General features: G+C 40.9%; 58 protein-coding genes, 1 pseudogene and 1 riboswitch (1 of these 60 only partly in view). Of the genes and pseudogenes, 41 read left to right on the top strand and 18 right to left on the bottom strand.

The genetic code is table 11. The features are described from left to right. The 3 genes from E2K98_RS06500 to E2K98_RS06490 form a co-directional block, all read left to right on the top strand. A protein-coding gene (locus E2K98_RS06500; protein WP_133333446.1) for a tripartite tricarboxylate transporter permease crosses the window boundary here: on the top strand, positions 1-318 show its 3' portion. The gene continues 1209 nt to the left of window position 1, outside the view; the window shows 318 of its 1527 coding nt (coding positions 1210-1527); its start codon lies beyond the left edge, outside the window; it ends in the stop codon at positions 316-318. A 226-nt stretch (positions 319-544) separates the two neighbouring features. Beyond that, positions 545-2170 (top strand): ATP-binding protein, encoded by a 1626-nt coding sequence (locus E2K98_RS06495; RefSeq protein ID WP_133333445.1) that lies wholly within the window; start codon positions 545-547, stop codon positions 2168-2170. Next, positions 2133-2849, top strand: a complete 717-nt coding sequence (locus E2K98_RS06490; protein ID WP_133333444.1) for a response regulator — start codon at positions 2133-2135, stop codon at positions 2847-2849. The genes E2K98_RS06495 and E2K98_RS06490 overlap by 38 nt, the downstream gene beginning before the upstream one ends. Positions 2850-2932: 83 nt before the next feature. Here the strand turns inward: E2K98_RS06490 and E2K98_RS06485 are convergent, their stop codons facing one another. Then, positions 2933-4207, bottom strand: a complete 1275-nt coding sequence (locus tag E2K98_RS06485) for an MFS transporter (RefSeq protein WP_133333443.1) — start codon at positions 4205-4207, stop codon at positions 2933-2935. A 197-nt stretch (positions 4208-4404) separates the two neighbouring features. On the opposite strand from E2K98_RS06485, the gene E2K98_RS06480 reads away from it, so the two are divergent. From E2K98_RS06480 to gucD, 20 genes are all read left to right on the top strand, one after another. After that, on the top strand, positions 4405-5349 hold the full coding sequence (locus tag E2K98_RS06480; protein WP_235824734.1) for a carbohydrate kinase family protein: 945 nt from the start codon (positions 4405-4407) through the stop codon (positions 5347-5349). A 90-nt stretch (positions 5350-5439) separates the two neighbouring features. Next, complete coding sequence (locus tag E2K98_RS06475) at positions 5440-5883, top strand: OsmC family protein (RefSeq protein WP_133333441.1); 444 nt, start codon at positions 5440-5442, stop codon at positions 5881-5883. 274 nt (positions 5884-6157) lie between these two features. Then, on the top strand, positions 6158-7183 hold the full coding sequence (locus E2K98_RS06470; RefSeq protein ID WP_133333440.1) for an ATP-grasp domain-containing protein: 1026 nt from the start codon (positions 6158-6160) through the stop codon (positions 7181-7183). 329 nt (positions 7184-7512) lie between these two features. Continuing rightward, positions 7513-8274 (top strand): FadR/GntR family transcriptional regulator, encoded by a 762-nt coding sequence (locus tag E2K98_RS06465; protein WP_165976192.1) that lies wholly within the window; start codon positions 7513-7515, stop codon positions 8272-8274. A gap of 84 nt (positions 8275-8358) precedes the next feature. Further along, positions 8359-8790 (top strand): aconitase X swivel domain-containing protein, encoded by a 432-nt coding sequence (locus E2K98_RS06460; protein ID WP_133333438.1) that lies wholly within the window; start codon positions 8359-8361, stop codon positions 8788-8790. Positions 8791-8926: 136 nt separating this feature from the next. After that, on the top strand, positions 8927-10225 hold the full coding sequence (locus tag E2K98_RS06455) for an aconitase X (RefSeq protein ID WP_133333437.1): 1299 nt from the start codon (positions 8927-8929) through the stop codon (positions 10223-10225). A 52-nt stretch (positions 10226-10277) separates the two neighbouring features. After that, positions 10278-11432: a branched-chain amino acid ABC transporter substrate-binding protein gene (locus E2K98_RS06450; protein ID WP_133333436.1), complete on the top strand. Its 1155-nt coding sequence runs from the start codon at positions 10278-10280 to the stop codon at positions 11430-11432. Between the two features lie 119 nt (positions 11433-11551). Beyond that, on the top strand, positions 11552-12448 hold the full coding sequence (locus E2K98_RS06445; protein ID WP_026575356.1) for a branched-chain amino acid ABC transporter permease: 897 nt from the start codon (positions 11552-11554) through the stop codon (positions 12446-12448). Positions 12449-12451: 3 nt separating this feature from the next. Next, positions 12452-13435, top strand: coding sequence for a branched-chain amino acid ABC transporter permease (locus tag E2K98_RS06440; protein WP_133333435.1), 984 nt, complete (start codon positions 12452-12454; stop codon positions 13433-13435). Further along, positions 13422-14192 (top strand): ABC transporter ATP-binding protein, encoded by a 771-nt coding sequence (locus tag E2K98_RS06435; protein WP_133333434.1) that lies wholly within the window; start codon positions 13422-13424, stop codon positions 14190-14192. The genes E2K98_RS06440 and E2K98_RS06435 overlap by 14 nt, the downstream gene beginning before the upstream one ends. Then, on the top strand, positions 14189-14905 hold the full coding sequence (locus tag E2K98_RS06430) for an ABC transporter ATP-binding protein (RefSeq protein ID WP_133333433.1): 717 nt from the start codon (positions 14189-14191) through the stop codon (positions 14903-14905). The genes E2K98_RS06435 and E2K98_RS06430 overlap by 4 nt, the downstream gene beginning before the upstream one ends. Positions 14906-14944: 39 nt before the next feature. Continuing rightward, positions 14945-15826: a dihydrodipicolinate synthase family protein gene (locus E2K98_RS06425; protein ID WP_133333432.1), complete on the top strand. Its 882-nt coding sequence runs from the start codon at positions 14945-14947 to the stop codon at positions 15824-15826. A 25-nt stretch (positions 15827-15851) separates the two neighbouring features. Next, entirely contained in the window at positions 15852-16169 is a 318-nt protein-coding gene (locus E2K98_RS06420; protein WP_372512657.1) for a (2Fe-2S)-binding protein, read from the top strand. Further along, positions 16156-16497: a (2Fe-2S)-binding protein gene (locus tag E2K98_RS06415; protein ID WP_133333431.1), complete on the top strand. Its 342-nt coding sequence runs from the start codon at positions 16156-16158 to the stop codon at positions 16495-16497. Before E2K98_RS06420 ends, E2K98_RS06415 begins: the two co-directional genes overlap by 14 nt. Further along, on the top strand, positions 16494-17732 hold the full coding sequence (locus E2K98_RS06410) for an NAD(P)/FAD-dependent oxidoreductase (protein ID WP_133333430.1): 1239 nt from the start codon (positions 16494-16496) through the stop codon (positions 17730-17732). Before E2K98_RS06415 ends, E2K98_RS06410 begins: the two co-directional genes overlap by 4 nt. A 123-nt stretch (positions 17733-17855) precedes the next feature. Further along, positions 17856-19043, top strand: coding sequence for an NAD(P)/FAD-dependent oxidoreductase (locus E2K98_RS06405; RefSeq protein ID WP_133333429.1), 1188 nt, complete (start codon positions 17856-17858; stop codon positions 19041-19043). Between the two features lie 19 nt (positions 19044-19062). After that, entirely contained in the window at positions 19063-20085 is a 1023-nt protein-coding gene (locus E2K98_RS06400) for a proline racemase family protein (protein ID WP_133333760.1), read from the top strand. A 13-nt stretch (positions 20086-20098) separates the two neighbouring features. Further along, positions 20099-21103, top strand: a complete 1005-nt coding sequence (locus tag E2K98_RS06395; protein WP_133333428.1) for a proline racemase family protein — start codon at positions 20099-20101, stop codon at positions 21101-21103. A gap of 35 nt (positions 21104-21138) precedes the next feature. Further along, complete coding sequence (locus E2K98_RS06390; protein ID WP_133333427.1) at positions 21139-22122, top strand: NAD(P)-binding domain-containing protein; 984 nt, start codon at positions 21139-21141, stop codon at positions 22120-22122. Positions 22123-22148: 26 nt separating this feature from the next. Then, positions 22149-23615 (top strand): alpha-ketoglutaric semialdehyde dehydrogenase GucD, encoded by a 1467-nt coding sequence (gucD, locus tag E2K98_RS06385; RefSeq protein ID WP_133333426.1) that lies wholly within the window; start codon positions 22149-22151, stop codon positions 23613-23615. 224 nt (positions 23616-23839) lie between these two features. Here the strand turns inward: gucD and E2K98_RS06380 are convergent. The 3 genes and pseudogenes from E2K98_RS06380 to E2K98_RS06370 form a co-directional block, all read right to left on the bottom strand. Next, a pseudogene (locus tag E2K98_RS06380) lies at positions 23840-23989 on the bottom strand (EamA family transporter); the annotation flags it as partial. A 238-nt stretch (positions 23990-24227) separates the two neighbouring features. Continuing rightward, complete coding sequence (locus E2K98_RS06375; protein ID WP_165976191.1) at positions 24228-24434, bottom strand: hypothetical protein; 207 nt, start codon at positions 24432-24434, stop codon at positions 24228-24230. 105 nt (positions 24435-24539) lie between these two features. After that, on the bottom strand, positions 24540-25802 hold the full coding sequence (locus tag E2K98_RS06370) for a dicarboxylate/amino acid:cation symporter (RefSeq protein WP_133333423.1): 1263 nt from the start codon (positions 25800-25802) through the stop codon (positions 24540-24542). Between the two features lie 171 nt (positions 25803-25973). Here E2K98_RS06370 and E2K98_RS06365 point away from each other — a divergent pair, with 171 nt between their 5' ends. The 7 genes from E2K98_RS06365 to E2K98_RS06335 all read left to right on the top strand — a co-directional run bounded on the left by E2K98_RS06365 (position 25974) and on the right by E2K98_RS06335 (position 34582). After that, positions 25974-26690, top strand: coding sequence for a response regulator (locus E2K98_RS06365; protein ID WP_133333422.1), 717 nt, complete (start codon positions 25974-25976; stop codon positions 26688-26690). Between the two features lie 31 nt (positions 26691-26721). Then, positions 26722-28338, top strand: a complete 1617-nt coding sequence (gene dcuS, locus E2K98_RS06360) for a DcuS/MalK family sensor histidine kinase (protein WP_133333421.1) — start codon at positions 26722-26724, stop codon at positions 28336-28338. A gap of 90 nt (positions 28339-28428) precedes the next feature. Continuing rightward, positions 28429-29946 carry a helix-turn-helix domain-containing protein gene (locus E2K98_RS06355; RefSeq protein ID WP_133333420.1) on the top strand — a complete coding sequence of 506 codons (1518 nt, stop codon included), beginning with the start codon at positions 28429-28431 and terminating at the stop codon, positions 29944-29946. 29 nt (positions 29947-29975) lie between these two features. Beyond that, on the top strand, positions 29976-30410 hold the full coding sequence (locus E2K98_RS06350; RefSeq protein WP_133333419.1) for an SRPBCC family protein: 435 nt from the start codon (positions 29976-29978) through the stop codon (positions 30408-30410). A 211-nt stretch (positions 30411-30621) separates the two neighbouring features. Further along, a complete protein-coding gene (hutU, locus tag E2K98_RS06345; protein WP_133333418.1) occupies positions 30622-32292 on the top strand; it encodes a urocanate hydratase in 1671 nt (556 codons plus the stop codon). Positions 32293-32319: 27 nt separating this feature from the next. Further along, positions 32320-33618, top strand: coding sequence for an imidazolonepropionase (gene hutI / locus E2K98_RS06340; RefSeq protein WP_133333417.1), 1299 nt, complete (start codon positions 32320-32322; stop codon positions 33616-33618). Beyond that, complete coding sequence (locus E2K98_RS06335) at positions 33590-34582, top strand: agmatinase family protein (protein ID WP_133333416.1); 993 nt, start codon at positions 33590-33592, stop codon at positions 34580-34582. Before hutI ends, E2K98_RS06335 begins: the two co-directional genes overlap by 29 nt. A 72-nt stretch (positions 34583-34654) precedes the next feature. On the opposite strand, the gene E2K98_RS06330 is transcribed toward E2K98_RS06335, so the two are convergent. Then, on the bottom strand, positions 34655-35575 hold the full coding sequence (locus E2K98_RS06330) for a DMT family transporter (protein WP_133333415.1): 921 nt from the start codon (positions 35573-35575) through the stop codon (positions 34655-34657). A 197-nt stretch (positions 35576-35772) separates the two neighbouring features. On the opposite strand from E2K98_RS06330, the gene argH reads away from it, so the two are divergent. Further along, positions 35773-37263, top strand: a complete 1491-nt coding sequence (argH, locus tag E2K98_RS06325; RefSeq protein ID WP_133333414.1) for an argininosuccinate lyase — start codon at positions 35773-35775, stop codon at positions 37261-37263. 146 nt (positions 37264-37409) lie between these two features. Here argH and E2K98_RS06320 read toward each other — a convergent pair whose 3' ends face one another. The 4 genes from E2K98_RS06320 to E2K98_RS06310 all read right to left on the bottom strand — a co-directional run bounded on the left by E2K98_RS06320 (position 37410) and on the right by E2K98_RS06310 (position 40367). Beyond that, positions 37410-37817 (bottom strand): hypothetical protein, encoded by a 408-nt coding sequence (locus tag E2K98_RS06320; protein WP_133333413.1) that lies wholly within the window; start codon positions 37815-37817, stop codon positions 37410-37412. 199 nt (positions 37818-38016) lie between these two features. Beyond that, positions 38017-38166, bottom strand: coding sequence for a hypothetical protein (locus E2K98_RS30815; protein ID WP_155925660.1), 150 nt, complete (start codon positions 38164-38166; stop codon positions 38017-38019). Between the two features lie 207 nt (positions 38167-38373). Then, positions 38374-39120, bottom strand: a complete 747-nt coding sequence (locus tag E2K98_RS06315; RefSeq protein ID WP_133333412.1) for a protein-glutamine gamma-glutamyltransferase — start codon at positions 39118-39120, stop codon at positions 38374-38376. 266 nt (positions 39121-39386) lie between these two features. Beyond that, positions 39387-40367 (bottom strand): CgeB family protein, encoded by a 981-nt coding sequence (locus E2K98_RS06310; RefSeq protein ID WP_133333411.1) that lies wholly within the window; start codon positions 40365-40367, stop codon positions 39387-39389. 196 nt (positions 40368-40563) lie between these two features. Between E2K98_RS06310 and E2K98_RS06305 the strand changes: the two genes are divergently transcribed. Beyond that, a complete protein-coding gene (locus tag E2K98_RS06305; protein WP_133333410.1) occupies positions 40564-41184 on the top strand; it encodes a polysaccharide deacetylase family protein in 621 nt (206 codons plus the stop codon). An 84-nt stretch (positions 41185-41268) separates the two neighbouring features. On the opposite strand, the gene E2K98_RS06300 is transcribed toward E2K98_RS06305, so the two are convergent. The 3 genes from E2K98_RS06300 to E2K98_RS06290 all read right to left on the bottom strand — a co-directional run bounded on the left by E2K98_RS06300 (position 41269) and on the right by E2K98_RS06290 (position 43202). Beyond that, positions 41269-41487 carry a hypothetical protein gene (locus E2K98_RS06300; protein WP_133333409.1) on the bottom strand — a complete coding sequence of 73 codons (219 nt, stop codon included), beginning with the start codon at positions 41485-41487 and terminating at the stop codon, positions 41269-41271. 179 nt (positions 41488-41666) lie between these two features. Beyond that, on the bottom strand, positions 41667-42737 hold the full coding sequence (locus E2K98_RS06295; RefSeq protein ID WP_133333408.1) for a glycosyltransferase: 1071 nt from the start codon (positions 42735-42737) through the stop codon (positions 41667-41669). 57 nt (positions 42738-42794) lie between these two features. After that, entirely contained in the window at positions 42795-43202 is a 408-nt protein-coding gene (locus E2K98_RS06290) for a hypothetical protein (protein WP_208025324.1), read from the bottom strand. A gap of 333 nt (positions 43203-43535) precedes the next feature. On the opposite strand from E2K98_RS06290, the gene E2K98_RS06285 reads away from it, so the two are divergent. The 3 genes from E2K98_RS06285 to E2K98_RS06275 all read left to right on the top strand — a co-directional run bounded on the left by E2K98_RS06285 (position 43536) and on the right by E2K98_RS06275 (position 46469). Beyond that, the gene (locus E2K98_RS06285) at positions 43536-43778 is read left to right on the top strand and encodes a glutaredoxin family protein (protein ID WP_133333407.1); all 243 of its coding nucleotides are present in this window, start codon (positions 43536-43538) and stop codon (positions 43776-43778) included. A 268-nt stretch (positions 43779-44046) separates the two neighbouring features. After that, on the top strand, positions 44047-44973 hold the full coding sequence (locus E2K98_RS06280) for an alpha/beta hydrolase (protein ID WP_133333406.1): 927 nt from the start codon (positions 44047-44049) through the stop codon (positions 44971-44973). A 122-nt stretch (positions 44974-45095) separates the two neighbouring features. Beyond that, positions 45096-46469, top strand: a complete 1374-nt coding sequence (locus tag E2K98_RS06275) for an MATE family efflux transporter (RefSeq protein ID WP_133333405.1) — start codon at positions 45096-45098, stop codon at positions 46467-46469. Positions 46470-46505: 36 nt separating this feature from the next. Here E2K98_RS06275 and E2K98_RS06270 read toward each other — a convergent pair whose 3' ends face one another. From E2K98_RS06270 to E2K98_RS06260, 3 genes are all read right to left on the bottom strand, one after another. Continuing rightward, a complete protein-coding gene (locus tag E2K98_RS06270) occupies positions 46506-47405 on the bottom strand; it encodes a DMT family transporter (protein ID WP_372512659.1) in 900 nt (299 codons plus the stop codon). A gap of 120 nt (positions 47406-47525) precedes the next feature. Continuing rightward, positions 47526-48263 carry a metallophosphoesterase family protein gene (locus E2K98_RS06265; protein ID WP_133333404.1) on the bottom strand — a complete coding sequence of 246 codons (738 nt, stop codon included), beginning with the start codon at positions 48261-48263 and terminating at the stop codon, positions 47526-47528. 308 nt (positions 48264-48571) lie between these two features. Next, complete coding sequence (locus tag E2K98_RS06260; protein WP_133333403.1) at positions 48572-48859, bottom strand: DUF2642 domain-containing protein; 288 nt, start codon at positions 48857-48859, stop codon at positions 48572-48574. Positions 48860-49103: 244 nt separating this feature from the next. On the opposite strand from E2K98_RS06260, the gene chrA reads away from it, so the two are divergent. Then, positions 49104-50294: a chromate efflux transporter gene (chrA, locus tag E2K98_RS06255; RefSeq protein ID WP_133333402.1), complete on the top strand. Its 1191-nt coding sequence runs from the start codon at positions 49104-49106 to the stop codon at positions 50292-50294. Positions 50295-50395: 101 nt separating this feature from the next. Here the strand turns inward: chrA and E2K98_RS06250 are convergent, their stop codons facing one another. Together E2K98_RS06250 and E2K98_RS06245 are read right to left on the bottom strand one after the other, a co-directional pair. After that, a complete protein-coding gene (locus E2K98_RS06250) occupies positions 50396-51313 on the bottom strand; it encodes an MBL fold metallo-hydrolase (protein ID WP_133333401.1) in 918 nt (305 codons plus the stop codon). Between the two features lie 151 nt (positions 51314-51464). Next, positions 51465-52544: an AbrB family transcriptional regulator gene (locus E2K98_RS06245; RefSeq protein WP_133333757.1), complete on the bottom strand. Its 1080-nt coding sequence runs from the start codon at positions 52542-52544 to the stop codon at positions 51465-51467. 220 nt (positions 52545-52764) lie between these two features. Here E2K98_RS06245 and E2K98_RS06240 point away from each other — a divergent pair, with 220 nt between their 5' ends. From E2K98_RS06240 to queE, 4 genes are all read left to right on the top strand, one after another. Next, entirely contained in the window at positions 52765-53979 is a 1215-nt protein-coding gene (locus E2K98_RS06240) for a sensor histidine kinase (protein WP_133333400.1), read from the top strand. A 153-nt stretch (positions 53980-54132) separates the two neighbouring features. Next, a riboswitch (PreQ1 riboswitch) is annotated at positions 54133-54176 on the top strand. Between the two features lie 54 nt (positions 54177-54230). Next, on the top strand, positions 54231-54890 hold the full coding sequence (queC, locus tag E2K98_RS06235; protein WP_133333399.1) for a 7-cyano-7-deazaguanine synthase QueC: 660 nt from the start codon (positions 54231-54233) through the stop codon (positions 54888-54890). 4 nt (positions 54891-54894) lie between these two features. Beyond that, entirely contained in the window at positions 54895-55377 is a 483-nt protein-coding gene (gene queD, locus E2K98_RS06230; RefSeq protein WP_133333398.1) for a 6-carboxytetrahydropterin synthase QueD, read from the top strand. 10 nt (positions 55378-55387) lie between these two features. Then, positions 55388-56092, top strand: a complete 705-nt coding sequence (queE, locus tag E2K98_RS06225; protein WP_407921208.1) for a 7-carboxy-7-deazaguanine synthase QueE — start codon at positions 55388-55390, stop codon at positions 56090-56092. Positions 56093-56162: 70 nt separating this feature from the next. Here queE and E2K98_RS06220 read toward each other — a convergent pair whose 3' ends face one another. Further along, complete coding sequence (locus tag E2K98_RS06220; protein ID WP_133333396.1) at positions 56163-56864, bottom strand: polysaccharide deacetylase family protein; 702 nt, start codon at positions 56862-56864, stop codon at positions 56163-56165. A gap of 475 nt (positions 56865-57339) precedes the next feature. Here E2K98_RS06220 and E2K98_RS06215 point away from each other — a divergent pair, with 475 nt between their 5' ends. Further along, positions 57340-57534: a Fur-regulated basic protein FbpA gene (locus tag E2K98_RS06215; protein WP_133333395.1), complete on the top strand. Its 195-nt coding sequence runs from the start codon at positions 57340-57342 to the stop codon at positions 57532-57534. The last annotated feature ends 137 nt before the right edge of the window (positions 57535-57671 follow it).

Below are 57671 nucleotides of genomic sequence, written 5' to 3'. Positions count from 1 at the left end.
ATCGCGATCTCAATTTTTGGAGTCTATGCAGTTCAGGTATCGATGTATGATCTTTTGTTATTACTAGCATGTGGTCTCTTAGGATATTTCTTTAGTAAAAATGATTATCCGATTGCACCGCTTGTACTTGGACTTGTTTTAGGACCAATGATTGAAAACAATTTGCGCAGAGCTTTAACGATTTCGAATGGGGACTATAGCGTATTTTTCACCCGTCCGATTTCCCTAGCTTTCCTCATTATTGCTATTCTTTGGCTGATTGTACCAACCCTTATGAAAATGAGAGGGAAACAAGTTGTCATCAATGTTGAAGGATAAAGTGAAACCTCAATCATTGGGGGGCTTCATCACTGATTGTTAGTTGAACCAATCGGGCTTTTACGGGCAGTTGATCCAACACTTATCTTTTTTGTACCTCAATTCTTGAAGTGGGGGTCTTACTGCTCGTTAATCCGAGATAAAGATTTCAAAATTTCTGAAATCCATTTAAAAACCCCTTTTTTTAAGGGGTTTTTTTTTATATGATAATAATAGAGGTGTTTGGATGCGTTTACATACGAAATTAATGCTGGGAATGTTCGTACTTATTATTGTCCTTGGCGTTATATTAGAAATTACCTTTAAAAATATCATGGAGACTAATCTTAAGCACGATATGGGAACAAAGGCCCTATCTGTTGCTCAAACTATTTCGAATATGCCGGGTATTAAAGACGCTTTTACTACTAGCGACCCAGCCGCCATTATTCAACCCATCGCGGAAAAAATACGGAAACAGGTGGGAGCCGAATTTATTGTAATTGGGAACCGCGACGAAATTCGTTACTCGCATCCAAAACCAAACCGGCTGGGACAAAAAATGGTTGGGGGAGACAATGATGCTGTTTTCAAAGGGAAATCGGTTATTTCAGAATCGACTGGGACATTAGGCCCTTCACTTAGGGGGAAAGCACCAATATTTAACAATGGAAAAGTAATCGGTGTTGTCTCCGTTGGCTACATGCAAAAGGATATTCATACAGAGGTTGCAAAAATTCAGCGAAAAATCTTTATTACCACTCTACTTATTTTAATCGGGGGATTAATCGCAGCACTATTAATCTCATTAAATATAAAACGTGCAATATTTGGACTTGAACCTAAAGAAATCGCATGGATGTATCAGGAAAAGCATGCCATCCTGGAATCGATCCATGAAGGGCTTATCGCAATCGACACAGCGGGAAGAATAACAGTCGTGAATGAAACCGCTCATAAAATTTTAAATGAGCCACTCGATGTTTTGCTTCGCGGGAAAAAAATTGAAGACGTCTTGGAAAATACTCATCTATTAGATGTAGTAAAAACAGGACAAGCCGAGTATGATCAGGAAATTATTATTCATGGTGACGTTTATTTGGCGAACCGCATTCCGATTTTAGATAAAAAGGGTGAGGTGATTGGAGCAGTTGCGAGTTTCCGAAACAAGTCTGAGCTTGCCAATCTTCTCCAGGAATTATCCCATGTGAAAGCCTATGCTGAAGGGCTGCGGGCTCAGACACATGAATATTCTAATAAACTTTATACTTTACTTGGGTTGATTCAACTTGGTTCCTATAAAGAAGCTATTGAGTTTATTTCTAAAGAAGTTGATTTTGCCCAGGGTTTCATCCTTTTTTTAATGAGGGAAATCCCGGATCCCATTATTGCCGGATTCATTTTAGGCAAGGTCAGCTTGGCTAGTGAGCTAAAAATTCATTTTTCAATTGACCGTGAGAGCAGTTTTCAAGATGTTCCGAAGGAGATTAGTAGGGAAACCCTAGTAACGATCATCGGAAATCTGATTAATAATGCGTTTGATGCGGTAAGGGACAATGGCAAGGAAGAAAAGAATGTTACCTTGTTTTTAACCGATCTTGGGAAAGAACTGATTATCGAGGTTGAAGATAATGGAAAGGGAATATCATTAGCGGATCAGGAGCGGATTTTTCAAGCAGGTTTTACGACAAAGAATACTGTTAGTAATGCCGGGATTGGTCTAAGCCTTGTTCAAAAGGCGATTAGGGACCTTGAGGGTTATGTTACTTTATCATCCGAAAAGGGTGAAGGGACGATTTTTACGGTAGCGATACCGAAAAGCAGGGGGTGCCTACATGAAAAAGAGCCGCGATATCGAAGTGTTAATTGTTGAGGATGATTTGCGGATTGCGGAAATTCAAAAGCGTTTTATTGAAAAAATAGAGGGTTTCCAGACCGTGGGGATTGCTGTAAATTATGAGGAAGCAAAAACCTATATCGAACTACTGCAGCCTGACCTTCTTTTATTGGACGTCTATTTTCCGGATATGAATGGGCTTGATTTGCTGAAGGAGACAAAACAGCAGGTGAAGCAAATGGACGTGATTATGATTACCGCAACAAAAGAGATTCATAAAGTTCAAGAGGCCATTAGTATTGGTGTTTTCGATTATATGATTAAGCCCGTTGTTTTTGAGCGTTTTAAGCAGTCATTAGTACGCTATCAGGAATATCATCTGAAGCTGGTGGAACTACACGATGAAAATCTGCATGTTACGCAGCAGCAGGTGGACAAGTTGCTGCGTAAGGAAGTAAGCGGGTCTGGGGCGGCAAATGACAAATCCTATTTGCCGAAAGGAATTGACCCGCTGACACTGGATAAAGTACTGATTGTTCTCGGAAAAGTGGATTGCGGTCTGACCGCAGAGGTCGTCGCCAAAGAAATTGGTGTAAGCCGAACCACCGCCAGACGCTATCTAGAGCACCTCATGTCCGAGGAAAAAATAGCCGCGGACCTAGCATATGGAACCGTCGGACGACCAGAGAGAGTCTACAGGTGCCTGACACCATAGAAAGACATTTGGGGTGGTTTTGTCCGTGTGGAGTGGACATTGTTGGAAAAGGGACTTTGCCGTGGCAAAGTCCCTTTTTGGGTTTAGCTGGAAACGGTATTGGATTGGGAGGAGTCTATTTTTTCAGGTACTCTTAGTAGAATTGCACCGCCAATGACGAACAAAATAATGAGGCTGAATATGCCGCTTTTTGTATCTCCCGCTAGTTTTCCTGTTACACCGACTAAGGTTGGCCCTAAAATAGCGGCAAATTTATAGAAAATATTATAAAAACCAAAAAACTCATTGGCATTTTCTTTTGGGACTAGTCTTGCAAAATACGAACGGCTTAAGGCCTGAATTCCCCCTTGAGAGGAGGCAACAAGCATAGCCAGAATCCAAAAATCCAATGTTGAATCAAGGAAGTAAGCATAGGAACAAATGACAATATAGACAAAAATCCCGACAAGAAGCATTTTTTTTGCTCTGAATTTTTCTGCAAGTTTTCCGTATAATATCGAAAACGGACAGGCAACAATTTGCGTTGCAAAAAGGATGATTAAGAGGTTATTAGAACTAATGCCGATATCTGTACCAAATACGGTAGACATGGTAATAACCGTATCAACCCCATCAATATAGAAGAAATAAGCAACGAGGAAAAGGAAAAGCGCACGGTAAGATTTGATATGTTTAAAGGTTCCAACCATTCTTTTAAAGCTATTAGATACAGGATTGGGAACACGCTCGACATAATACACCTGTTCTACGTTTTTCAGCATCGGGATGGTGAATAATCCCCACCATAAAGCTGTAATCGCAAAGGCAGCCTGACTTGCAACGGTAACGGAAAGAGGAAGAATTCCTTTAGATGATAAAATAATTAAGGCGATACTTAAAATGAAGGGAATGGTACTTCCGATATACCCCATCGCGAATCCTCTCGCAGAAATCCGGTTCATCCGTTCCTCAGAGGTCACATCGACAAGAAAGGCATCGTAGAAAATATTCGCTCCAGCAAAACCGATGACAGTGAACATATAACAGATTAAGAGAATCAGCCATTGGTGATGGGGAACGAAGGCTAACAGCAGGGTAAAAACAATTCCGAGTCCAAAGAAAAAAGTGAAAAATCGTTTCTTAAATCCTTTATAGTCACCTATCGTGCCTAATATCGGCGCACAAATGGAAATCAGCAGGGTAGCAATCGAATTGGCAATTCCCCAATAGGCAGTCGAGTCTACTGCGGCAACCCCTGCATCATTTGCTGCCGATTTAAAATATAATGGAAAAATGGCTGTCGTAATCAGTAACGAATAGGCAGAATTAGCCCAGTCGTAAAAGACCCAGCTTTTTTCTTGCTTTGACAAACGCTTCATCCAATTTCCCCCTTTGGTCTGTTTTTGCTTTTAGTTAAATATATGCATAGCCATCGTCACTTATATAGCCACCTAAATAAGATATTTCCAGTTTTGTTTTTATTGTATATAGTAAATGAGAAAAATAATTTCCTTAGAAATAATTTTATAATATTTTGAATTTTATGTAAATGTTTGAAAGGATTGTGACAAACACTTTGAAAAAACATGGTGTGATTTCGTTTGGTGAAGCATTTATCGATTATATTTCGAAGGACCGCAGCAATACCAAGTTTACACAGTTGTTGGGCGGTGCTACGGTAAATGTGATTGCCGGCACGAGAAGACTAGGTATTCCCTCCTATTATTTATGTAGATTAGGGGTGGATGAGTCTAGCTTATTTGTTGAGAAAGAACTGGCGCGGGAAAAAGTCAAAACGGAATATTGTGTCCGTACGCCTAGTAAGAAAATTTGTCGTGTATATGTTTATTTAAATGAGCAAGGTGAGCGGACTTTTCATTCCTATATCAATCCCACTCCTGATGAATGGCTGCTGGAGTCAGAATTACAGCGTGATTTATTTGAAAATGCTAAGATCTTTTATTTCGGTTCCGGGACACTTTTTCATGAAACGGCTAGAGGAACAACTGATCGGGCTTTGAAGTATGCAAAAGAGTCCGGCTTATTAAGGGCTTTTGATACCAATATTCGGCTGAAGCGCTGGGAGAGTGATGAGCAATGCCGGGAAACAATTCTTTCTATATTGCAAGAAGTCGATTTGGTGAAAATGGCTGAGGAGGAATTGTTGTTTCTGACTGAGACTAGTTCTTTAGAAGCTGGATTGGAGAAGCTCTCGGGCCTGAAGATTCCGTTTCTATTGGTCACGAGGGGAAGTAAAGGAACATATGCGATTAGGAGTGGAAGCGGAATTTTTGTGCCAGCCGTAAAGGTAAATGCAATTGATACAACTGGGGCTGGGGATGCGTTCATGGCTGCAATATTGTTTGGATTCCATGAAAAAGGGATACCGGAAAACCTGTCTCAGTTAGAAAAATATACGCAATTCGCGAACGAAATTGCGGCACTTTCCACAACGGAAATAGGTGCGTTGACTGCACTTACGAATCTACAGGAGAAAGTGCAAATATTTAAATGGTTCTAGGTTTTCTTGATATAGGATGTGAAAAAATTACTTTCCATTGTAGGTTAAAATTATTATAAAAGAAAGGAAATTTTAAGGAGGGGATTTTCAATGGGGATTTCTCGTTTTTCTGTAAATGGTTCATGGCAAGGTGATCGGAATGGTACTGGACATATTGAAGCAGCAGGATTGGATATAACTGCTTCTGTTCCAAAGGAATTTGATGGTCCGGGGATTGGCTCAAGTCCAGAGGAGCTTTTGATTGCTGCTTCAAATAATTGCTACATGATTACACTGGCAGCGATGATTAGCAACCGCAAAATTGAGGGTGTCAGCTTCGAAGTTGTTTCGGAAGGCATTGTTGATAAAATCGATGGAAAGCTGAAATTTAAGCAAATTAATCATAAACCAACTATTTACATAAACCCGGATGCCGAGGTTACAGTCGAAAAATTAGAGGAACTAGCAGTCCGCGCAGAAAAAGCCTGCTTCATCTCCAACACCCTAAGATGCAGCATCGAATTCTCAGTCCAACCGAAAGTAATCGTTAAATAAGGTGACAAAATAAGGTGACAGGCACCGCACGTGGACAAACGGCTAAATTTGTCCACATGGGATGGACAACGGTGGTCGCAGGTATAGGAAAAGCTTGGCAAATGTAAAAGGACGTAAACTGGTTAAATAGTTTACGTCCTTTATTTCTAATAACTGGACCTGGAATTGTTTTATGCACGGTTTATTTTTCTTGAATAATAGGTTAACGTATATATTTTTTTCTGAATGCCTATAATGGAAAAAGTTTTATAAAACAACCAGAAAGAGGTTTCAGATGAATATTTGGTTTAATCGCTGGTTTACGACAGTTTCTCACTATATCGATATGATTCGTGAGAATCCGGATCAGCGGAAGTTTATGATTTATGGAACACATCCCAACAAGGATGCCCTTTATTTAAAGAATTGTGATTTTGCTTTTATTGAACCGGATGTTACCGGTGAGGAATATATTCAGTTTTGTCTTGAGTTTTGTAAAAAGCATAAAATTGATATTTTTATTCCTCGAAAGGAAAACGTACTAATTTCTAAACGGCTTACGTTATTTGAGGAGTTGGGTGTAAAGGTTCTAGTTTGCCCTGATGCTGAATTAATGGAGACAATGGATAATAAGGCTGCAGCCTACCAATCCATTGAGAAATGTGCGAAAAATGGTAAACCTTTGGTTTCTATTCCTGATTATTTCGTGGTGAATACGGTTGATTCTTTTAAACATGCATATGAACGGCTACAGAAAAAAGGGCATACTGTTTGTATTAAACCCGTAGTCGGTGAGGGAGCGAATGGTTTTCGGGTGATTCGAGAGGAAAATGACACCATTGATCAGCTCTTTTATCATGGAATGAGCCGTCGGATTCCTTTTCAATATGCGTGCGAAATTCTGGGCCAAAGTGAGTCGTTTCCCGACTTAATGGTATTGGAGTACTTAGACGGTCCCGAATATAGCATTGATTGTTTGGCAACAGAAGAAAAATTAATTGCTGCTATTCCACGGCTAAAAGGTTCAGGAAGAGTTCGAGAGCTTATTGAACATTTTGAGCTTATTCAGATGGCTCATGCTTTTCATCAAGAGTATCAATTGCCGTATGTGTTTAACATTCAGGTGAAATATAACGGAGATGTCCCTAAACTACTGGAAATCAATCCGCGGATGAGCGGGGGGATGCATTATAGTTGTCTTTCTGGGATCAATATGCCATACCTCGCCATCAAAATCCTGTTAGGTGAGGAAATCGAGCTAGTGAAACCTAGATTTGGAATTAGGGCTAGTTATATTGAAAAAGAAATGATAATTGAATAAAAGGAAAACCTGCCATTCATTCAAGTGGTAGGTTTTTTACATATAGAGGTCACAGTTCTAAGAGTTTACATACCACTTTACAAGTACAAAAGCCCGTTTAGGAAGTGTCCGCCCTAAAAGGACATTTTTCCTCGATTTGTCCACGAAGGGTGACAGGCACCGTACTGTTGGTTCCGTACAGTTTTCGTCAAAACTAGTCAAAACATCACAAAATAACACGCTAGTTTTAGTGTTTGGATAATAATATAATGTGGTTAAAGGTTTGACCATTAGACGTTCCAATCTTTAATTTTGGGTCGAAATTCATTATGAAGGGAGGGATTTTTTGCGTGGATGAAGAGGAAAACAACCAGTTTGCCAGTGTTTTTAATAAAGTTCAACCAGTTAGAGGTTTTGAGGATGTTCTCACTCAAATCTATAATGCAATTTATAGTAACCAATTAAAAACCGGTGATCGGCTTCCAAGCGAACGTGAAATGGCCAGTATGTTTGAAGTAAGCCGGACAACCATTCGTGAAGCAATAAGGGTACTTGAGGCAGAACAGGTGGTAGAAGTCAAAAGAGGCGTGAACGGTGGCATTAGTATAGTAGAACCTAAACCCGACCAGCTGGGCCGTTCGTTGGAAACCTTACTTCACTTCCGCGGAGCAACCTTTATAGAGCTTGCCGAATTTCGTACCGATTTTGAAGGAAAAACAGCCTTTTTGGCAGCAGAAAGAGCAACCCATCTCGAGACTCACCAAATTATCCTCATTGCGAAAAAATTCATAGAACTGACAACAGATATCAATACACCGTGGGAGCAATTAATCGACCTAGACCTTGCGATGCATGAAGCAGTGGCGTATGCCTCAAAAAACCAAATACATATTGCCATTATGCTTGGAATTCAAAGTGTTCTACGAAAGACAGCATTAAGTTTAGAAAGCGGTAACGACCAAAAGTTTCGTGAACAACAAGCGATAGAGTTAATGGAAATTGCACAAGCCATTCAAAACCGTGATGCGAATACGGCCAAATTAAAAATGGCAGAACACGTCGAGGGAAATATTACATCGAAAATGAACCAAAGTCTCACTGATTTGAAATGATTATCAGTCTCCTTCATATCATTATGTTTTTTTAAAAACATCTCCGAGTCAACACCCTTATTAATAAACAAAGGGGTTGTAAAAATGTCTTCTAGTAAACTCCTTATAAAAAAAGGCCAGGTCCTGGTAGATGGACAATCCGAAGGACCTGTTTTAGCCACAAATGTTCCACTAAGCTTTTGGGGTGGACTAAATCCAACCACAGGGGAAATTATTGACCGACATCATCCGTTATCAAAGGAAAATGTAACTGGTAAGGTATTTGTTTTACCGACAGGAAGAGGTTCCTGCACAGGGAGCGGGATCCTTCTCGAAGCGATCTTTTCTGAGCACGCACCCACAGCCATTCTTCTATGTCAGCTTGACGAAATTATTTCGCTCGGCTCTATCGTTGCTGATGAATTTCTGCAAAAATCCATCCCGATTATTGTCTTAACTCCTAAAGATTTTGATGATGCGTTAAAAGCAAAATATGCTTTTATAGATAAAGCTGGAAAGGTAAAATTGCAAATCTAGACCGTCTCCAACTAGGCATTTCGCATTCCAACTTTCTGTTAGTGCCTCTTATCTACTTACAAGGTCACGAAATATTCTGAATGGGGGTGGTTAAAGGATAAACATAAGCCCAGATTATAATTGGCAGGTGTCAAAGATGCAGGTTGAATTGACGAAAAAAGATCGAAGCATTCTTGAAGGAAATGAAGGTAAAGCAAAGCAGTTAGCCATGAGGGTTATAGTCCGAATGGCGGAAATTCAAGGGGCAAAAAAGCTAATTGATATTGAGTGCGCACATATTGATGGCTGTATTTATACCGGCCCAGCGAGCCTTCATTTTGCTGAAACGCTAGCCGAATTGGGTGGGAAGGTTACCGTTCCGACAACTATGAATGCCATCTCTATTGACCGAAAACGCTGGAAGGAACAGGGTGTCGAGGCGGAATGGGCAAACTGCGCTCAAAGACTTGCTGATGCCTATCTGCAGATGGGAGCAAAGCCAACCTTTACTTGCACCCCATACCTGTTGCCGGAAAAACCGCAAAAAGGAATGGATATCGCCTGGGCAGAATCAAATGCCGTCGTCTATGCCAATAGTGTCCTTGGAGCAAAAACAAACCGCTATGGGGATTTGATGGATATTTGTGCTGCCATCATCGGCCGGGTTCCCTTAACAGGTCTTCATCTTGAGGAAAACAGGAAAGGCACCATTTTAATCGATGTGGAGGAGATTCACGAGATAGACGCCTTCTTCTATCCAGTTTTTGGTTATTTTGTTGGCCAAAGGGTAAATGGTGGTGTACCTGTGATTACCGGTCTAAACCATACCCCATCAGCCGATGATTTAAAGGCCTTTGGAGCTGCCACTGCAACAGCCGGTTCCGTTGGAATGTTTCATATTGTCGGAATTACACCTGAAGCACAATCGGTGGAAAATGCTTTGGGCAATAAACCTCCAGCTTCCATACATAAAGTGTCAAAAGCAGAACTACGGGAAGTGTGGGAGAAACTGTCTTCCGGTGCCGAAGCAAAGGTTGATATGATCACACTTGGAAGTCCGCATTTTTCCTATGAGGAATGCGAGTTTTTGGCAGAAATAATTGAACAGGAAGTAGAACAAGCCCAGAACTTAATCGAAAAAAAATCTCCAGTAAAAGTCCAGTCAGAATTCATCATCACGACCTCCCAATACGTTTATGAACAAGCCCTCAACAACGGTGTGGCCGGTAGAATTGAGCACTTCGGAATAAAATTCTTGACCGATACTTGTTTATGTATGATTAACACTCCAGTGATTCCGGATAAATGTCAAACATTAATGACCAACTCTGCAAAATATGCGCACTATGCTCCTGGCCTAGTTAATCGCAAAATTTATTTTAGTAGCATTAAAGATTGCGTACAATCTGCAATCGCAGGCAGACCAATCATTAGCCGACCAAAGTGGCTCTATTAGATAATGAAACCGTTTTCAATCCGATTTTGTTAAAAGAAAGGGGATATTTTGAATGAGTAAATGGCTTTCTCGCTTAGGATTACTTGTAATCGTCATGATGATGATTACTGCCTGTTCCTCGAAAACGGGAGGATCAGATTCCTCTGATGGCAAGGACAAAGGCAGCGAAATATTGATTGGAACGCTAACCCCAATTACCGGTTCAAGTGCAAAAATGGGTGAGGACATGAATAATGCGATTCAAATGGCTGCTGATGAAATCAATGCTGCCGGTGGTATCAACGGAAAGAAAATCAAACTTGTTAAAGAGGACGAAGGCTGTGACCCGCAAATTGCCACAGCCGGTGCTAACAAACTCGTATCAAAGGATGTCGTAGCAGTTGTCGGCGGATACTGCTCAGGTGCTGTTCTGCCGGCATCAGGTGTTATGAACCAAGCAGATATCCCTTGGATTTTAACAGCTGCAAACTCTGCGAAAATTCCTGAGCAAGGCTTCAAAGATATTTTTCTATTAAATAGTACCGCGCCGGCGCAGGCTAAATCTGCTGCTGAATATATGGTAAACAAATTTGGCGCTAAAAAAATCGCAATAATCAATGATAATTCCGCGTATGCAGTTGACCTCGCAGAAAGAACAAGAGATGAAGTAAAAGGAATGGGTGCAAAGGTCATCGCATTTGACGCGGTCAATCCAGAGGAAAAAGATTTTAACTCACTCATGACCAAACTGAAGGAACTTAAACCAGATGCAACTTACTGGACGGGTTACTATAATGTCGGCGGACTTTTGGCAAAACAATTTAAGCAAGCCGGCGTTTCCGGTGCCTTTGGTGTAGGTGATGGCTCAAACGATCCAACGATTATTAAAATCGCTGGTCCGGAAAATGCAGAAGGGCTATTTGTAACGACTACTCCAACACCGCAATTCCAAGAAAGTGCGAAGGATTGGATCCCAAAATATAAAGAAAAATTTGGTGCAGATCCAGGACCATACTCCGCGATTTCTTATGACGGGATGAAAGTCATGGCGGATGCAATCAAACGCGCGGGTTCAACAGACAAGGATAAAGTCATCAAGGCGCTAAACGAAACAAATGGCTTTGAAACGTTCAGCGGTCCATTGAAGTTTAAGGGAAATGGAGAGACTGCCACTTCTAATTTTGTTGTATTGATTGTTAAAAATGGCCAAATGACATTGGCACAATAGAAAAGAAGATAGCGCCCGTACAGGATGGGGGCTAGACAGTTATGGATGTCCAACGGTTTAAAATCAGATTTAGGGGTGTCTCATATTATACCAGGACACCCCGTGAAAGGGAGATCTAGATGGATATATTTATACAACAATGTATAAATGCGATCATCATTGGCTGTTTTTATAGCCTAATTGCCTTAGGTTATACGATGGTGTTCGGTGTCATCAGGCTATTGAACTTTGCTCATGGCGATATATTTATGGTAGGTTCTTTTGTCGGCTTCACCGTGCTATCTTTTTTGACTGGTATGCCAAGTTTACTAGGTTTAGGGTTAGCCCTATTGATTTCGATGGTTGTAATCGGATTATTTGGTGTAGTTGTTGAAAGAATTGCCTATCGACCTCTATTTAATGCATCTTCACGTCTAGCCGTTTTAATTACAGCCGTCGGGGTCTCGTTATTTTTACAAAATGGAATCATGCTTACCTATGGAGCTAGTTTTCGCGTCTATCCTATTCATCTATCAAATAAAGGGTTTCATATCCTCGGAGCAAATCTATCCTACATGCAATTGGGCATTATTATCTTCTCTATTTTCATGATGGTTGCATTACATATTTTTATTCACAAAACATTGTACGGAAAAGCTATGCGATCGATTGCTATTGATTCGACGGCTACATCCTTAATGGGTATTGCCGTTCACCGCGTCATTGCGATGACGTTCTTTATCGGTTCCTCACTTGCTGCCGCAGCAGGAGTGATGGACGGGGTTTATTATGGACAAATCAATTTCCTCATGGGGTTTATCATTGGTTTAAAAGCCTTCACAGCAGCAGTAATCGGCGGAATCGGCAGTGTCAAAGGAGCGATGCTTGGCGGATTGCTTCTAGGAATTGTTGAAACCATCGGAACCGTTTATGTAGGAAGCGCCTGGAAGGATGTTTTTGCCTTTGGAATCTTGATTCTGTTACTTGTCTTTAAACCAACGGGAATCCTTGGTGAGAATGAAGTGGAAAGGGTGTAGCTTATGGACAAGACAGTTCAAAAAAACTCTTTGAAAATAGCAGCCCTTTGTGTACTCATTCTCTTAATGGCATGCCTGCCCTTAATTTCAGACAACTATTGGATCGATGTTGCACTGATGGCACTGATTTATATCATTCTTGCATTAGGTTTAAACATTGTCGTTGGTTTTTGCGGCCTGCTAGATTTAGGGTTTTCGGCCTTTTTTGCAGTGGGAGCTTACACAACGGGAATTTTAATGACACAATACCATCTATCCTTTTGGATTGCGATTATTGCTTCCGCAATTCTGTCTGCAATTGCAGGCGTGATTATCGGGGCACCCACACTTCGTCTCAGAAGTGATTACCTGGCGATTGTCACATTAGGGTTTGGCGAAATTGTCCGGATTTCTGCCATAAATCTTCATTTTACCGGCGGTGCATCGGGAATTTACGGGATTCCAAAGCCTTCGATTGGTTCTTTCCAATTAACAGGTCTAACAGGGGTTTATTATCTGGCATTTGTATCTGTCATTTTAATGATCTTTATTGTCAGAAGACTAGGAGATTCACGATTAGGAAGAGCCTGGAAATATATTCGCGAGGACGAAGATGCAGCGGAAGCAATGGGAATTAACCGTTGGAGGACAAAACTATTAGCCTATATTTTTGGAGCGATAGTCGGCGGCTTTGGCGGATCAATTTTTGCGGTAAAAATGACGGCGATTTCTCCGCAGAGTTTTAGCTTTAACCAATCAGCGATGATTTTATTAGCTGTAGTTCTGGGGGGGATAGGCAGAATTCCGGGAGTGGTATTGGGTGCAGTATTTGTCATTCTCCTTCCGGAAGTGATGCGTGATTTTTCCGACTGGCGCCTGCTAATCTTTGGCGGACTCCTCGTGGTCATGATGATTTTCCGTCCGGAAGGAATCTGGCCGTCCGCAAAGGAAAGGGCATCGGTTTCAGCAGGAAAAGAAACGGAGGCGGATCGCCATGTCGCTGGTTAGTATCGAAAATGTAACCTTACAGTTCGGTGGCCTGAAGGCGGTTGATAATGTCAGTTTCACGATTGAAAAAGGTAAAATTATCGGGCTTGTTGGACCGAACGGGGCTGGAAAAACCTCGATGTTCAACATCATTACAGGGTTCTACAAACCTAGCAAAGGAAATATCATTTTCGATGGTAATAATATTGTCCGGAAAAAGCCAAGTAAAATCACCGAATTGGGCATGGCTCGAACCTTTCAAAATATCCGTCTTTTTCCGTCGTTGACGGTGCTTGAAAATGTAATGAGCGGGATGCACAGCAAAACAAGACAGGGCTATCTAGGAGCTATTTTTCGTACACCCGCGCAAAGAAGAGAAGAAGAATTAATTAAAACCGTTGCGGAATCAGCAATGGAATTTGTCGGCGTTAGTGATTATGCAAACCGCCAAGCGAAAAACCTGCCATATGGGCTGCAACGGAAGGTGGAAATTGCCAGAGCCCTTGCCTCTCAGCCGAAGTTGTTACTGCTTGATGAACCCGCTGCAGGGCTGAATAAAAGTGAACGGGAAGAACTGATTCTGTTGATTAAACGAATTCATAAGGAATATGACCTGACGATTTTTATCATCGAACATGATATTGGCCTTGTTAGTAAATTAGCAGACAATGTAACGGTTTTGGATTATGGGAAAAAAATTGCCGATGGCAGCCCGGAAGAAGTCTTCCAAAATCAACTGGTGATTGAAGCCTATTTAGGAAAGGAGGACGATGAATGAGCACTCCCGTCTTAGAATTAAAGAATGTAGACTCTTATTATGGAAAAATTCAGGCACTAGAACGGGTGAGTGCCGCCATCTATCCTGGAGAAATTGTGACAATGCTTGGTAGTAACGGAGCCGGAAAAAGCACCCTGCTGAAAACCATTTCCGGTCTCGTGAAAAACCAAAATGGTTCAATTACTTTTTTAGGGCAGGAAATCACGAAATTACGTCCTCATGAAATTGTGGAACTGGGAATTGTCCATGTTCCGGAGGGCAGACGGATTTTCGGCACAATGACCGTTCTTGAAAACCTTGAACTGGGTGGCTTTACCCAAAGAAAGAAAAAAAATCATATTAAGGATAATGTGGAAAATATTTTTGAGCTGTTTCCCCGTCTGAGGGAGCGGGCGAAGCAAAAGGCCGGCACGTTGTCTGGCGGGGAACAGCAAATGCTGGCGATTGGCCGAGGATTGATGGTGGAGCCGAAATTGTTGATGCTCGATGAACCGTCAATGGGACTTGCGCCGATTATTGTCAAAGAAATTATGAAGATTATCCGCAATATCAATAACCAAGGGACAACGATTTTGCTGGTTGAACAGAATGCGCGAGCTGCTTTGAAGCTAGCGACAAGGGGTTATGTGCTGGAAACAGGCTCGGTGACGATGGAGGGGTCTGCTGCGGAACTGCAAGAAGATAGTAAAGTGGTTAATGCTTATTTAGCATAAAATAAAAATATTTTTCGAGTTTGAGAGGAGAATGTGGAAATGGCAAAGTTTTCAGGAGTTTATGTCGCGATTATTACACCATTTACAGAGGAATATCAGGTTGATTATAAGAAGTTGGAGGAGCATGTAGATTGGCTGATTAAGGAAGGAGTGCACGGAATTATCCCGGCAGGATCGGTTGGAGAATATGCATCGCTGACTCCTGAGGAGAGGGCAAAGGTTATTGAAACCGTCATTGTTGCGGCAAATGGAAGAGTACCGGTTGTTGTCGGCACGGGTGCGCCGTCTACTGATCAGGCAGCAGGCTGGGCTCGTCATGCAAAAGCTGCTGGTGCGGCCGGAATTATGGCACTGCCGCCGATTAATTATAATCCGACTGAAGCGGAAATTTTTGCTCATTATGAGGCATTATCGGAAGTTGGTATTCCAATTATTGCCTACAACAATCCCCATGATTACAAAGTTGATTTAACACCGGATTTACTAAAAAAATTATCGGCGATTGAAAATGTGGTTGCAGTAAAAGAATTTTCGGGAGATATCCGCCGTGTACATGATATTTTAGCTAAAACTGACTTAGAAGTAATGATTGGTGTTGACGATTTAGCAATGGAAGGTCCGATTGCCGGGGCAACTGGCTGGATTGCCGGATTCCCAAATGTTTTTCCTAGAGAAGGGGTACGAATATTTGAATTGGCATCGCAAGGCAGGGTACAAGAAGCTCTGGAACTCTATCGTCCTTCACTGCCTCTGTATCATTATGATGCAAAACCGCAGCTTGTTCAGGCGATTAAATATTCGATGGAACTTGCCGGCAGACCGGTGGGACCAACTCGTCCGCCGAGAATGCCGCTGCCTGAGAGTGAGCTTCAAAAAATTAAAGAAGCGTTCGAGCAAGCGGTCAGTGTGAAGGTGAATTAATTTGAGGATTTAAGGGGGAGGTAATTTGTCCCCCTATATTCATTGGAAAGCTGGTGTTTTTTTGGAGAAACCGAAAACGGTAGTCTGCCGCTGTGAAGAAGTATATTTGGAGGATTTAATAGAAATAGTTCAGATTCACGGGTGTTCCTCCAGGGAACTAAAACTCCGGACAAGGGCTGGAATGGGGTATTGCGGCGGGCGGACCTGCCGCAACCTGATTGATCGGATTGTTGAAAAACAAACGGGGAAAGAGCGGACGAACGATATTCCGCTAAGGTTTCAGCCGCCTGTCCGACCCATCCAATTTTTTATGATTGGGAATGATTCGAATGGAAAAGAATAATCGGGTGGTCCATCATCCTATTTTGGGAGAATTAAAGATTAAAGGTCTAGTGAATTTTACGTTTAACGATCAGGTATTTAGCGGATTGGAGGGAGAAACGATTGCAGCGGCCCTTCTGGCCAGCGGTGTTCGAACATTACGATGCCAGGAAGAGACGGGTACGCCTCGTGGAATCTATTGTAATATCGGACATTGTTATGAATGTCGAGTTCAAGTGGATGGTAGGACAGGTGTTCGGGCTTGTTTAACCCCAATTCGAAATGGGATGAATGTCCATTCGGGAGAAAAGCTGCCTACTCCTTTTAAGAAAGAGGGCGATACCTTGTGAGGGATGTTCTTATTGTTGGAGCGGGACCAGCAGGTATTTCGTCAGCGATTGTCTGTGCACGTGCTGGAGTAAAAGTGAAGGTGGTCGATGAATTCGTACGACCTGGCGGCAGGCTGCTCGGTCAACTGCACGAAGAACCGGATGGCACCTGGTGGAATGGAATCGAAACGGCTGAACGTCTGATTTCGGAAGCTCGTGAATTGGGTGTGGAATTTGATATGGGTGTTTCGGTTTACAACCTTAAACGGTCGGGGGACGAATGGAAAGTATACACCACAAAGGATACAATCCGGGCTAAAGCATTGCTGCTGGCAACGGGTGCAGCAGAAACGGCACTGCCAATTGCCGGTTGGACCTTGCCGGGGGTAATGTCAATCGGTGCGGCCCAGGTGATGACGAATGTGCATCGGGTACGGCCGGGACAGCGTGGAGTCATTGTCGGGGTCAATATTTTATCTACTGCAATTGCCCGTGAGTTGGAATTAGCTGGGGTTGAAATTGAGTCAATGATGCTTCCGCTGAAAAGTCTGATTACTGAAGATGCTGGTGACCCAGGGAAAGTCCTGGATTCGCTATTGCGTGTTGCCCATCTTGCCCCCTCTAAATTTCTTCGTTTTGGCAGCGGAATGATGAAATCGCCGTCGATGAAACGGTTTGGGTTGAAGTTTTATCCTAAAAGCGGTTTTCGTGTCTGGGGAATTCCAGTCAAGCTGCGGCAGGCTGTGGTTGAAATTGTCGGATCGGAGCAGGTCGAAGGAGTTCGAGTGGTGGATATTGATTTGGATGGAAATCCAGTTGAAAGCACTGAACGTTTGATTGAAGCGGATTTTGTTTGTATTGCTGGCGGCTTGTATCCACTTGTGGAATTAGCAGCTTTGGCCGGATGTTCTTTCCGTTATGTGGAAGAGCTCGGTGGGCATGTTCCCATTCATAGTGAAAAAATGAAAACAGGTCTGAAAGGGCTATATGTTGCCGGAAACATTACCGGAATTGAAAGTGCAAAGGTAGCCATGTCCCAGGGTGAGGTAGCCGGCTATTCGATTGCTGAGGAGCTACTAGGGACTCGCTCATTCGAGGAGCCGCTAAGGGCAGCCCTCGAGAAGGTTGAGGCAACCAGGCAAAAGGCTGACATTCAATTTCATCCCGGGATTGAAAAAGGCAGAGAGCAGGTGGAAATGGCTTTTAAGGTTTGGGAGGCTGAAATGGGGAATCAGCTATACGTGAAAAAAGGGTAATTTCTTTCAAAAAGGATGCATCGCAGATAAAAGTTGAATTTACTCAGATAAAACCAGAAGGATCGCAGATAAAAGTCATTTTTACGCAGATAAATATAAAAGTTTTTCAAAAGAGGGATAACCATGAAAACACATTCAGAGGTTGTAATTATCGGGGGCGGGGTTATTGGGGCCGCGATTGCCTACTATACTTCGAAACTAGGATTCGAAGTGACAGTGATTGAAAAAAAGGAATTGGCCAGCGGTACCTCCTCCCGTTGTGACGGTAATATTTTAGCCATTGACAAAGACCCGGGATTTGATTCGGAAATGTCCCTACATAGTCAAAAATTAGTCCATGAATTAAGCGGGGAGCTGCCATCGGAGTTTGAATACCGTGCACCGGGAAGCATACTTGTCTGTGAGACGGAGGAAGAAATGATGGCCGCCGAAAAATGGGTGGACCGCCAGAATAAAACCGGAGTACCCATGCGCCTGCTTGACCGGGAAGATATCAGACAGGATTCAGTCTACTTTGCCGACGATCTTTTAGGCGGATTGGAATGTCCCTCTGACTCAACCGTAAATCCGTATCTATTAACCTATGCATTATTTGAAGGTGCGCAAAAATTCGGGGCTAGGATCGTAAAAAATACCGAAGTCAGGAGCGTAAATAAAGTGCTGGCGGATGATGTTTTTCATGTTTCAACATCAAACGGCGATTTCACTGCTAAAAAAGTCGTCAATGCCGGTGGGATTTGGGCACCAAAACTGGCTGAAATGGTTGGGCTAGAACTTCCCATCCAGCCGCGTAAGGGCCATATCATTGTAGCTTCTCGCAATCTCCCAATTGGGCTCAGAAAAGTAATGGAATTTGGTTACCTGCTGTCCAAATTCGGCGGGGAGAGGAAGGTCGATGCTGAAACCGAAAAATACGGGGTTGCTTTGGTATTCGAACCAACTGTCAGTCAAAACTTTTTAATCGGAAGCAGCCGGCAATTTGTTGGTTTTGACACGAAAGTTGATATGGATGTCGTCCATTGTATTGCACGGAGGGCAGTTCGATTTTATCCAAAATTGAAGGAAATGAATTTTATCCGGGCCTATGCAGGACTACGCCCGTGGACTCCGGATCACTTACCTGTGATTTCTCATGTGGAGGAAGTTCCCGGTTACTATATTGCGGCCGGTCATGAAGGGGACGGCATTAGTCTTGCAGCAGTAACGGGCAAGTTGATTTCCGAAATGATAGAAGGGCGTGAAAAAACGATTATTCCTGTTGAACCGCTACGTCATGATCGGTTTACGCCTTCATTCACCCTTAAACATTAGAAACGAGGTGGCATAGATGATATCGGCGAAAAAAATGTTTACGACGATTGACACACATACCGGCGGGAACCCAACACGCACGGTAACGAGCGGTGTGCCAAAGCTTACTGGCAACACCATGTCAGAAAAAATGCTGCAAATGAAAAATGAATATGACTGGATTCGTAAATTTTTAATGAATGAACCGCGGGGACATGGGGTTATGTCGGGTGCATTACTAACTGACCCATGTCATCCTGATGCGGACATCGGTGTTATTTTTATCGAAACTGGCGGCTATTTACCGATGTGTGGACATGACACGATTGGCGTTTGTACCGCGTTAATCGAATCGGGGATGGTGGAGGCGGTTGAGCCGGTCACGTACATTACATTGGACACACCGGCAGGCTTGGTCAAAACAGAGATCCTAGTAGAAAGTGGCAAGGCAAAGCAGGTAACATTCCGAAATATAGAGTCTTTCTTATATAAATCGCTAAAGGTTGAAGTAGAAGGTTTTGGTGAAATCGACTGTGATATTGCCTACGGCGGCAATTTTTACGGGATTTTGGACGCAAGGAAGCTAAATTTGGAACTTACCCCTTCAAATGCTTCTGAGATTATAGAAAAAGCAATCAGGATTCGGAAAACAATTAATCAACAGAATGAAATTGTTCATCCTGTTTTTCCGTTTATCCGCGGCTTGACTCATATTGAATTTTATACTGATCCGGTTCATCCGGATGCCAATTTGAAAAATACGGTTGTCGTCCCTCCGGGTGGAATTGACCGCTCCCCTTGCGGAACGGGGACTTCAGCAAAATTAGCTGTACTGTTCAATAAAGGAGATTTGGCCGTAGGTGAAGAATTTGTTCATGAAAGCATCGTCGGTTCATTATTTAAGGCACGAATTTTGGAAACAAGTGAAGTTCAGGGCTATCCGGCAGTCATTCCGGAAATAACCGGATCGGCATGGGTGATGGGTTTCCATACATTCCTTTATAACGAAGAAGACGAATTAAATGAAGGGTTTTTATTAATTCCTGCAGCGGACGATCATTAAGGGGGAGAAATCGGTGAAGTTTACGAAGCATTTTTCAACCGTTGATATGCACACGGGCGGCGAGCCATTTCGAATCATTACATCAGGTGTTCCTTTTTTAAAAGGGGATACCATTTTGGAAAAACGTGCTTATTTTAAAAAATATCACGATGAAGTTCGTCGGGTGTTGATGTTTGAACCAAGGGGCCATCACGGGATGTATGGCTGTGTAATCACTCCGCCGGAACGAGGGGAATCCGATTTCGGTATTCTATTTATGCATAATGAAGGGCTAAGTACAATGTGCGGACATGGAACGATTGCTGCTGTAACATACGCAATTGAAAGTGGGATGGTTGCGGCAACGGGTGAGGAAACACGTGTTGTAATCGACAGCCCTGCTGGGAAGCTGACAGCCTATGCCCAGTGTGAGGGAACAAAAGTAAAGTCCGTATCCTTTGAAAATGTACCATCCTTTGTTTTTATGGAAAACTACCCTGTAGTGGTAGATGGAAAAAATATTTTGGTTGATATTGCTTATGGCGGTGCTTTTTATGCCATTGTCGATGCCAATGAATTTGGCCAAAAGATAGATATTGAACATCTCGCAGCATTACAAAAAATTGGTATGGAGATTAAGCGTAAAATTGAATCGTCCATTGAGGTCGTTCATCCATTTGAACAGGATATTAATGGGATTTACGGAGTTATTTTTACCGATGAGCCCGATCTTGAAGATTCCGATTCGCGCAATGTAACGATTTTTGCTGATGGGCAGGTTGACCGATCCCCATGTGGCAGCGGGACGGGTGCCCGTGTAGCCCTTCTGAAACAAAAAGGTCATCTACAGAAAGGACAGCGATTTGTCCATGAGAGTATTGTGAACAGCCAATTTGCCGCAGAAATTATTGAAGAAACAGAATTTGGTCCTTATTCAGCAGTCATTCCGAAAATTACTGGGAATGCCTTTATTACCGGTATGCACCAATTTGTTGTGGACCCAACAGACCCATTAAGCAGCGGTTTTTTAATAGGATAAGAGACTGCTTGAATGAGAAGAAATGGAGGTAGAGGATGTTAGTTATAAGTGAAGAAGAAATAAAAAAAGCGGTTACCATGGAAGATGTGATGAAAGCTGTAGAGGTGGCACTTGTTGAATATTCAGAGGGAAGAACAGTTACACCGGTTCGCACGGCAATTAGCACTTCCCAAACAGAGGGAACGGCCTTGTTCATGCCATCTTTAGTGGAATACGGAGGCGGTCTAGGGGTTAAATTCGTCTCCGTTTTTCCAAAAAATAAAGACAAAACCATTTACGGTGTCATGGTTTTATCCGATGTAGAAACCGGGCAGCCCTTAGCTTTAATGGAATCTTCTTCCTTAACGGTTTTGAGAACTGGTGCTGCTTCCGGTCTGGCAACAAAGTATCTTGCTAAAGAGGATGCGTTGGTGCTGGGGGTAATTGGGACCGGGAGCCAGGCAAGAGGATTGATTGAAGCGATTTTACATGTTCGGCCTTCGGTTAGGGAAATTCGTTTATATAATCGAACGAAATCAAAAGCATCTGTATTGGCAGAGGAATTAAAGGCTCGCTACCAGGAGAAGTGTCCAGAGATTGTCATTGCGGACGAAGCAGATGAGGCAGTAAGGGCTGCTGATATTATTGTAACGGCGACTACCTCCGAAAGGCCGGTTTTTTCCGCTGAAAGTGTTGCGCTCGGTGTACATATTAACGGGGTGGGATCCTTTAAGCCAAGCATGCAGGAAATACCAACTGAAATTATTACAAGTGCTGCAAAAGTAGTAGTCGAAGCCAAGGAAGCTGCATTGGAGGAATGCGGTGATTTAATTAATCCAATTGAAGCCGGACTTTTTCAAGCAGATGATCTTTATGGAGAATTAGGCGAAATCATAAATGGTATGAGAACTGGAAGAGAATCCAATGAAGAAATTACCGTTTTTAAATCAGTAGGTTTAGCAGCGATGGATGTGGTCGTCGCTAAGGCGATTTATGATAAAGCATTGGAACTGGGGATCGGTCAAAAAGTAAAACTTTAATATTTTAATAGGTGGTGTTTTTGCAAATGCAAACCGAGGTTTTTACAAAAACATATTTTAATTATATTAATGGGGAATGGGTGGAAAGTGAATCTGGCGAGGTGATTAAAAGTATCAGTCCAGCAAACCGCTTTGAAGTGGTCGGAAAGGTGCAAAAATCAACAATTACCGATTTAAAAGCGGCTGTTGACGCAGCCAAAACGGCAAAAAAATCGTGGTGGAAGCTTGGCGGACCTTCTCGGGGAAATTATTTGTTTAAGGTTGCCGACATCTTAGAGGCAAGCCTGGATGACATCGCTGAGACGATGACACGAGAAATGGGAAAAACCTTGCTGGAAGCAAAAGGGGAGACAGCTCGTGGTGTAGCGATCTTGCGCTATTATGCAGGGGAAGGGATGCGCAAATCTGGAGATGTTATCCCATCATCTGATAGCGGTGCGTTAATGTTTACTACCAGGGCTCCATTAGGGGTGGTTGGGGTGATCACACCTTGGAATTTCCCTGTGGCGATACCGATTTGGAAGATTGCACCTGCTTTGATATACGGGAACACAGTTGTTTTTAAACCGGCTACAGAAGCTGCGGTGACGGCGGCTAAAATGGTGGAGTGTTTTGAAAGAGCGGGGCTGCCAAAGGGTGTTTTAAATTTCGTAACAGGCTCAGGCTCGGTGATCGGAAATGGACTTATCGAACATCCCGATATTAATGGAATTACATTTACAGGGTCTTCTGCAACCGGGAAAAGGGTTGGACAAGGGGCCGTTGCCCGCGGTGCGAAATTCCAGCTTGAAATGGGTGGGAAGAACCCGGTGATTGTCACCGAGGATGCAGATTTGGCGAAAGCAGTGGAGGCTGTTATTAGTGGGGGTCTGAAATCAACCGGCCAAAAATGTACCTGCACGAGCCGGGTGATTGTTCACGAAAAGGTGTATGAGGCGTTTAAGGAATTGTTACTTGAGAAGGTTCGCAGTATTAAGGTTGGAGACGGGCTTTCTGAAGGTACGTGGATGGGACCTTGTGCGAGTGAGAGCCAGTTAAATACCGTTAAGTATTATATTAAAGTGGCGAAGAAGGAAGGCGCCGTCTTGCTTTGCGGAGGAGATCAGCCTGTTGATCCGAGGTTGAAGGATGGTTTTTATATCAATCCTACCGTTTTTGAGGGTGTCACCACGGATATGGCAATTGCGCAGGAAGAGATTTTTGGGCCTGTGCTCGCGTTAATCAAGGTAGATTCACTGGAAGAAGCGATAGAAATCGCCAATGATTCAGAATACGGATTAAGTGCTTCCATTTTTACCGCCAATATTGGCAAAATGCTAACATTTATTGATGATATGGAAGCGGGCTTGGTGAGGATCAATGCCGAAAGTGCCGGCGTCGAACTTCAAGCCCCATTCGGCGGAATGAAATCATCCTCCTCCGGCTCACGCGAACAAGGCGAAGCCGCCAAAGAATTCTTCACCGCCATCAAAACTGTGTTCGTAAAAGGATAAAAAGGTAGTAAAAAAGGTGACAAAAAAAAGGTGACAGGCACCGCTCGTGGACAATTCGGCAGTTTTGTCCGTTGTGGGTGGATGGAAAATCTTGTTTAAACAAAAATAAAACCAAGGTTGTGAGTTGACTATTTCGTCATTTCACAACCTTGGTTTGTTTTGTTGGTCCCTTTTTTTAATAAATACTTTTTAACATCAAATTCAGCTGTAAGGACACCTAATTAGACTAATGATGCACCCAAATATCCTTTTGCCGTCAGCATTTCGTCTGCGAAAGCAAAAGCGAAGAAAGCTGCAAACACGGGTTCCATTGAAAAAAGCAGCCCTGTATGGGTTGGAGTCGTATATTTTTGGGCAATGGTTTGCACGACAAATCGTGCATCTAGAAAATTTGTTTAATATATTCAATCCTATGTAAACGCCTTTAATCCAAAGTAAAAGCTTAGAATAAGCAATTCCAAGCTTTACTTCTATTAAAATATTATTGAGTGTACTTTCCACGTGTACAAAAATGGGCAATTGTCCACGAACGGTGACAGGCACCGTGTGAAAGTTTCACAAATTTGAAGGTGCAATCTAAGAAAGCTTGTCTAACATCAGCGCGATAAGAATTTAATAAAAAGTAGGAAATGAAGCCCCAGGTGGTCTCCAGCCAGTAGTCCCATAATTACCATAGTTCATATGTTGCATATATGGCATTTGTTGATTGTGAGGATTGGAGTGATGATGGTGTGAGTGACTATGGATATGATGGTTGTATTGTGCCATACATGCTCCAGGTTGTCCAGGATGTGGTCCTGTTGTAATATTTTGAGTCAATTGCTGCACCTCTTTCATATTGTATTATTCCTTATAGTATGAAACGAATTAAATTTTGTTACAAAAAGAGAGTGGAGCTTGGTTTCCAAGCTCCACCCTCCTTTTTTATGCGCTGATGGTTACATCAGCTTCTTCTGTTTCACCTTGTGGGTGGAATTCTTTTTCCATTTTTGAAACAACGACTGTTGCTACGCCGTTTCCGATTAGGTTGGTGATGGCACGTGCTTCGGACATGAAGCGATCGACACCTAGTAGAAGGGCAATTCCTTCAACCGGAATAACCGGAAAAGCTGAAAGGGTAGCGGCAAGGGTAATGAAACCTGATCCGGTTACACCTGCTGCACCTTTAGAAGTCAGCATTAAAATTCCGAGTAAAGTGATCTGATGCCAAATCGTAATATCAACATGATAGGCTTGTGCAATAAAGATCGCTGCCATTGAAAGGTAGATGGCGGTGCCATCCAAATTAAATGAATATCCAGTTGGAACAACAAGACCTACAACAGACTTTGAGCAACCGTATTTTTCAAGACGTTCCATCATTCTTGGTAAAGCGGATTCAGAAGAAGAAGTACCTAATACCAATAAAATTTCCTCTTTAATATAGGCGATGAATTTTAAAATATTAAAGCCGTAAAACTTTGCAACCGCTCCTAAAACAAAGACAATAAAGATAAACATCGTCAAGTAGACGCTTCCCATCAATTTGCCAAGCGAAACTAAAGAGCCAAGACCAAAATTACCAATCGTATATGCCATTGCACCAAATGCTGCAACTGGAGAAAACTTCATAACGATATTAACAATTTTAAAGAAGATTTCGGTTAAATCTTCAAACAATGCAACAACTCGCTTCCCTTTTTCTCCAAACGATGCAAGCGCAATTCCAAAAAGAACGGAGAAGAATAGGATCGGCAGGAGCTCGCCATTTGCCATAGCGGCAACAAAATTATCCGGAATAATTCCCAAAATAAACTCGACAAATCCATGACTGCTTTCTTTTGCTTGCTCTGTAAATTGTGCAACATCACTTGCTTTTGCGCCATGAGTATCAAAACCGGAACCAGGCTTAAGGATATTGACAAGCAATAAACCAATTCCTAAAGCGATAGTCGAAATAATTTCAAAATAAAGGAGGGCTTTACCGCCAATTCGGCCAACCTTTTTCAAATCTCCCATATTTCCAATTCCAATAACAATCGTGAAAAAGACAATTGGAGCAATCACCATTTTAATCAGTTTAATAAAAATATCCGCTAAAACCTTTAATTCAGACCCGAATTTCGGAAACAAGAAACCAACAATAACTCCAAGAAGAATACCTGTCAAAACTTGGACCGTTAAATTTTTAAAATTAATCTTCTTCATTGTTACACCCCTTTTTTAATTTTGGTATCGCTTTCATCCCGTCTATCTACATGATAAAAGAAAATTCAGAAAAGATTATATTTTGGTCATATTGGTCTTATTGTTCCTTTTGTTATCTAAAAATTCTTGGAAATAGTGTTTATTCAATTTACTATATTGATAAAATAGGTGATGATAGTAATAGATTATAAAACCAGGGGGGGAACAGCGTTGTTTCCATTCAAGGTAATTTTAGTAGAAGATGATCCAATGGTTCGGGAAGTACACCGCCAGTTTATTGAAAGAATTGAAGAATTTACAATCATTGGGACTGCTACAAACGGGCTTGAGGGACTTGCATTAATAAAAGAATCCAAACCAGACTTGGCCATTATCGATATATACATGCCCCATGTAAATGGCTTGGAAATGGTAAGAGAATTACGATCAGAAGATTTATTGGTCGATGTGATAGCGATAACAGCTGCGAACGATATTGAAACCGTTCACCGTGTCCTCCAGCAGGGAGCCATTGACTATATTATGAAACCCTTTACGTTTGAGAGAATCAAAAAGTCTCTTGAAAACTATAAAGGATATCGCATGAAATTGAAGGAAAAAGATGCTCTTGGACAGGATGAGTTAGATCAGCTGTTATTTTTAAAAAATAAAGAAGACCAGGAAATGGAGAACCTGCCGAAAGGGTTAAACCCAAATACATTAATTAAAATTACAAGCTACCTTTCACTCCAAAAAACACCTGTTTCTGCTGAGGAAGTGGCAGAAGGCATTGGGATAGCCCGGGTAACAGCACGAAGATATCTTGATTTTTTGGAAAAGGAAGGGAAAGTAAAGATACATGTTCATTATGGCGGGGTAGGAAGACCGGTTAATCGGTACGGAATTTAACATCACAAGGTTTGGAGAAGGGGAGAACATCGTGGAAGGCCTTGTATATAATAGACTCTCAAAGCCGAAGCTTCGCCTGCAATCAGTCATTACGTTAATGGTTTGCGTTGTCGTAGTCTTGGCATTTCTCGTAACCGATTTACTGATCACCTACCGGATAACGAGTGAAACGGAAAAAACTCAAGCAAACAAAGCAACTCAAATTGCGAAAATCGTCGCTCAGACTCCACTTGTGATCGACGGGCTTACTGGAAAGGCGGATGAAAAGGAAATTCAAGCATTTGCCAGTCAAATAAGACAATCTACACAGGTTGAGTTTGTGGTAGTGATGGATATGAACGGAATCCGAAAATCCCATCCGAATAAAGACAAAATTGGCCAGCATTTTGTTGGTGGAGATGAAAAGGCTGTCCTGAAAGGAAAAGAACATGTTTCGATAGCCACAGGGACATTGGGAGTTTCATTACGTTCGTTCATCCCCATCTACGATAAAAGCCACACGCAGGTTGGGGCTGTTGCCGTCGGGATTTCTTTAGAAAAGGTTAATCAAGCGGTTGCACAAAGCCGGAATATAATCATTATCGGCACGTTTTTTGGAATATTGGTCGGAATTATCGGGGCCCTTTTTCTTGCAAGAAAAATCAAAAGAATATTATTTGGACTTGAACCAAATGAAATCGCCAAAATACTCGAGGAAAGAAGTATGATGCTCCAGTCTACTAGAGAAGGGATGCTTGCGGTTGACCAAAGGGGCAGAATAACGTTAGTAAATAATGAAGCCATTCGGCTTTTTGAAAAAGCGGGAATTCAGGATCCACCGCTTGGAAGAAAAATTGACGGGTATTTACCTAATTCAAGGCTGACCTCTGTTTTGAAATCTGGGGAGCATCATTATGATCAGGAGCAGGACATTGGCGGTGTGACGATAATAACGAACCGGGTTCCGATCATCGTGAAAGGAAAAATTGTCGGTGCCATTGCAACCTTTCGTGAAAAAACTGAAATCAAGCAGTTGGCGGAACAATTAACCGGGGTTAAGCTTTATGCGGAAGCATTACGTACCCAGTCGCATGAATTTATGAATAAATTACACGTGATTTCAGGGTTAATTCATATGAAAAATTATGAAATGGTTTCTTCGTATATAACCGATCTTGTTGATCATCAACAGACCGAAGTGAACTTTGTTGTCAGCAGGTTTAAGGACCCGGTATTGGCCGGATTTCTTTTAGGTAAGTTAAGCTACGCTAGGGAAAATGGCTGTGAATTGACCATTGATGGAGAGGGAATTTTACCTGAACCACGCCGCCAAGAGACAACACATGAATTGGTAACAATTCTAGGAAACCTGATTGACAATGCGTTGGATGCAGTGAAGGATTGTTTGATTAAAACGGTTACCCTTCGGTTTGATTACTACGAGGGTCAGCTTGTATTAGAGATTCACGATACCGGAAAAGGTATTAAAGATGAGCAGGTGGATGATCTTTTTATAAAAGGCTTCTCCACTAAAGGGCATAATAGAGGTATCGGATTGTATTTAGTCAAGCAAAGCATCGAAGCCCTAAATGGAGCGATTGAAATCATTTCAACAGAAGGTAAAGGCACCACCTTTATCGTCTCCTTACCGTATCATGACAAAAAATAGTGTCCATTGGAGACGGACAAATTGGTGTGAAAGTCCACGGACGGTGCCTGTCACCGTATTGTATCACCGTATTGGAAGGGGGTCCCACAGGTGGAGGGTAATTGGTTAATTGTGGATCGGGATTTGAATGAGCGGGAGGGGTTGAAGTGGTGGTTGAGGACGTCTTCGATTCCGGTTACGAATATTCATTTAGCTTCTAGTTATCAGGAGTTTGTTGTGATATTTGAGCAGGAAATTCCGGATGTTGTGGTGATGGAGCTGGATATGATCGGAAGGGAGGATTGGTCCTCCTTTCGAGAGTTGATACAAATTTACGATCCAACTTTGGTCTTAACCAGTGCCGAGGCAACCTTTGAAAAGGCACGACTTGCGATAGATATGCAGGCGTTAGACCTGATGATTAAGCCTTTTTCGACCACAAAGGTAAATTCCGCCTTTCAAAAGGCATCAAGAAGCATCGGGAGAAAAAAAAATGCAATTGGCGCTAACCATCCAAATTCATACAAAGATCTATCCTATGAAGCCCTGTTTATCTCACAGCCATCCCTAGTTGAAGATTATCATATAGCGGCATTTAAAACGGAAAATGCTGAGACTATCGGCACATTGAGTTCCTTTCTGTCCGAATTTCCATTTAAAGACCTACATGGTGTCTTCGCTCTGAGTGAATTGGTTGTCTTATTGTTTCAAGAATCATGCCCAAATATAACGGAACAATGCCAAAAAGCGATGAGAAGATGGGATGAGGAATTTTCTGAACCGCTTGCGATTGTGGTTTATACAGGGAAAAATCCAGCTGTGACGCTAAACCAAAAATATCTTCAAACCCAGAAAATGCTTGAATTTACTTATTATCAAGGCTACAAACAGGTAGTTGAATTCGAATACTCTCCGGACTGGGTGCATATGGATCCGTTTTTAACCCCGCCCGAACAGCGGACCTGGATTGATATGCTGACTAATTTTGATTTAGAAAAAATAAAAAAATGGCTGTATGATGAATTTCTCCAGTTGCAAAATCCATATCCAGATCCCGGTCTGGTCAGAATTAGGTTGACAAGTATACTTGCCCAAATCAGGAGATATATGCAAACCTTTAATCTAGATGACCAGTCGCTTTATGAGCGCGAGTACCGATATATTTTTAATTCGATTTTATATGATACGGTTTTATATCGAACAGTACAGAACCTAATTCTCTTTATTCAAAAGATCTTTATTGGAGCTGAAGCCAGTTCACGAAACTTCAAACAAGATCCAATCGAACGGGGAATCTCCTATATGGAAGCCAATTTTTCCAACACGAATTTTAGGCTAGAAGATGTGGCGCATTATGTCGACCGCAACCCGTCTTATTTCAGCCATCTTCTTATCTCAAAAACCGGAAAAGGCTTTACCGAAGTCCTCGCAGGCATACGGATGAAGGAAGCAAAACGGCTGCTCATCGAGACAAGGAAGCCAGTAAAAGAGATTGCCTATCTTGTCGGCTATCAAAATACCAATTATTTTAGCCGGATTTTCAAAGAAACATCCGGGATGTCACCAAGGGAATTCCGCCTGAATAAAGCGGAAAATTTGAATAGCGACAAGGAGCAAGCAGAAAACTAGTGATAAAAACAATATGAAGAGGGATTAGAATGGTCGATGTTCGAACGGAAATCATCATTAATTCTCCAATAGATAAAGTAGCTCATTTTGCAGGAGATCCTGACAATGCACCAAAATGGTATGTAAACATTAGATCTGTGGAATGGAAAACACCAAAACCTTTGATTTGCGGCTCGAAAATTGCCTTCAAAGCGGAATTCCTCGGACGGCGGCTTGAGTATACGTATGAGATCGCAGAATATATTTCAGGACAAAAGCTCGTCATGAGAACGGCACATGGACCTTTTCCCATGGAAACGACCTATACATGGGAAAAGCTGGACACAGCTTCCACAAGGATGACATTAAAGAATGCTGGGAATCCAAGCGGTTTTTCGAAAATCTTCGCACCGTTTATGGGGAAAATGATGAAACGGGAAAATCAGAAGGACTTACAAAGACTGAAAAATATACTTGAAACATGAAAGGCCGCCGCTGAGGGCGGTCATTTTTATGCGGAAATATAAATATAATATATGTTCCTAAAAATTTTATAGATAAAGACCGAGAATATTTATATAAACACCCCTGAAATCAAAAAATACTTTCCTTTTTCTAATGTTTTATTCGTATTTTTCAGAAGATTATCTTTTTATAATGAAATCAGAGTTAAACATTAACTAAGGGGTGTAAAAAATGACAAAGACATCTGAAAAAAGAGTAATCAAAAATTATAAAGGCACTGAACTCCATGCAAAGGGCTGGATCCAAGAAGCAGCACTACGTATGTTATATAATAACTTAGATCAAGAAGTAGCAGAAAGACCAGAAGATCTTGTTGTATACGGCGGGATTGGGAAAGCAGCTCGTAACTGGGAATCTTTTGATGCAATTGTGAAAACGCTTTTAGAGCTTGAAGATGATGAAACCATGCTAGTTCAATCAGGTAAGCCAGTCGTTGTTTGGAAATCTCACAAAGATGCACCACGCGTATTGCTTGCTAACTCAAACCTTGTACCTGCATGGGCAAACTGGGAGCACTTCCACGAGCTTGATAAAAAAGGCTTGATGATGTACGGTCAAATGACTGCTGGAAGCTGGATCTATATCGGAAGCCAGGGAATTGTTCAAGGAACTTACGAAACATTTGCAGAGCTTGCTCGTCAAGAGTTCGGCGGTTCATTAAAACATACTATCACTTTAACAGCTGGTCTAGGTGGTATGGGTGGGGCGCAGCCACTTGCAGTAACAATGAATGACGGCGTATGTATCGGCATCGATGTAGATGAGTGGAGAATTGATCGTCGTATTGAAACTAGATACTTAGATGTAAAAACAAATGACCTTGATGAAGCATTGAAATTAGCGTTTGAAGCAAAGAAAGAAGGAAAAGGGCTTTCAATCGGGCTTATTGGCAACGCAGCAGAAATTTTACCATTAATGATTGAAAAAGGCTTTAACCCAGATGTATTAACAGACCAAACTTCTGCACACGATCCACTTAACGGATATGTACCAGTTGGCTATTCTTTAGAAGAAGCTGATAAATTAAGAAAAGAAGATCCAACATTATATGTGAAGCTTTCAAAACAAAGCATGGCAACACATGTAAAAGCAATGTTAGAAATGCAACAAAAAGGCGCTGTTACATTTGACTACGGTAACAACATCCGTCAAGTGGCAAAAGACGAAGGCGTTGAAAATGCATTCGATTTCCCTGGATTCGTTCCAGCGTACATCCGTCCATTGTTCTGTGAAGGTAAAGGACCTTTCCGCTGGGCAGCATTATCTGGAGATCCAGAAGATATCCGTAAAATTGACGAAGCATTACTTCGTGTATACAAAGATGATGAGCACCTTTGCAAATGGGTTAAGATGGCACAAGAAAGAATTGCTTTCCAAGGACTTCCTGCACGTATTTGCTGGTTAGGTTATGGTGAAAGAGCACGCTTTGGTAAAATCATTAACGACATGGTTGCATCAGGTGAAGTTTCAGCTCCAATCGTTATCGGTCGTGACCACTTAGATGCTGGTTCCGTTGCATCTCCAAACCGTGAAACTGAAAGCATGATGGACGGTTCTGATGCGGTATCTGACTGGCCAATCCTTAATGCCATGATCAACGCAGTTGGCGGCGCAAGCTGGATTTCCTTACACCATGGCGGCGGCGTAGGTATGGGATATTCACAACACTCTGGTATGGTTATCGTTGCTGACGGTACAAAAGAAGCAGAAGCACGCTTAGAGCGCGTATTAACAACGGACCCTGGTATGGGTGTAGTTCGTCACGCTGATGCAGGTTATGAAATTGCAATCAAAACTGCAAAAGAAAAAGGCATCAAAATGCCAATGTTAAAGCAAGACTAAGACCTGACCGAAAGGAATTGAAAACGAATGAGTAAAGCACTTTTTATCAGAAATGCTTCTCAGCTCGTTACCTTACAGGGGAGCTCAAAGGCTCCCCTTGTTAAGGATGCGATGTCTGAGCTTAAAATTATTGAAAACGGCAGCGTTTGGATTGAAGATGGTGTTATTCAAGCAGTTGGTACAGATTCAGAACTAAAAGCTAAGTATGCATCACGTTTGGCTGATGCAGAAGTTGTTGATGCGACCGGCAAGCTTGTAACACCTGGTTTAGTTGATCCGCATACACATGTTGTGTTTGCCGGAAGCCGTGAAAACGAGTTTAATATGCGTCTTCAAGGGGCTAGCTATATGGACATCATGAATGCCGGAGGCGGGATTCATGCGACAACACGCGCAACGCAGGCAGCTAGCCATGAACAGCTTTTTGCAGAGAGCTATGAACGTTTGAATCAGTTTTTGCGTCACGGCGTTACAACAGTCGAGGCAAAAAGCGGCTACGGTATGGAGTGGGCAACTGAATTAAAACAGCTTGAAGTAGCGAAAGAATTGAACGAAAAGCATGTAATCGATCTTGTTTCTACATTTATGGGTGCACATGCTGTGCCGAAAGAATATAAGGAAAATCCGGAAGAATTCATTGATTTATTGATCAACGAAATGATTCCAAAAGTGGCGGAGCTTGGGCTTGCGGAATTTAATGATGTTTTCTGTGAGTTTGGGGTATTCACACCTGAGCAATCACGGAGAATTCTTGAAGCAGGAAAGAAACACGGATTATTGGCAAAAATTCACGCTGATGAAATTGAGCCATATGAAGGTGCAGAACTTGCCGCAGAAGTTGGAGCCGTTTCAGCTGACCATTTATTAAAGGCTTCTGAAAAAGGTATGAAGGCAATGGCTGAAAAAGGCGTTGTCGGTGTATTGCTTCCAGGAACTGCTTACTTTTTAATGGCTGAGTCTGCAAATGGCCGTAAAATGATTGATTTAGGTGTGCCGGTTGCATTATCAACCGACTGTAATCCAGGTTCATCGCCAACAGTTTCACTTCCATTCATTATGAGTTTAGGTTGCTTGAAAATGGGGATGACTCCTGCTGAAGTTCTTGCCGCAACGACGATTAATGCAGCACATGCGGTTAATCGCGCGAGCGAAATCGGTAGCTTGGAAGTCGGCAAAAAAGGCGATGTAACGATTTTTAATGTTCCAAACTATATGAAGCTTCAATACTCCTATGGTGTAAACCACGTAGATACTGTTGTGAAAAATGGTGCAGTGGTTGTCAAGGGAGGTCAGTTGCATGAAAAGCTTCTTGTATCCAAAAATTAACCCACATAGTTTTACATGGGTAAAACCAGAGGGACGTGCTCCCGAGAAGGTTCATGAGTGGATTCAGCCGTTGACTTCGGAGGCAGATCCTGAAAAGTGTAAGTCCGCTGAAGTGGTAGTGGTCGGTGTGCCATTGTCACGTTCTTCAATCAGCGCTTCGGGGGCATCTGAATTCCCAGATGCTTTCCGCCGTGCGTGGAAGGGCTTTACAACATATAATCTTGATGAAGATATTGATTTAGCGGAAATAACAGCACTGGACGTTGGGGACGTCCCAATGCACGTCACCGATATTCGCCGTTGCCATGATAATATCATTGAGGCTTCAGAAGCAATTCATACGCATTTTGATCATTCAAAGGTATGTTCGATTGGCGGGGATCATTCGATTACGGCGATGATGGTGAAAGGACTGCAAAAGGCTAAACCGGGAGAACGGATTGGGATCTTGCAATTTGATACCCATTTTGATTTACGGGATATGAGTGATAACGGGCCATCGAACGGAACACCTATGCGTAATTTGATTGAGAGCGGTGTTGTGAACGGATCGGATATGTACAACATCGGATTGCACGGATTTTTTAATACAAAAGATTTAAAAGAGTACGCTGATGCTCATGGCGTGAACTATATCACCCTTCGCAATGCACGGAAAAAGGGCTTTGAAGCAACAGTTTTAGCATGCTTAGAGGAGCTTGCGGCGAAGGTGGATACAATTTACTTAACAGTTGACATGGATTGCTTGGATGTGGCGTATGCACCAGGGGTACCGGCATCGACACCAGGCGGGCTGACTTCAGCAGAATTACTTGAAGGTGTTCTGGCAGCAGGGAAACATCCTAAAGTTAAGGCTATGGACATCGTCTGCCTTGACCCATTAAAAGATTCTTCCGTCCAGCAAACTGTAAAAATGGGCACACACGTATTCCTCACCTTTGTTAGTGGAGTTATGCTTCGCTAATTCATTAAAGTGCCTGACACCGTCGAAAGACAACTTGTAAAAAATGTCCACCTAGGGTGGACATTTTTTCGTTTATATTGTTTTATTTGACTGGTTGAGAACGACTGGTTTGACAGCCTGTGAAGGCATGTTGGCGATAAAGACGCCGAGTAAGACTAGGATTCCTCCGAAAATTTGCGCTGGGAGAATCCGGTCACCAAGAATAAAATGGGAGGCGATAATCGCGACAAACGGCTGGATATTCATGAACATCGAGGCCGTTCCAGCACCTACCTTTGCTACACCGCCATTCCACCAAAATCCCGCTATACCTTGGGCAATCACTCCCGCACAAATTAATAAAATCCACATAATAGGTGAATGACTGATCACAGATCCGCTGACAAGGTTTTCCACACCTGCGGCCGGTATCATAAGGACACTACCAAGCACAGTGGCATAAACCGTAATGATATAAGAATTTAAGGTTTTAGATAACCGTCGGATATATAAGAGACTAATAGACAAACAAAGCATGGCAACAAAAATATTTAAATCTCCAAATGAAATCCCCAGCGAGCCGCCTGCACCACCAATAATCGAAAATACACCGATTAAACTGATCAATGCCCCTAATGATTTTTTTAACGTCAACCTCACTTTAAAAATAATTCGCTCCAACAGAATGGTAGCAATTGGCGCCAACGCAATGATTAACGAGGCATTAGCCGGTGTTGTGTGATGGAGTCCTGTGAAATAAAAGGTTTGGTTTAAAAGTGTTCCAAAGATTCCGACGCCTAAGAGGGACTTCCACTCGGATCCAGTCGGTTTTCTTATTCCCTTATGAATGAGCGCAACAATGATTAAAAATAGAGAAGTAAAACAAATCCGAACTGTTGATAAAAAAACAGGTGAGAAACCTTTTAACAAGTAAGCACTTACCGGATAGTTACAGCCCCATAAAATGGACACAAGAAACAAACTGATTAATGCTTTAGATTTAAGCATCGACATGATGGTGAACACATACCTTTCCACTGTAGTTGGATTTTAAACTGTTATCCATTATAGCATGGTATTTCGGGAAGCTAAATAAGATTTTTAGAAACTTTTCTTCCAATAGGAAACGGGCATATCTTTATTTTTCACATAAAAATGTTAGTAGAAGAAATGTTTTAAATCAAATGTACGCTAATTTGGAGTTGAAAAATATGAGTAAACGAAAGGATTTTTTGAATAAAGAAGGATTGGTTTTTCCAGGAAAGACTTATGCGGAGGAACTGCTAATCCCAGTCTTTAATGATCAAAGAGATTATTTATTTGAAGCAATGTTTGATATTCACCGTGCCCATATTATCATGTTGAAGGAACAGCAAATCATCAGTGGTGAGGACGCCATAACGATGTTAGAGGGAACAAATAAAGTCGCCAAAACGGATGCATCTCAATTAACCTTTCAGCCTCAATATGAAGATTTATTTTTCATGATGGAGGCGAAAATATCTGAGGAAATCGGCCCCGAACTGGCTGGAAAAATCCACCTTGGCCGGAGCCGGAATGATATGGGAGTGGCTATGTATCGCTTGGTACTAAGGGAGCATTTCTTAAAGTTGTTCAACTCCTGCTATGACTTAAGTGAGATTCTTTTGGAAAAGGCCGAAGAGCATATGGAAACCTATATAACGGGTTATACCCACACACAGCCGGCACAACCGACTACGCTAGGTCACTATTTTCTTGCTATTTATGATGTACTGCAACGGGATATCAAGCGCTTTTGGTCTGCCTATGAAACGGTCAACCAATCTCCGCTTGGGGCAGCGGCGATGACAACCACTGGGTTTCCAATCAGCAGGGTCCGGACCTGTGAGCTGCTGGGGTTTGATCGGCTCGTAGAAAATTCATATGATTCGATTGCAGGTGCGGATTATCTGCTGGAAACAGCGTCGGCATTGATGACTTGCATGGTGAATACAGGACGGTGGATCCAGGATTTTCTCCTACAGGTAACGAGAGAGTATGGAACGTATACGGTTGCTGACCCTTATGTGCAGGTCAGCAGTATCATGCCGCAAAAGAGAAATCCGGTTTCGATTGAGCATTCACGGTCCCTTGCGAGCAGTGCTTTTAGCGAGGCGCAGGCGGTCATGAATATGATTCACAATACACCATTCGGGGATATCGTTGATACCGAGGACGATTTACAGCCGCATCTTTACCGGTCATTTAACCAGGCAAATCGTGTTATGAAGCTGATGTATGCTGTTATTGCTACTCTTCAGGTAAATAAAGATCGTACCAGGGATATGGCGCAAAAATCATGCATTACCATTACGGAATTGGCTGATACCCTTGCAAGAGACTACGGGGTTGGTTTTCGGCAGGCGCATGAAATTGCCAGCAGTATTTCGAAAAAAACAACCGAGGAGCAGAAAGAATTGTCGGATTGGGATATAGAAGAGGTAAATGCGATGATTCAAAAATACGTAGAGGTGAAGGTTACCGAGAAAGTGTGGAATAATATTATTTCTCCAGTTTATTTTGTAAAAATCAGAAGCGTTAGCGGGGGGCCTAGTCCAAACGAAGTGAAGAGAATGATAGAACATAGAAAAGACCGCTTAAAGGATGCGACGGAAAAATTCAGCAATATTGTCCGTAAAATGGACGGAAAAAGGAAGCGCCTGCGGGAATATTTCTTCTGAGATCTGAGAAAAATAGTTTGTTACTATATTAGAAAAATAACCTCCTGGAAAATAATAAATGATTTATACTACGATTTAAGTGGCAGCTTCATGCTGAGCCTTTCTTAAAAGGAAAAACCTTGATTTCTCAAGGTTTAGTTATGAAATCATTTCTTTTTTGAAATCTTATCCGACTGTAGGATGTATTCAATTAACATTTTATTGTCTTCTTTATACTCAATTAATTGGGCTTTTAATTCTGCTAATTCATTGGAAAGTTTTTCAAGTTGTGAAGTGATTACACTAAGTTCGGTTTTATCTAGGCTTGAAGCTGAATCATCTTGCTTCGATTTACTCGTATCATTGACTGAATTAGCAACTGCATCATTTGTAAACAAACTGCTAGCTACCTTCATTAGCGAATTCATTGTATTTGGATTTTGCATTAAGCTCCCAGCCAAATTTATTAAGGCATCATTGTTACTGTTCGGTTGTAAAGTATTATTAAATAAGCCCCCTAGATCAAGATTGTCTCCCAATATAGATTTGTTTTTTTTGTTTTGATTTTCACTCATTATTTTGTCACCCTTTTCTAAATAGTACTTACAAGGTTTGAAGTGAATCCTGAAAGTATTTATCAATTAAAAGAAAATAAAGTACTTGGAATCCTCTTATTTCTAACATTAAAAGGAACTTAGAAGATTATTTAAAGTAATCTTCTAAGTTCTCATGCATATACCTTAAAACTATCGTGAGTAACCGGTGAGAATTCGATTAGCATTGTGCAGCAATTGCATTAAATGCACCTGCAAATGAACTTGTGTCAACTCCTAAAATTCCACCGACGAATAGTGCAAGAGCTAATAAAATGATTACAAGTAGTACTCCTAAGCAAACAAGAAGATTGGAAAGTGGTGATGTCATTAATGATTCCCCCCTTTCTCGAAATGAAGGTATTGTAAGCGGCCCTTACGAAAATATACTCTGCTAAAATGATGGACAAGCATGGACGAACGTCACAATTTTAGAAAAATAGGTTGTCCATTTATTAAAAATAGTCAGTAGCCAGGGAGTTGGTGAAAAATAAGTAGGGAATGGCCACCTAAAGCTGGCCATTCCTGTGTTATGAGATTAATTTTGTAATGTTAATAAAAATAGTGACCGATAAACAGGCCGTGTAATCTGTCTCATAAGATAAGCGGATTCCTCAGGATCCGGCTTTCTTTTTGTGTTTAAAAATTTAATAATTGTGCTGGCATTTCGAATTCCGACACCATGGCCATAATACTTGTCATCACCAAAATAAATCACGTTTTCAGCACGCCAGTGGGGCTGCTTTGGATCGAAATCCGGATTATTGAAGTGGAGAACATCACCAGGGATAAAGTCATCTCCGTCCTTTGGAAAGACGGGGAGGTCTTCATCAAATTGCCAATCGAATAAATATAACCTTTTAAAATAAAGATTAAATAACTCCGGTCCAATCGTATAGAGGGTGGCAATATAGAGTACGATTGCGATCGCAGTTGAGCACTCAAATGCATAAAGTTTCCCATTTTTTAAAATATCAAGGATTGCAGTGGAAGGGGCTGTGCCGCCCCTTAACAAGAACCCTCCGTTTGGCAATCGCTGCCAATACTTTTTATTTGGAAAAGCATAGGTGAAAGTGGTAAACTTTACGCCACTTTTATTAAGCTGTGTCGCTGCTTTCATGGTATTTTCTCTAAACTGCAGCTCAAATTTCAATTCATCCATTGATTGATACTCGTAGGTCACCCCTAGTGCAGCCATTTGTTTCACAATGTTCTTTTGTTCCTTATCCGTAATCAACTTGTTAAGTGCCTCAGACTTAACAATCTGCCCATTTATCATTATCATAAAACAACCACCGCCTCACACATCAATCCCTTCCTAAAACATATGAAACTAAATTGGGATTCGTGCATATATGTGAATGAATTAACAAGGTGCCTGTCACCCAAGAAAGACAAATCGCGAAAAATGTCCACCTGATGTGGACATTTTCTAGGACCTGCCTCTATGAATATTTTTGTCCTTATGGAGTGGACAAAATTGATGATTTATCCACGGGTGGTGTCTGTCACCGAAAATGGTCACCGTAAATGACGCCTTCATTGTCATCCTCATTTTATAATGTACTCATTTTTGAGAGTTTTGATGGCTTGTTTAGCGCGGTTCTTATAAGAGTGTGGGGAGACAGTTTTAAGGGCGTTTTCGCTGATGGCCTTACATTCTTCCGGGTGTTTTAAATAGTGTCGGACTAATTCAAGTGTTTGTTCTGGACTTGAAGATACAATCAGGTCTTCTCCCGGGGTAAATAATTCTCTGACACCATCGGTATCCGAGGTGAGAAAAAATCCTCCGGATGCCAAAATTTCATAAGTTCTTTGCGTTACCTGTGATTTATAGTTTTGTGGCCCAATAATAATTTGGGCAGAATTATACACCTTATAAGCGTCCTTATATGGTAAATATCCATGAATCCAATCCTTTGGAATACTTACCCCAAGAATATCACCCATTTTATCCCAATCCTTCCCCCAGAAGTCAATCCGAATATTTTCTTCCAATAACGGTTTGATGAGGGTTGTAAGTGATTGGTTTCGAAAGTGTTGAGGGGATTGTTTCAATACTTCAGGGTAAGCATTTGCGACAACAGCAATCGAATATTTAGTATCATATTTGGAATTAGGATAATGGATGCTAGGTTCGTAGCCAAAATCTAAATGCCCAGCGCGAATTCCTAGTTTTCTATAAAAGTTTACTAGTGGCTCACTTAGTGTAAACACAAAGTCCGGTTTCATTCGTAAAATAAGAGGTAAGGAAAAATCCAGTGTAAAATGGGGATCCTCCACCGCCCAGTAAATATGGGGGATACCGGAAGCCTTTATTTGTTTCGCGATCAAATCCTGCTTCCAAACATTATCATTTTCCTCTCCCCATCCTTCAGAAAAAATAAGATCCGGTTTAAAGCGTGAGATTAATTTAGGAATGGTATTCTCACTTATTTTTCCAGAAACCAATACTTTATGCCCCGCTTCTTTAAAACCATTTGCCAACCCATACATTAATAATTCATTACTATCTATAAATAGAATTCTCAAGTCCGTTACACCGCCTTATTTTTCTATCATTATATGTATCTTGGACAAACAGGGGACGGCATTAGTGGAAAGTTTTAAGGAATGGGTGAAATCCACCAAACAAATTCTAACAGTTAACATATAGTAATCATGACGAAGGTGGAAACGATGCGGTTCAACCTTCCATTTTCATCAACTCTAAAAAGAGGAGGGAAATATAATCGAACAAACAAATAAAAAACGATATGTCGCATTAACATTTGATGATGGGCCATCGGAATACACTCCTCATATACTACGAATCCTAAAATATTACGGAGTAAAAGCAACCTTTTTTATTATTGGAAAGAATGTTACACAAGGTCAGCAGAAAATCCTAAAACAATTGATCTCGAATGGAAATGTCCTGGGTAACCATACTTGGAACCACCCGAATATTACGAAACTAAGCCATGAGAAGTTAACCAAAGAAATTGAAAGCACAAATCAAGTAATTAAAAAAATCACGAAGCAGGAAGTACAAATCTTCCGGCCTCCTTATGGCGAGATCACTGAAGAGAATGAAGGAACCGTCTTGGAATTAGGACTAATTCCCGTTCTTTGGGATTTAGATACATTGGATTGGAATCTTTCCATAAAGGAGCCAATTGAGGAGCGTGTATCAAGGCAAATTCAGCGGGATCATATTATACTGATGCACGATGGGGGTGGTCGAAGAGAAAAGACAGTCGAAGCACTGCCGAAAATCATCGAATATCTCAAAAAACAAAATTACGAATTTTTGACCATACCAGAATATTTTAGAGAGGTTTTTCATTTAGAACTTGGTTCTCCCTAAAAGTATTAAATATCCTTTTACAAAAAAATGGCTAAGAGTGTCACCTCCAGCCATTTTTCCTTTTAACTCTCCTGAATTTTCCAATTAGGAAAAAGCAAGATAAATGATATACACAAGAATTACTGTAATTGCGATGATGTAGGTTAAAAAAACAGGATTAAGCAATATAGGATGTCTTTGAATATTTTCGTGTATTTCTTCATCAAATTCACTATTACTAGCGCTGAAAGCTTTACCCCTTTTAAAGGTATAAATTAACCCAACAACCATGATTATTGCTATAATCGCTAAAATATATATCAAAAGAATCCCACCTTTCATCTTATTTTTTGAATAAAGGTTTTTTTTATTCCATTAAAAAAAATTTATGAGGGCATTCGGTATCTTAACAAGACGGGATGGAAGGAGGGTTTGAAGGGTAATTTATATAAAAAGTACACTGATTTCAACGTGTACTTCGCATTGTTTAAAAATAAAATAGTTTATTTTTTTATAAAATTTTTCAAAATGGTTTCATTTTTTAAAATTAAATCGTGCTCCGGATTGAAAGTTTTTGCCATTTCAATATGCTCTAAAGCCTTTTGATAATCTCCTAAGTGGGAATAGCAAACGCTAAGTTGAAGATGGGGAATCCAGGAAGAGCAGGCATGATTGGTAATTCCGCCCGTATCTATGGCTGGTAATTGAGTAGCGAATTGAAACCAATGGACTGCTATTTCAGGGCGACTGAGTTGTAAAAAGAAAAATCCTAACCGACAGCAGGATTCGGCCCGTGGGGGGCCAAATTTTAATTCGTATAAAGCACTATGAATGGCGTTGTCCATTTTCCCTAATGCGGCATAGCATTCAGCAATCCGGCCATGTGCTTGAATAACATCCTCAATCCAGCATTTTCCCGATTGTAAAAATTTTTGATAATTTTGAATGGCTCTTTCGTACTGTTGATGATCATAGAGTTCATTCGCAAAATAGTACAAGTCTCTTGGAGAAAAGAGTGCACCATTTTTTTGCCGCTGTTCGTAAATTCTCAGGTTTCGATCACTGTTGCTATGTTCCCTTTTATGCGTGATAGCGATCTCGCTGTGAAGCATATTTCCGTGGACTTCAAGATATTCATGAACAGCACCCTGCCATTTAAATTGGTTTTCCCTTTTCACCATCCTGACCTGCCTTAGACTCACAAGAACATTGCCTGATTCGTCAAAGCCGGCAAGACATTTCATGGTAACAGCATCAATGGTGGGTGATATGGATTTTTTTAATTGCTCGAGTTTTTCTGAGTCTGCCTTACTTAGAACATCGTCGGCATCAAGGGTAAAAATATAATCCATGTGAGCGTGAGAAAAAGCATGATTGCGTGCTGCAGAAAAATCATCAATCCACTGAAAATGATAGATTTTTGCCCCAAACTTTTTGGCAATCTCTATCGTCTGGTCATTTGAACCTGTATCGACAAGTATAATCTCATCGACAATATTTTTAACAGAATTCAAACAGCGGCTAAGTGTTTTTTCTTCATTTTTGACAATCATACATAAGCTTATAGAAACCATATGGTCACCTCCAAAAATCTACCTGCATCTTGTAAAAAGAATGCAGGCAGATTCATCCTAGTTTTCTGGATCAATATACTTGTTATATAAGGACCTTACCCATTGAATGGAATCCACTGATCCGTTCGCATCAGCTGGTGCTGTCCCTCCAGTAGTGCCAGTAGTACCAGTAGTGCCTGTTGTACCAGTAATTCCTGTAAGCCCAGTCATACCTGTAATACCAGTTAACCCAGTAAGCCCAGTAAGCCCAGTAAGTCCAGTTAACCCAGTTAACCCAGTTAGTCCAGTTAATCCAGTTAGACCAGTTAATCCAGTTAGTCCAGTTAGACCAGTTAATCCAGTTAGTCCTGTAACACCAGTTAAACCGCCAGGACCTTGCATACCTCCTAATTTATTAGGTGGAAGAGGTTTTGGATGCTTGCGGTTTCGATGTTTCGGACCACGTTTTGGTGGCTTTGGTGGCAAATTCGTCACCTCCAAGAAGTTGATTAATATAAACTATTAAATTATCAGACAAGTTGTTCTAGGTAAAATATCATTAAGAATAAATTTTTGTTTAATTTTCCTCGTAACAGCTTGCCTCCTAAATCCATGATATTAAACTCCACATTGATTGGTGTTGGATTTTACCTGATTCCGACAAAATATGCGATTGTCATAAGAGGACAAAAGATAAGGTGACAGGCACCATTCGTGGACAAATAGGTGATTTTGTACGTGTGGGGTGGACAATGGCTGGTGTATTTATATCTATTATTTAAAAACTGATATAATCTTAAAAAAGGGGAGAAAAGTTAAATGAACAAACAAGTCATCGTCTATACAACCAATGATTGTATTGAATGCACTATGGTTAAACAGGTTCTGACTCAAGAAGGAATTCCTTTTGAAACTAGGGATATCTCAACCAATGCAAAATTCCAAGAAGAAGTGGAGAAATATGGCTTTCTTGGTGTTCCAGTAACTGTCGTTGGAAATCGGGCAGTTAAAGGCTTCACTAATGATTTGAAGGAATTAATTGAGATTGCAAAAGGGATGTAAAAAGCGCCGGCAGGGCGCTTTTTTTATAAAAAAATAAAGCCTTGCAGCGGCACTATTTTTATCAGAATAAATTCGCAAATAAACATTCATTTTTAAAAATTCTTTACAAAAAGTGATCCAAATCAGAATGCTCTCCGTTAGCTTTTTGAAAACACACAAAAGGGGGAGATGATTTCATCAAAAATCTATTTCAGAAAAGGTTTACGCACAGGACAGCACGAAAATATTTTTATAGTGGTTTTTATTTTGAAATGGGAGGTTGGTAGGAATGGTTTTGAATCCGAAAATGAAGTATTTTATCGAAAACTTATTACCAAAATACCCTGAGGGATATACGCCGACACTTGAAGATATCCGTGCCCGCGTCAGTACAGTTCCGCCTGGAAGTGTTGAAGAGGTTCATGATGTCTACGACCGCACCATACCTGGGCCCGAAAATGACATTCCGATTCGAATTTACACACCGGAAGGAGATGGACCATTTCCGATTGTTGTTTATTTCCATGGTGGAGGCTTTGTGTACGGTGGCTTGGAAAGTCATGATGCCGTTTGCCGCAGCATTGTGAAAACATCGCAGCATCTTCTTGTTTCGGTTGATTACCGCTTAGCTCCGGAAAACCCATTCCCGGCCGCACCAAATGATTGCTTCACTGCAGCCAAATGGGTATATCAAAACGCTGTCGAATTGAATGGCGACCCCACTAAACTATCAGTAGCAGGCGACAGTGCTGGAGGAAATTTAGCAACGGTCGTTGCCCTGATGGCAAAAGAACAAGATGGTCTAGAAATTACAAAACAAGTGTTGCTTTATCCTGTCGTCGACCATTACCAGCCTGAAAAATACGCCTCCTACATAGAAAACGGCAGCGGTTATTTTTTAACCACCGATGCAATGGCCTTATTCAGCAAGCTTTATGTTCAATCAGAGGAATACGCGGAGGATTACCATGCTGCACCGATTACAGCCCCGGATCTGAGCGGTTTGCCGCCTGCGTTCATTATTACCGCCGAGTTTGATCCGCTTAGGGATGAAGGGGAGATGTACGGGGCAAAGCTCCGAGAAACTGGGGTATCGGCAATGGTCCGAAGGGAAAAAGGACTTGTCCATGGCTTTTTTAATCTCTTCAGCCTAATCGATTCGAAGGAAGACATCTCAGACACCTATGAAGCGATTGGAGAATTTTTAAATAAATAATGGGTTAAAAATCGTCCTTTACGATCAGGGCGATTTTTTTACTTCTTTTTTCCACCAACAAACGATAAAATAATCATGCATTACCTAGTTTTAGGCAAGAGCACTTAGTTAGGGGTACAATCATGAAGCAAACTTTTACTTTAACGGAAAAAACAAAGCAAATTATTATTCTATTGGTTCCAATCTTAATTACTCAGCTTGGAATGTTTTCCATGGTGTTCTTTAATACGATTATGTCTGGAAAATATAGTCCGTCCGATCTTGCCGGGGTAGCCATTGGTTCCTCGATATGGAATCCAATTTTTACAGGGTTAAGCAGTATCCTGCTTGCTGTCTCGCCGATTGCAGCTCAAAGATATGGTGAAAGGAAAAATAAAGAGGTAGCCTCGAGTGTAAAACACGGTATTTATCTATCCCTAATAATAGGTGTGCTAGTCCTAATTCTTGGTTCCATTTTTTTAGATATCATTCTCGATCAAATGAATTTGCAGCAGAGTGTTCGGAAACCCGCCTTTGAGTATTTGGTGGGATTAAGTTATGGAATTATTCCTCTTTTTCTTTTTAATGTATTACGGTCGTTTATTTATGCATTAGGGAAAACACGTGTTGTAATGGTGATTCTACTAATATCTCTACCTGTCAATTTCTTTTTAAATTATGTGCTGATTTTTGGGTATTGGGGATTCCCAGAGCTTGGGGGAGGTGGGGCCGGTTATGCAACCTCGATTACGTATTGGTTTATTGCTGCAATGACGGTGTTTATTGTTAAAATGCAGGAGCCATTTTCAACTTATCAAGTGTTTAACCATTTAAAAGAATTCTCTTGGTCTGAATGCAGGGAGATTTTAAAAATCGGCGTTCCGATGGGGCTGTCTACCTTTTTTGAGACGAGTATGTTTGCGGTCGTAACGATTCTGTTAAGTAAGTTCAGCGTTACTACGATCGCTGCCTACCAATCTGCGTTAAACATTGTCTCGTTCCTTTATATGATTCCAATCAGTATTTCTATGGCGCAAACCGTATTAGTAGGTTTCGAGGTTGGCTCGGGCCGCAATAAAGATGCGAAGGACTACAGTTGGTTAGGAGTTTTTTTAGCTGTCTTAATGGCACTGGTTACAGGGCTATTGGTTGTAACTTTCCGCTATGATGTTGCTGGATTTTATTCGAATGAACGGGCTGTCATTAATTTAACCGCTCATTTTCTTGTTTATGCCTTATTTTTCCAAATGAGTGATGCCATACAGGCAACGGCACAGGCAGCGCTAAGAGGCTACAAAGATGTGAATCTTGCATTTATTATGACCTTAATTGCTTACTGGCTCATTTGTCTTCCGGTCGGGTATGGATTGGCGAATTTTACTGGGATGGGAGCGGCTGGTTATTGGATTGGCTTAACAGTAGGGCTTCTTTCGGCGGGAATTGCGTTATCACTTCGTTTGATTTATATCCAAAGGCACAAATTTGCGAGTGTCCCGGTTCGTGAAAAGTTAGTATAAAACAAAAAAGCGGTGAAATTGGTTCACCGCTTTTTACTATGCAGCTTCCTTCTGTTCGATTGGTCTCTGTCTTTGCTGTTGAATCAAGAAACAAAACACACCGAACAGAACAAGAGCCCCGCCAAAAATCTGCCAGCCAGCAAGAGTTTCTCCTAAAAATAACATGGATAAGGCAGTGGCTCCGACAGGCTCTCCTAAGATGCTCATTGAAATGGTGGTTGCATTGACATAGTTTAATAGCCAGTTGAAAATTACATTAGCTAGATTTGGTATAACAGCTAGTAAAACAAAGATTCCCCATTCACGTGCACCGTAGCCGCCAAGCGGGATTCCCGATACAAGGTTGTAAAATGCTAAAAAAATCGCGGCGATCCCAAAAACTGAAAAGCTATAAATCCAGTGGGAGACCTTTTTAACGACTCTTTGTCCGATTAAAAGGTACATAACAACCGCAATTACACTTAGAAATGAGAGGAAGTCACCGGTTATCGCTTTTTGACTTAAGGCGAAGTCTCCCCAGCCCACCATGATGGCTCCAATTACGGCGATTCCCATCATTAATATTCTTGAGAGGGTGGTTCTTTCTTTAAAAAGAAAAAAGCCGCCAATTAATGCAATAATCGGTTGTAATGCAAGGATAATCGTCGAACTGGCGACGGTAGTCAACTTTAAGGACCCAAACCAAAGCGCATAATGCAGGGCTAAAAATAAACCTGAAAAAATTAGAAAATACCATTCTGTTCTTGCTATTTTGCCAAAGTCGCCCCGCTTCCGCCAAGCAAACGGTGCAAGCAACAAACAAGCAAGACCCATCCGATACATGCTTAAAATCGTTGCGGGTGCATGGGACCATTTTACGAAAATAGCGGAAAACGAAATGGCGACAATGGAAAATACTAATGGAAAAACGATGGATCTAGAGTTGGACTGTTTCACTTTTATCCCCTTATCTATCTTATTTATTAGAAACTCGTTCATTAAGAAACAATTATAGAACGTTATACGTTATTCTTCAATAATATTTCAAGTAAAAAAGAGGAGGAAAGACCCTCCTTGTTATAAATTTTTCAAATGCTGGTTCCCATGAAAGACTTTTAAAATGTAATCAGCGTCGGGGATATTTAGTCTTTTGTAGCCAAGTAAAAATTCTTCATTATCATACGGAACTTCTTTAAAACAAACGTTTGTTGCACCACTTTCCGCTATTGTAAGAATCGCGTAGGGGGCATATGGCTTATGATTGCAGCCTAGCGCACCAGGATTTAGATAGAGTCGATTCTTTGTCTTAAAATGATGGATGACATGATGGTGTCCAAAACAAACGATAGCTGCTGTCGAGTTTTGATAAAATTCATCCAGTTTTTTATCGGTGGGTTCCTTATCAACCGATAAAAATTTCTTTTGTTCTTGTAGATGATAGTGAACAAAAAGCATTTCTTTTTCATGGTAATTGGCTTTTAGAGTGGTTGGAATTTCTTTTAGGAAAGAGATATATTTTGGATCTAGTCGTGTTGCCAGCCATTGATGATGCTTTTTTTCAGCCCCTCTGCTATAAACTTCTCTTCCTGCGATGATATCGAGTATGGCTTCATCGTGATTCCCCTTGACAAAGGAAATATCTCTTCTTGAGACAAGCAGCTCCAGAACCTCATTGGTTTCATAACCAATCCCGACTAAATCCCCTAAACAGTAAATATGTTCAATTTGAGGATCGCAATCAATATCATCAAAGACCGCCTTTAAAGCAGACTGGTTCCCGTGAATATCCGTGATAATAGCAATTTTCTTATCCATAATCATACACTCCAACTTTTAAAGATAAACCTATTCTAACCCAAAATGGTGACAGGCACCATCGGTGGACAAAACAGTGAAAATGTTCGTGTGGGATGGACACTAAATTGAGGATTCCCAAATTTCTTCGAGGGATGGGGGAAATACCCTAATGCAAAGTCGTCGATTATTTAGCACAAAACTGAGGTTGATAAAGGGATTGTCGGGATTAATCGGGGTAATGGAAGGGGGATAGGGCAAAAGAAAAAAGAGCTTCAAAGTCATTCCAAGCTCTTTTTTCTGTCTATTTAGATAGGTAATTTTAAACGTTAATTACTCTCATGATGGTGTTCATGTTCATCATCGTGTTCCAATTGCGCTTCCATTGGATTAAAGCCAAATGGACCCCGTGGAATCATTTCCACTCGATAAATGGCAACAATTGCCTCAATTCGAATGGTCAAATCCGTCGGAACCCCTCTACCCCTGCTATGCAAGATTACCACATCAGAACCTACAGTTTTTAAGCGGCCATTAAAACTCCCTTGAAGAGTAACAACCTCAACCTCTCTCTTTAATAGTTCATGGGCAATTTGATGAAAATTTAAATCAGTCATATCATCAACCTCCTCCTTTCCCCTCTACAGTAAATGCAGATACACAAAAAATGTGTATGAGTAAAGTGGTTAGTGGATTCTATTGATTTCGACAATATTCGGGCGGTGACAGGCACCGCCCGAAAATTCTTGTTTTTCAATCGAATGTTGCACAAAAACTAAAAAGGTTGAAATGTTAATGGGGAATGATGTAAAAATGAATTAATGGATATTGGTTGATGGATAAATATTATGGGGGGGAATTATGAGTCCAGTTAGAAAAAATACGGTACGGTTATTGGTAGAGGTTTTTGGGGTTGCTTTAAAACTTGGGTTGACTTCGTTTGGTGGTCCGATTGCTCATTTGGGTTATTTTCATGAGGAATATGTTCGAAAGAGAAAATGGCTGGATGAACGCAGTTACGTTGATCTTGTGGCGCTTTGCCAGTTCCTCCCCGGTCCTGCAAGCAGTCAGGTAGGGATTGGGATTGGGATGATGAGAGGGGGGATTTTAGGAGGATTTGCCGCTTTTCTCGGTTTTACCCTTCCATCAGTTATTGTACTTATAATTTTTGCTTTTCTCCTAAATGGATTAAATGTTAATGAAGCTGGATGGGTACATGGCTTGAAAATTGTTGCAGTTGTCGTAGTCGCTCAAGCAATCATCGGCATGGCGAGGACACTTACACCAGACCTTAAGCGAAAAGCATTAGCTTTAGGAGCTTTAATTGTTAGCTTGCTTATTCCGGCAACCTTTACACAGGTTGGAATTATTATCATTTCCGCAATAATCGGGTTCCTATTTTTCAAACATTCAGACAAACAAGTGGACATAGCCATTCCTGTGCCCGTTTCCCGAACGCTGGCCTTAGTATGCCTAACATTTTTTTTCGGATTATTATTCCTTTTACCCATACTTCGAGATGTCACAGCATCTCATACAATAGCACTTTTTGATAGCTTTTACCGTTCAGGAGCGCTGGTTTTTGGCGGAGGACATGTGGTCCTGCCTTTATTAGAAAAAGAATTTGTTCCACAGGGCTGGATTTCGAAGGAAAGCTTTCTAGCCGGTTACGGTGCAGCACAGGCAGTGCCTGGACCGCTTTTCACGTTCGCTGCCTATTTAGGTGCAGTCATGAATGGCTGGAAGGGGGCACTCTTAGCGACAGGGGCCATCTTTTTGCCAGCATTTTTATTAGTAATGGGGACGCTGCCGTTTTGGGATATACTTCGCCGAAACCCGAAATTGAAAGGGGCCATGCTAGCTGTAAATGGGGCGGTAGTGGGGATTCTAATTGCTGCCTTTTATACCCCAATTTGGACAAGTGCGATTCAATCGGCAAAAGACTTTGCACTCGGATCCATTTTATTCAGTCTCCTCATCATTATGAAATTGCCTCCGTGGGTGATTGTACTAGCGGGTATGACGGGAGGAATGATTTTTTCACTGTTTTAGTAGGGAAGACAGTTGGTTTCCGATTAGGTAATCCATATTAATGTTATGTAAACTAAATTAAAATAAATCAGGGCGCACCGAAGGGTCGCCCTGTACTCTTTTCAAGAATCAAAAATGGTTTCCCCAATTAATAAAACTCGTAACAGTTCCTGTGGTAGCTCTCTTTTTTCCCATTCCTTCAACAACCTCTCTAACGCTTCAGGTCCAGTGTCATCTGCTAAACGATACGCTCCGTAATGCATCGGAATGAATCTTTTCGCGTTTAACTCCATAAAAGCTTTAACACTATCCTCGGGTGAGATATGAGAAACAGCCATAAACCATTCTGGTTCGTAAGCGCCAATCGGCATCAGTACCGTATCAATCTCAAATTTTCCGCCTATTTCCTTAAATCCTCGAAAGTAACCAGAATCCCCGACAAAATAATGCGATTCCTGTTCCTGTTGAAATATCCAGCCGCCCCAATGAGATGTATTGATATCGGAAAGAGTCCTTCGCGTCCAATGCTGGGCTGGAACAAAATGAAATGTCAGTCCCTGGTACTCAGTACTTTCCCACCATCTCATTTCCTTCACACGTTGAAAGCCCTTTTTGGAAAAAATTTCTCCTAATCCAATGGGAACGAAATAGTGCGGATTGCCCTTTAATTTTCTTAAAGTAGGAAAATCCAAATGATCATAATGGCCATGGGAAATGACGACGATATCAATATCCGGCATATCTTTTAAAGAGATACCAGGCTCCGTTAACCGCTTTTGAAAACCCATCCGTTTCGCCCAAACTGGATCTGTTAGGATATTCACTCCATTCATTTGGATTAAAAATGTTGAATGGCCAATCCAAGTGAAGGAGGTCTTACTGTGATTTTCCTTGAGTTCGTTTATTTTCTTAGTTGGGGATTGCTGGATTTGAACGGTTAGATCCTTTACTTTGCTTCGCCTTTCCTTCATCCACTTTCTCATATCGTTAAAGGACTTTTTGTTTTGCACATCATCCAAATTACTATATCTTTTTTTCATAAAATCCCCCGCAAAAAAACGCTTATTTTTCATCATTATAGCAAACATCTTTTAAACATTAGAATTTTTAAGGCTGTGTTATTTATCGTAATAATATTATGTAAACCAAACTTGTTTTTTAAAGGTGCCATAGTCTCTATGACACCAAATCTTACGAAGTACGGGCCGTTTTTCGCATGCTCATTTTAAAAAACAGGCGTAAAAGCGGTGGAACCGCAAAATAGATAAAAAACAACCGAAATAATTGGAATCCAGTAACCATTGATAAATCAGCCTGAACCTCATGGGCAAGGATTCCCATTTGATCCATCCCGCCAGGAGCTACGCTTAAAAAGCTAGTCGATGCTGTAATATGTTCCTGAAAAACGAGCAGTAGGCTTAGGCCCAACGAACCTAAAATCATTACCATCCCGCTTATTAATGCGAGGGTAATCACTCTGGCCTTATGCTGAAGTTTTTCCGGCTTTAACAATAAGCCGATGTAACCGCCAATCATAAATTGAGATAGGTCCAAAATCGATGCAGGCAGTGCAGGACCATGCAGGCCGGAAATATTGACAATTGCTGTTCCTAAAATTGGTCCCAGTAAAAAGGGAGTAGGGAACTTAAGTTTTTTGGCGAGAAATGCACAAATGACACAAAGGATTGCAAGCCAAACAATCGATGTATTGGCAGTTTGGACAGTATGAATCAATGCCCCAGTTGAGCTAGCAGATGTACTCCGAAAAAACGGTCCGAAAATTAGAAACGGCACAAAGAAGATAATCATCATGAGCCTAGCAACCTGCAGGAATGTGACCGTTGTAATGTCAATACCCTTTACTTCTTCGGCAAAGATAATCATTTGTGACAGTCCGCCGGGAATACTTCCTGTCAAAACCGTTGGATAGTCAACACCAGTTAATTTTGAAACGACAAAAGCAATGCCGGCGCAAAATGCAACAAGTAAAACGGTCATTAGCAGCATGGTGGGCAATTGTTTCAAAATCTGAAGAAGCGTACTTTTAGTAAACGATAAACCGATGGAATAACCAACAATAATCAAACCAGCGTTGCGAACCCCACTAGGCCAATACAATTGAGTTTTTCCAAATCGAGCACCAATAAATATAGAAACCATCGGCCCGAGCAGCCAAGGAATTGGTGTATGGATAATAGAGAATAAGATGCCACCGATCATGGCTATTACTAGTGAAACGGAAAAACGAACCCTTTTGTAATTTTTATTCATATTCAAATAAAACCCTTCAATCTATTTTAAAAATCAGACAAGATAGTACCATGATATCATAGGAGCTTTGTTTCATATTTAAAAAAGCTCTAGCTCGGGAATATTCATGAGAAAGGCCTAGGTCGGCTTTGAAGAAAAATAGAAGTTTTATAAATACTGGAATTTTGTTAGAATAATAACAGCTTTTGAAAATTTTTTACACTAAAAAAGGTGTGTATGCATGAAGCAGTTTTACAATTTAATTACTCAAAAATTTTACTATCTATTTACCTCCATCATCATTTTCCTTATGATCATGGGATTATTCGTTGCGAACCCACAGTACCATCACTTTGGGGCGGGGATGATCCTACATATATGCCTTGTTGCAGTATTATCCATATGTTTACTTTTATATCCAAAACATGAAACACATCTTTTTCGAATCGTCATTATTTTGATATGTGCGGCATATTTTTACACGCTGTTCTTTTTATATAGTGAAACGTGGTCAACATTTATCTTTTTATGTTTCATTCCGGCAATCTCCATATTGTTTTTTGATTCAAAGCTTTTTTATTTTTCGTTAGTCTTAAACAGTATACTTATTTTCCTGCTTTTTGGCTTTTTTTCATTAAATAAGCAAACATCATTTTATACTTATATTAAAATGGATTTACTTGGAAATCTGATGAATTTTATTGCCAGTCAAGTAATGTTATTTTTTATTTTTTATTTAGCTTCTGCTCGGATTAAAAAACAGCAAATGTATTATGAACAAATCCAGCAGACAGAGCGCTTGAAGACAACGGGACAGTTAGCTGCTGCGGTTGCGCATGAAATAAGGAATCCACTTACGGTCGTGAAAGGGTTTTTGCAATTATTTGAAAAGGATGCATCTCTAAGTGAGGGTTTTAAAAAGAATTTTTCTCTTATGATTGATGAAATTAATACGGCAGAACACGTCATTTCTCAGTTTTTAACGATAGCTAAACCGGATAAGGATAAAAGGATGGAAACAGTGGATGTTGCCGTGGTTCTTCAAAGCGTGACAGATTTACTCAAATCATATGGTCTCCTGCACGATAATCATATTGAGTTAAAGGTGGTAGAAGATTGTTTGATTGCAGTAAATGTCATTGAGTTTAAACAACTGGTGATAAACCTCATTAAAAATGCAATTGAAGCTTCAAAAGTGGGAGATACTGTCCATGTAAAGACCGAAAAAGTAAAAAATGAAGTCGAAATCCAAATCACCGATGATGGAAACGGAATGTCAGAAGAAGTTATCAAATCACTCGGCACCCCCTTTTATTCACTAAAAAGCAAGGGCACAGGTCTAGGACTAATGATCTGCTACAACATCGTCGAAAAATACAACGGAACCATTCAATTTATAAGCTCCATCGACAAAGGAACAACCGTCGTCGTCCGCTTTCCATATCATCATATTTAGATTGCCTGTGGACCATTTTGTGGAACAAGAAAAATTGGGTGGTGCCTGTCACCGCCCGGTTTTTGTCGAATTCAAAATTTCGGGTAGTGACAGCCAACGTAAAAAATAGTAATATAATTTGGTGACTAATAATATATACAAATCCGTATATCTGCGGTAGAGGTTCTAGCACCCCTCTTTAAAAAAACTAAGGAAAACGGGTCTGCTTTCTTTAGTGGGTCTGTTTTTTTATTTAAAGGAGAGAGTTTAACGTGAAAAAAGATAAAGCAGTTGTTGTTTTTAGCGGCGGCCAGGATAGTACGACATGTTTATTCTGGGCATTAGAGCGTTTTGAAGAAGTAATTGCCGTAACGTTTAATTATAATCAACGGCACAAGTTGGAAATTGAATGTGCCCAAAATATTGCGAATGAACTTGGTGTGAAACATCATATTTTAGATATGTCATTATTAAACCAGCTGGCTCCCAACGCATTAACGAGGGATGATATTGAAGTGAAAGAGGGCGAAGATGGGGGACTGCCGAATACATTTGTTCCAGGTCGGAACCTTTTATTTATGTCCTTTGCCGGTGTGCTAGCGAGTCAAGTAGGAGCAAAACATATTGTAACCGGTGTATGTGAGACAGATTTCAGCGGTTACCCGGATTGCCGTGATGTGTTTATTAAATCATTGAATGTTACCTTAAACCTGTCTATGGATCAACAATTTGTGATTCATACTCCCTTAATGTGGATCGATAAAGCGGAAACATGGCAGCTGGCAGATGAACTTGGTGCTTTAGAGTTTGTCAGAGAAAAAACTTTAACTTGTTATAACGGTATTATCGCAGATGGCTGCGGTGAATGCCCGGCATGTAAGTTACGAAAAAACGGACTAGATCAATATTTAAGCACACGAAAGGAGTTATAATCACATGTATGGTTTTCGAATCGTGGATAAACTCCAAAAAATCAACGAAGATATCCAGCCAAATCAATTAAAATATCATTCTAAAAGAGTCCTCGTCAGCAAGGAATTTACCTTTGATGCGGCGCATCATCTCCATAACTATGAAGGGAAATGCAAAAATCTTCATGGTCATACGTATAAGGTGATTTTTGGATTGAGCGGATTTGTCGATAAACGTGGTCTCATGATTGATTTTGGTGATATTAAAGAGATTTGGAAAAATGAGATCGAAATTTTTCTAGACCACCGCTATTTAAATGAAACGCTTCCACCGATGAATACTACCGCGGAAAACATGGTTGTCTGGATTTATGAAAAAATGGCTGAGGCACTTTTAAAGGAAGAAAGACAGCAAAGGTATCAAGGTGCAAGAGTCGAGTTTGTGCGTCTTTTTGAAACGCCGACAAGCTATGCGGAAGCAAGACGGGAGTGGATGGAACTTGACTAAACTACCCATAATGGAAATTTTCGGACCAACGATTCAAGGCGAGGGAGCCGTAATTGGCCAAAAAACGATGTTTGTCAGAACGGCCGGATGCGATTATTCCTGCAGCTGGTGTGACTCTGCCTTTACCTGGGACGGTTCTGGAAAAAGTGATATTCGGATGATAGAAGCAGAGGAAGTTTGGCAGGAGCTAAAGGAAATTGGCGGTGATCGTTTTTCATTTGTTACGATCTCAGGGGGAAACCCGGCGCTACTTAAAAACTTGGATTCATTGATTAAGATTTTTAAAGAAAATGAGATTAAAATAGGCCTCGAAACGCAAGGCAGCAAGTGGCAGGATTGGTTCTTGGAGATTGATGAACTAACGATTTCTCCAAAACCACCAAGTTCGAAAATGGTAACAGACTTTTCAGTACTAGACCAGATCATTGAGAATTTGAAGGAATCCTCCCATAATGTAAGTCTCAAAGTTGTGATTTTCGATAATCGTGATTATGAATATGCCAAAAATATTCACCAACGCTACCCCTATGTACCATTCTTCTTGTCGGTAGGTAATGATGATATCAACACCTCTGACAATCAAGCACTACTAATGCATCTACTAAAAAAATATGAGCTCCTCGTTGATAAAGTCATGCAAGATTCAGACTTTAACAACGTAAAAGTTCTACCCCAATTACACACCTTGCTGTGGGGGAATAAACGAGGAGTATAGATTCGTATGGAACATTCTGTGAAACAAGAAAAATCGGGTGGTGCCTGGCACCGCCCGATTTTTGTCGAATTTAAAATCGGTTTTGTAGTTCATTTACTGTTACAAATTTATATCCTTTTTCTGTTAATTCTTTTAGGATCCCCTCAATGGTTTTTTGTTCGTTTCCAGTCTGGTCGTACATGGGATGGAGGAGTATGATGGAACCTGGTTTGATATTCTGTTTTACATAGTTTACCTTATCCTTAATAGAGGTATAATAGGTGTCCGGTTCTAGGTTCCATGTGATGGTATCCCTATGATGCTTGTTCAAATAAAAGGGGAGTCCGACAAGTTTTTTTCCATTTGGCGGACGAACATCGATTTCTCCCTTATATCCAACTTTGCGAATCAACTTATCCGTTTGTACAATTTCTCTCTTAATATAATTAGGGCTTTTAAAAATCATCCTTTTATGTGAATAGGTGTGATTGCCGATTTGATGTCCGGCTGCTGCAATTTTGCGTCCCTCATCTGGATGCTGATGTAATTCATTGCCAATGAGGAAAAAGGTTGCTTTAGCATGGTACTGATCGAGAAGGGTCAATATATTGTCCACGTTCCTTGTAGGACCATCATCAAAGGTAAGAGCTACCACCTTTTTATTGGTTTTAACATGGTCCGTAATACCACCAAATAACTGGTAAGTCCGTGAATTCATTAATTTGTATGTACCCAATAAAGTTAAAAAAAGTGCAAGCAAGATAACTGAAGATAAAAGTATTCTTTTCTTCATTACATCCTCCTATAATGGCCCGTTCTTTCTACAGTATAACAAACTGGTTAAAACTACTTTCTTCTTCACACATACTTTCCAACACACATTAAAAATAATCCAATTAGGTTTGAACAAGCGGTAATGGGGAATATAGAATAGGGGACCGAGCTAAGATAAATCCTAATGTTACTGAAAATTTATTTTTCTTACTTATATTATAAGAATTTAACAATTTCATTAAGTGTGTGTCCATCTGGCAGGTATCGACAATTCCCTTTCCAATAAGCCCTTATAATGGCCAATGGGAAAGGAGTTGATTTTCTTTCATCAAATATTATTTCATTATGATTTATTCCTACAAACGCTTTTTGACAGGATTTTTTCTACCTCTTTACTAATTATGGTCCATAAAACAATAGTTACAGCTAAATCATTTCGAATTCTATAAAGTAAACCACCGAAAAAACCAGTTAATAATTAGGAGGTTTAACAAATGAAAATATTACTTCGAAAAGCAGGACAGGAAAAACGGCAATTCCTGATTGACGAACTACTTAAGTTTGGAATTTACAAGAAAAATAATAAACATCTATATGAATGGAATTTATGTGAACTTGAAAAAGAATACCACTATATAGTTACGAATGATTTGGTTGAAAAGAGGAAGAACAATCTTGTAATGAGATAGTGCGTAAGAAAGCTCCAATCCTATAGTGGGTTTGGAGCTTTCCTAGTTTATACGAAGGTTCCTTGGAGCATTGCTCAAAAAAATATCCGACCACTCGGGCCGGATCCACAAAAAATATATTAAAAGGGAGAAAAATG

Source organism: Bacillus salipaludis (genome assembly GCF_004358205.1).
Note: the sequence above shows the minus strand (reverse complement) of the source record. Positions and strands in the feature narration are given on the sequence as shown.

Coding starts and splice junctions, on each gene's coding strand:
- E2K98_RS06350 (WP_133333419.1), top strand. CDS start 29,976: ATGGTCGATGTTCGAACGGAAATCATCATTAATTCTCCAATAGATAAA.
- E2K98_RS30815 (WP_155925660.1), bottom strand. CDS start 38,166: ATGACATCACCACTTTCCAATCTTCTTGTTTGCTTAGGAGTACTACTT.
- chrA (WP_133333402.1), top strand. CDS start 49,104: ATGAGTCCAGTTAGAAAAAATACGGTACGGTTATTGGTAGAGGTTTTT.
- E2K98_RS06320 (WP_133333413.1), bottom strand. CDS start 37,817: ATGAGTGAAAATCAAAACAAAAAAAACAAATCTATATTGGGAGACAAT.
- E2K98_RS06445 (WP_026575356.1), top strand. CDS start 11,552: ATGGATATATTTATACAACAATGTATAAATGCGATCATCATTGGCTGT.
- E2K98_RS06425 (WP_133333432.1), top strand. CDS start 14,945: ATGGCAAAGTTTTCAGGAGTTTATGTCGCGATTATTACACCATTTACA.
- E2K98_RS06460 (WP_133333438.1), top strand. CDS start 8,359: ATGTCTTCTAGTAAACTCCTTATAAAAAAAGGCCAGGTCCTGGTAGAT.
- E2K98_RS06455 (WP_133333437.1), top strand. CDS start 8,927: ATGCAGGTTGAATTGACGAAAAAAGATCGAAGCATTCTTGAAGGAAAT.
- gucD (WP_133333426.1), top strand. CDS start 22,149: ATGCAAACCGAGGTTTTTACAAAAACATATTTTAATTATATTAATGGG.
- E2K98_RS06215 (WP_133333395.1), top strand. CDS start 57,340: ATGAAAATATTACTTCGAAAAGCAGGACAGGAAAAACGGCAATTCCTG.
- E2K98_RS06240 (WP_133333400.1), top strand. CDS start 52,765: ATGAAGCAGTTTTACAATTTAATTACTCAAAAATTTTACTATCTATTT.
- E2K98_RS06295 (WP_133333408.1), bottom strand. CDS start 42,737: ATGGTTTCTATAAGCTTATGTATGATTGTCAAAAATGAAGAAAAAACA.
- E2K98_RS06330 (WP_133333415.1), bottom strand. CDS start 35,575: ATGTCGATGCTTAAATCTAAAGCATTAATCAGTTTGTTTCTTGTGTCC.
- E2K98_RS06435 (WP_133333434.1), top strand. CDS start 13,422: ATGTCGCTGGTTAGTATCGAAAATGTAACCTTACAGTTCGGTGGCCTG.
- E2K98_RS06275 (WP_133333405.1), top strand. CDS start 45,096: ATGAAGCAAACTTTTACTTTAACGGAAAAAACAAAGCAAATTATTATT.
- E2K98_RS06405 (WP_133333429.1), top strand. CDS start 17,856: ATGAAAACACATTCAGAGGTTGTAATTATCGGGGGCGGGGTTATTGGG.
- E2K98_RS06280 (WP_133333406.1), top strand. CDS start 44,047: ATGGTTTTGAATCCGAAAATGAAGTATTTTATCGAAAACTTATTACCA.
- E2K98_RS06430 (WP_133333433.1), top strand. CDS start 14,189: ATGAGCACTCCCGTCTTAGAATTAAAGAATGTAGACTCTTATTATGGA.
- E2K98_RS06335 (WP_133333416.1), top strand. CDS start 33,590: ATGAAAAGCTTCTTGTATCCAAAAATTAACCCACATAGTTTTACATGG.
- queD (WP_133333398.1), top strand. CDS start 54,895: ATGTATGGTTTTCGAATCGTGGATAAACTCCAAAAAATCAACGAAGAT.
- E2K98_RS06260 (WP_133333403.1), bottom strand. CDS start 48,859: ATGACTGATTTAAATTTTCATCAAATTGCCCATGAACTATTAAAGAGA.
- E2K98_RS06415 (WP_133333431.1), top strand. CDS start 16,156: ATGGAAAAGAATAATCGGGTGGTCCATCATCCTATTTTGGGAGAATTA.
- hutU (WP_133333418.1), top strand. CDS start 30,622: ATGACAAAGACATCTGAAAAAAGAGTAATCAAAAATTATAAAGGCACT.
- E2K98_RS06315 (WP_133333412.1), bottom strand. CDS start 39,120: ATGATAATGATAAATGGGCAGATTGTTAAGTCTGAGGCACTTAACAAG.
- E2K98_RS06245 (WP_133333757.1), bottom strand. CDS start 52,544: ATGAATAAAAATTACAAAAGGGTTCGTTTTTCCGTTTCACTAGTAATA.
- E2K98_RS06220 (WP_133333396.1), bottom strand. CDS start 56,864: ATGAAGAAAAGAATACTTTTATCTTCAGTTATCTTGCTTGCACTTTTT.
- E2K98_RS06475 (WP_133333441.1), top strand. CDS start 5,440: ATGGGGATTTCTCGTTTTTCTGTAAATGGTTCATGGCAAGGTGATCGG.
- E2K98_RS06440 (WP_133333435.1), top strand. CDS start 12,452: ATGGACAAGACAGTTCAAAAAAACTCTTTGAAAATAGCAGCCCTTTGT.
- E2K98_RS06485 (WP_133333443.1), bottom strand. CDS start 4,207: ATGAAGCGTTTGTCAAAGCAAGAAAAAAGCTGGGTCTTTTACGACTGG.
- E2K98_RS06450 (WP_133333436.1), top strand. CDS start 10,278: ATGAGTAAATGGCTTTCTCGCTTAGGATTACTTGTAATCGTCATGATG.
- hutI (WP_133333417.1), top strand. CDS start 32,320: ATGAGTAAAGCACTTTTTATCAGAAATGCTTCTCAGCTCGTTACCTTA.
- argH (WP_133333414.1), top strand. CDS start 35,773: ATGAGTAAACGAAAGGATTTTTTGAATAAAGAAGGATTGGTTTTTCCA.
- E2K98_RS06470 (WP_133333440.1), top strand. CDS start 6,158: ATGAATATTTGGTTTAATCGCTGGTTTACGACAGTTTCTCACTATATC.
- E2K98_RS06265 (WP_133333404.1), bottom strand. CDS start 48,263: ATGGATAAGAAAATTGCTATTATCACGGATATTCACGGGAACCAGTCT.
- E2K98_RS06365 (WP_133333422.1), top strand. CDS start 25,974: ATGATAGTAATAGATTATAAAACCAGGGGGGGAACAGCGTTGTTTCCA.
- E2K98_RS06370 (WP_133333423.1), bottom strand. CDS start 25,802: ATGAAGAAGATTAATTTTAAAAATTTAACGGTCCAAGTTTTGACAGGT.
- E2K98_RS06285 (WP_133333407.1), top strand. CDS start 43,536: ATGAACAAACAAGTCATCGTCTATACAACCAATGATTGTATTGAATGC.
- E2K98_RS06250 (WP_133333401.1), bottom strand. CDS start 51,313: ATGAAAAAAAGATATAGTAATTTGGATGATGTGCAAAACAAAAAGTCC.
- E2K98_RS06490 (WP_133333444.1), top strand. CDS start 2,133: ATGAAAAAGAGCCGCGATATCGAAGTGTTAATTGTTGAGGATGATTTG.
- queE (WP_407921208.1), top strand. CDS start 55,388: ATGGAAATTTTCGGACCAACGATTCAAGGCGAGGGAGCCGTAATTGGC.
- E2K98_RS06495 (WP_133333445.1), top strand. CDS start 545: ATGCGTTTACATACGAAATTAATGCTGGGAATGTTCGTACTTATTATT.
- E2K98_RS06390 (WP_133333427.1), top strand. CDS start 21,139: ATGTTAGTTATAAGTGAAGAAGAAATAAAAAAAGCGGTTACCATGGAA.